Source organism: Hydrogenophaga atypica (assembly GCF_042665215.1).
Lineage (GTDB): Bacteria > Pseudomonadota > Gammaproteobacteria > Burkholderiales > Burkholderiaceae_C > Hydrogenophaga > Hydrogenophaga defluvii_A.
Map to the genome: position 1 here is coordinate 1 of NZ_JBHTCA010000021.1, position 55,198 is coordinate 55,198.

Annotated in this window: 55 protein-coding genes; 18 read left to right on the plus strand and 37 right to left on the minus strand. The window is 64.1% G+C overall.

The window, feature by feature from the left end; genetic code table 11:
* Window positions 1-67 precede the first annotated feature (67 nt).
* The 13 genes from ACFQPB_RS18725 to ACFQPB_RS18785 form a co-directional block, all read right to left on the minus strand.
* Window positions 68-769 carry a type I restriction endonuclease gene (locus ACFQPB_RS18725; protein WP_382226516.1) on the minus strand — a complete coding sequence of 234 codons (702 nt, stop codon included), beginning with the start codon at window positions 767-769 and terminating at the stop codon, window positions 68-70.
* 3 nt (window positions 770-772) lie between these two features.
* Window positions 773-2,218: a Fic family protein gene (locus ACFQPB_RS18730; protein ID WP_382226519.1), complete on the minus strand. Its 1,446-nt coding sequence runs from the start codon at window positions 2,216-2,218 to the stop codon at window positions 773-775.
* 10 nt (window positions 2,219-2,228) lie between these two features.
* Window positions 2,229-2,921: a hypothetical protein gene (locus ACFQPB_RS18735; RefSeq protein WP_382226522.1), complete on the minus strand. Its 693-nt coding sequence runs from the start codon at window positions 2,919-2,921 to the stop codon at window positions 2,229-2,231.
* Window positions 2,914-4,101 carry an AAA family ATPase gene (locus tag ACFQPB_RS18740; protein WP_382226525.1) on the minus strand — a complete coding sequence of 396 codons (1,188 nt, stop codon included), beginning with the start codon at window positions 4,099-4,101 and terminating at the stop codon, window positions 2,914-2,916. The genes ACFQPB_RS18735 and ACFQPB_RS18740 overlap by 8 nt, the downstream gene beginning before the upstream one ends.
* Before the next feature lie 25 nt (window positions 4,102-4,126).
* Complete coding sequence (locus tag ACFQPB_RS18745) at window positions 4,127-5,410, minus strand: restriction endonuclease subunit S (RefSeq protein ID WP_382226528.1); 1,284 nt, start codon at window positions 5,408-5,410, stop codon at window positions 4,127-4,129.
* Window positions 5,407-7,824, minus strand: coding sequence for a type I restriction-modification system subunit M (locus ACFQPB_RS18750; RefSeq protein ID WP_382226531.1), 2,418 nt, complete (start codon window positions 7,822-7,824; stop codon window positions 5,407-5,409). Before ACFQPB_RS18750 ends, ACFQPB_RS18745 begins: the two co-directional genes overlap by 4 nt.
* A 191-nt stretch (window positions 7,825-8,015) precedes the next feature.
* On the minus strand, window positions 8,016-8,972 hold the full coding sequence (locus ACFQPB_RS18755) for a LysR family transcriptional regulator (RefSeq protein ID WP_382226534.1): 957 nt from the start codon (window positions 8,970-8,972) through the stop codon (window positions 8,016-8,018).
* Window positions 8,973-8,985: 13 nt separating this feature from the next.
* Window positions 8,986-9,861, minus strand: coding sequence for a tryptophan 2,3-dioxygenase (kynA, locus tag ACFQPB_RS18760; RefSeq protein WP_382226537.1), 876 nt, complete (start codon window positions 9,859-9,861; stop codon window positions 8,986-8,988).
* A gap of 22 nt (window positions 9,862-9,883) precedes the next feature.
* Window positions 9,884-11,077 carry an amino acid aminotransferase gene (locus ACFQPB_RS18765; RefSeq protein WP_382226682.1) on the minus strand — a complete coding sequence of 398 codons (1,194 nt, stop codon included), beginning with the start codon at window positions 11,075-11,077 and terminating at the stop codon, window positions 9,884-9,886.
* A 49-nt stretch (window positions 11,078-11,126) separates the two neighbouring features.
* Window positions 11,127-12,401 (minus strand): kynureninase, encoded by a 1,275-nt coding sequence (gene kynU, locus ACFQPB_RS18770; protein WP_382226539.1) that lies wholly within the window; start codon window positions 12,399-12,401, stop codon window positions 11,127-11,129.
* 36 nt (window positions 12,402-12,437) lie between these two features.
* Window positions 12,438-13,073 (minus strand): arylformamidase, encoded by a 636-nt coding sequence (gene kynB, locus ACFQPB_RS18775; RefSeq protein ID WP_382226541.1) that lies wholly within the window; start codon window positions 13,071-13,073, stop codon window positions 12,438-12,440.
* 17 nt (window positions 13,074-13,090) lie between these two features.
* Window positions 13,091-14,011, minus strand: a complete 921-nt coding sequence (locus tag ACFQPB_RS18780) for a porin (protein WP_382226544.1) — start codon at window positions 14,009-14,011, stop codon at window positions 13,091-13,093.
* Between the two features lie 73 nt (window positions 14,012-14,084).
* Window positions 14,085-15,494, minus strand: coding sequence for an amino acid permease (locus ACFQPB_RS18785; protein WP_382226547.1), 1,410 nt, complete (start codon window positions 15,492-15,494; stop codon window positions 14,085-14,087).
* 130 nt (window positions 15,495-15,624) lie between these two features.
* On the opposite strand from ACFQPB_RS18785, the gene ACFQPB_RS18790 reads away from it, so the two are divergent.
* A complete protein-coding gene (locus ACFQPB_RS18790; RefSeq protein ID WP_382226550.1) occupies window positions 15,625-16,101 on the plus strand; it encodes an Lrp/AsnC family transcriptional regulator in 477 nt (158 codons plus the stop codon).
* A 10-nt stretch (window positions 16,102-16,111) separates the two neighbouring features.
* Here ACFQPB_RS18790 and ACFQPB_RS18795 read toward each other — a convergent pair whose 3' ends face one another.
* Window positions 16,112-17,587, minus strand: a complete 1,476-nt coding sequence (locus ACFQPB_RS18795; protein WP_382226552.1) for a cryptochrome/photolyase family protein — start codon at window positions 17,585-17,587, stop codon at window positions 16,112-16,114.
* A gap of 23 nt (window positions 17,588-17,610) precedes the next feature.
* Here ACFQPB_RS18795 and ACFQPB_RS18800 point away from each other — a divergent pair, with 23 nt between their 5' ends.
* The 6 genes from ACFQPB_RS18800 (at window position 17,611) to ACFQPB_RS18825 (ending at window position 22,246) form a co-directional block, all read left to right on the plus strand.
* Entirely contained in the window at window positions 17,611-18,207 is a 597-nt protein-coding gene (locus ACFQPB_RS18800; RefSeq protein ID WP_382226556.1) for a YqgE/AlgH family protein, read from the plus strand.
* Window positions 18,208-18,323: 116 nt separating this feature from the next.
* Window positions 18,324-18,713, plus strand: coding sequence for a Holliday junction resolvase RuvX (gene ruvX / locus ACFQPB_RS18805; protein ID WP_382201666.1), 390 nt, complete (start codon window positions 18,324-18,326; stop codon window positions 18,711-18,713).
* Complete coding sequence (gene pyrR / locus ACFQPB_RS18810; RefSeq protein WP_382201668.1) at window positions 18,710-19,231, plus strand: bifunctional pyr operon transcriptional regulator/uracil phosphoribosyltransferase PyrR; 522 nt, start codon at window positions 18,710-18,712, stop codon at window positions 19,229-19,231. Before ruvX ends, pyrR begins: the two co-directional genes overlap by 4 nt.
* Window positions 19,228-20,181 (plus strand): aspartate carbamoyltransferase catalytic subunit, encoded by a 954-nt coding sequence (locus ACFQPB_RS18815; RefSeq protein ID WP_382226559.1) that lies wholly within the window; start codon window positions 19,228-19,230, stop codon window positions 20,179-20,181. The genes pyrR and ACFQPB_RS18815 overlap by 4 nt, the downstream gene beginning before the upstream one ends.
* The gene (locus tag ACFQPB_RS18820; RefSeq protein ID WP_382226561.1) at window positions 20,178-21,500 is read left to right on the plus strand and encodes a dihydroorotase; all 1,323 of its coding nucleotides are present in this window, start codon (window positions 20,178-20,180) and stop codon (window positions 21,498-21,500) included. Before ACFQPB_RS18815 ends, ACFQPB_RS18820 begins: the two co-directional genes overlap by 4 nt.
* 8 nt (window positions 21,501-21,508) lie before the next feature.
* Window positions 21,509-22,246, plus strand: coding sequence for a lysophospholipid acyltransferase family protein (locus ACFQPB_RS18825; protein WP_382226564.1), 738 nt, complete (start codon window positions 21,509-21,511; stop codon window positions 22,244-22,246).
* Window positions 22,247-22,255: 9 nt separating this feature from the next.
* On the opposite strand, the gene ACFQPB_RS18830 is transcribed toward ACFQPB_RS18825, so the two are convergent.
* On the minus strand, window positions 22,256-22,906 hold the full coding sequence (locus tag ACFQPB_RS18830; protein WP_382226566.1) for a glutathione S-transferase: 651 nt from the start codon (window positions 22,904-22,906) through the stop codon (window positions 22,256-22,258).
* Window positions 22,907-23,138: 232 nt separating this feature from the next.
* Between ACFQPB_RS18830 and ACFQPB_RS18835 the strand changes: the two genes are divergently transcribed.
* The 3 genes from ACFQPB_RS18835 (at window position 23,139) to ACFQPB_RS18845 (ending at window position 25,648) form a co-directional block, all read left to right on the plus strand.
* Window positions 23,139-23,435 carry a hypothetical protein gene (locus ACFQPB_RS18835; protein ID WP_382201677.1) on the plus strand — a complete coding sequence of 99 codons (297 nt, stop codon included), beginning with the start codon at window positions 23,139-23,141 and terminating at the stop codon, window positions 23,433-23,435.
* 120 nt (window positions 23,436-23,555) lie between these two features.
* Entirely contained in the window at window positions 23,556-24,872 is a 1,317-nt protein-coding gene (locus ACFQPB_RS18840; protein ID WP_382226569.1) for an MFS transporter, read from the plus strand.
* 62 nt (window positions 24,873-24,934) lie between these two features.
* On the plus strand, window positions 24,935-25,648 hold the full coding sequence (locus ACFQPB_RS18845; RefSeq protein WP_382226572.1) for a Crp/Fnr family transcriptional regulator: 714 nt from the start codon (window positions 24,935-24,937) through the stop codon (window positions 25,646-25,648).
* 17 nt (window positions 25,649-25,665) lie between these two features.
* Here ACFQPB_RS18845 and ACFQPB_RS18850 read toward each other — a convergent pair whose 3' ends face one another.
* Window positions 25,666-27,030: an 8-oxoguanine deaminase gene (locus ACFQPB_RS18850; protein WP_382226576.1), complete on the minus strand. Its 1,365-nt coding sequence runs from the start codon at window positions 27,028-27,030 to the stop codon at window positions 25,666-25,668.
* 72 nt (window positions 27,031-27,102) lie between these two features.
* Window positions 27,103-28,524, minus strand: a complete 1,422-nt coding sequence (locus ACFQPB_RS18855) for a nucleobase:cation symporter-2 family protein (RefSeq protein WP_382226579.1) — start codon at window positions 28,522-28,524, stop codon at window positions 27,103-27,105.
* 112 nt (window positions 28,525-28,636) lie between these two features.
* Between ACFQPB_RS18855 and ACFQPB_RS18860 the strand changes: the two genes are divergently transcribed.
* Entirely contained in the window at window positions 28,637-29,533 is an 897-nt protein-coding gene (locus ACFQPB_RS18860) for a LysR family transcriptional regulator (RefSeq protein WP_382226582.1), read from the plus strand.
* Here the strand turns inward: ACFQPB_RS18860 and ACFQPB_RS18865 are convergent.
* Genes ACFQPB_RS18865 through ACFQPB_RS18880 form a run of 4 tightly spaced genes read right to left on the minus strand, consistent with a single transcriptional unit; the run spans window position 29,526 to window position 34,231 of the window.
* Window positions 29,526-30,791, minus strand: coding sequence for a M20 family metallopeptidase (locus ACFQPB_RS18865; protein WP_382226585.1), 1,266 nt, complete (start codon window positions 30,789-30,791; stop codon window positions 29,526-29,528). The two genes, ACFQPB_RS18860 and ACFQPB_RS18865, sit on opposite strands and share 8 nt — an antisense overlap.
* 14 nt (window positions 30,792-30,805) lie before the next feature.
* Window positions 30,806-32,581 (minus strand): 2-oxo-4-hydroxy-4-carboxy-5-ureidoimidazoline decarboxylase, encoded by a 1,776-nt coding sequence (gene uraD / locus ACFQPB_RS18870; protein WP_382226588.1) that lies wholly within the window; start codon window positions 32,579-32,581, stop codon window positions 30,806-30,808.
* A gap of 1 nt (window position 32,582) precedes the next feature.
* Entirely contained in the window at window positions 32,583-33,557 is a 975-nt protein-coding gene (puuE, locus tag ACFQPB_RS18875) for an allantoinase PuuE (RefSeq protein ID WP_382226591.1), read from the minus strand.
* 8 nt (window positions 33,558-33,565) lie between these two features.
* Window positions 33,566-34,231 carry a GntR family transcriptional regulator gene (locus ACFQPB_RS18880; protein WP_382226594.1) on the minus strand — a complete coding sequence of 222 codons (666 nt, stop codon included), beginning with the start codon at window positions 34,229-34,231 and terminating at the stop codon, window positions 33,566-33,568.
* Between the two features lie 85 nt (window positions 34,232-34,316).
* On the opposite strand from ACFQPB_RS18880, the gene uraH reads away from it, so the two are divergent.
* Entirely contained in the window at window positions 34,317-34,688 is a 372-nt protein-coding gene (uraH, locus tag ACFQPB_RS18885) for a hydroxyisourate hydrolase (protein WP_382201696.1), read from the plus strand.
* A 43-nt stretch (window positions 34,689-34,731) separates the two neighbouring features.
* On the opposite strand, the gene ACFQPB_RS18890 is transcribed toward uraH, so the two are convergent.
* The gene (locus ACFQPB_RS18890; RefSeq protein ID WP_382226597.1) at window positions 34,732-35,259 is read right to left on the minus strand and encodes a hypothetical protein; all 528 of its coding nucleotides are present in this window, start codon (window positions 35,257-35,259) and stop codon (window positions 34,732-34,734) included.
* Between the two features lie 113 nt (window positions 35,260-35,372).
* Here ACFQPB_RS18890 and xdhC point away from each other — a divergent pair, with 113 nt between their 5' ends.
* The 5 genes from xdhC (at window position 35,373) to ACFQPB_RS18915 (ending at window position 40,903) form a co-directional block, all read left to right on the plus strand.
* Complete coding sequence (gene xdhC / locus ACFQPB_RS18895) at window positions 35,373-36,179, plus strand: xanthine dehydrogenase accessory protein XdhC (protein ID WP_382226600.1); 807 nt, start codon at window positions 35,373-35,375, stop codon at window positions 36,177-36,179.
* A gap of 187 nt (window positions 36,180-36,366) precedes the next feature.
* A complete protein-coding gene (locus tag ACFQPB_RS18900; RefSeq protein WP_382226603.1) occupies window positions 36,367-37,098 on the plus strand; it encodes an aspartate/glutamate racemase family protein in 732 nt (243 codons plus the stop codon).
* Between the two features lie 35 nt (window positions 37,099-37,133).
* Window positions 37,134-38,504, plus strand: a complete 1,371-nt coding sequence (locus ACFQPB_RS18905) for an NCS1 family transporter (protein ID WP_382226606.1) — start codon at window positions 37,134-37,136, stop codon at window positions 38,502-38,504.
* 16 nt (window positions 38,505-38,520) lie between these two features.
* Complete coding sequence (locus ACFQPB_RS18910; protein ID WP_382226609.1) at window positions 38,521-39,279, plus strand: GntR family transcriptional regulator; 759 nt, start codon at window positions 38,521-38,523, stop codon at window positions 39,277-39,279.
* A 424-nt stretch (window positions 39,280-39,703) separates the two neighbouring features.
* The gene (locus tag ACFQPB_RS18915; protein WP_382226611.1) at window positions 39,704-40,903 is read left to right on the plus strand and encodes a urate hydroxylase PuuD; all 1,200 of its coding nucleotides are present in this window, start codon (window positions 39,704-39,706) and stop codon (window positions 40,901-40,903) included.
* Window positions 40,904-40,953: 50 nt separating this feature from the next.
* Here the strand turns inward: ACFQPB_RS18915 and rfbC are convergent, their stop codons facing one another.
* The 9 genes from rfbC to ACFQPB_RS18960 all read right to left on the minus strand — a co-directional run bounded on the left by rfbC (window position 40,954) and on the right by ACFQPB_RS18960 (window position 48,680).
* On the minus strand, window positions 40,954-41,502 hold the full coding sequence (gene rfbC / locus ACFQPB_RS18920) for a dTDP-4-dehydrorhamnose 3,5-epimerase (protein ID WP_382226614.1): 549 nt from the start codon (window positions 41,500-41,502) through the stop codon (window positions 40,954-40,956).
* On the minus strand, window positions 41,499-42,380 hold the full coding sequence (rfbA, locus tag ACFQPB_RS18925; protein ID WP_382201709.1) for a glucose-1-phosphate thymidylyltransferase RfbA: 882 nt from the start codon (window positions 42,378-42,380) through the stop codon (window positions 41,499-41,501). Before rfbA ends, rfbC begins: the two co-directional genes overlap by 4 nt.
* 9 nt (window positions 42,381-42,389) lie before the next feature.
* Window positions 42,390-43,280 (minus strand): dTDP-4-dehydrorhamnose reductase, encoded by an 891-nt coding sequence (gene rfbD, locus ACFQPB_RS18930; RefSeq protein ID WP_382226617.1) that lies wholly within the window; start codon window positions 43,278-43,280, stop codon window positions 42,390-42,392.
* Entirely contained in the window at window positions 43,277-44,344 is a 1,068-nt protein-coding gene (rfbB, locus tag ACFQPB_RS18935) for a dTDP-glucose 4,6-dehydratase (RefSeq protein WP_382226619.1), read from the minus strand. The genes rfbD and rfbB overlap by 4 nt, the downstream gene beginning before the upstream one ends.
* Window positions 44,341-45,501: an O-antigen ligase family protein gene (locus ACFQPB_RS18940; protein WP_382226622.1), complete on the minus strand. Its 1,161-nt coding sequence runs from the start codon at window positions 45,499-45,501 to the stop codon at window positions 44,341-44,343. The genes rfbB and ACFQPB_RS18940 overlap by 4 nt, the downstream gene beginning before the upstream one ends.
* Before the next feature lie 124 nt (window positions 45,502-45,625).
* Window positions 45,626-45,844: a zinc-finger domain-containing protein gene (locus ACFQPB_RS18945; RefSeq protein ID WP_382226625.1), complete on the minus strand. Its 219-nt coding sequence runs from the start codon at window positions 45,842-45,844 to the stop codon at window positions 45,626-45,628.
* A 10-nt stretch (window positions 45,845-45,854) separates the two neighbouring features.
* Window positions 45,855-46,790 carry a branched-chain amino acid transaminase gene (locus tag ACFQPB_RS18950; protein WP_382226628.1) on the minus strand — a complete coding sequence of 312 codons (936 nt, stop codon included), beginning with the start codon at window positions 46,788-46,790 and terminating at the stop codon, window positions 45,855-45,857.
* Window positions 46,791-46,839: 49 nt separating this feature from the next.
* Window positions 46,840-48,291 carry an LTA synthase family protein gene (locus ACFQPB_RS18955; protein ID WP_382226631.1) on the minus strand — a complete coding sequence of 484 codons (1,452 nt, stop codon included), beginning with the start codon at window positions 48,289-48,291 and terminating at the stop codon, window positions 46,840-46,842.
* Window positions 48,288-48,680: a glycerate kinase gene (locus ACFQPB_RS18960; RefSeq protein ID WP_382201723.1), complete on the minus strand. Its 393-nt coding sequence runs from the start codon at window positions 48,678-48,680 to the stop codon at window positions 48,288-48,290. Before ACFQPB_RS18960 ends, ACFQPB_RS18955 begins: the two co-directional genes overlap by 4 nt.
* 173 nt (window positions 48,681-48,853) lie before the next feature.
* Here ACFQPB_RS18960 and ACFQPB_RS18965 point away from each other — a divergent pair, with 173 nt between their 5' ends.
* Entirely contained in the window at window positions 48,854-49,384 is a 531-nt protein-coding gene (locus ACFQPB_RS18965; RefSeq protein ID WP_382201725.1) for a hypothetical protein, read from the plus strand.
* A gap of 29 nt (window positions 49,385-49,413) precedes the next feature.
* Here the strand turns inward: ACFQPB_RS18965 and ACFQPB_RS18970 are convergent, their stop codons facing one another.
* Genes ACFQPB_RS18970 through ACFQPB_RS18995 form a run of 6 tightly spaced genes read right to left on the minus strand, consistent with a single transcriptional unit; the run spans window position 49,414 to window position 55,147 of the window.
* Complete coding sequence (locus ACFQPB_RS18970) at window positions 49,414-50,508, minus strand: protein-glutamate methylesterase/protein-glutamine glutaminase (protein WP_382201726.1); 1,095 nt, start codon at window positions 50,506-50,508, stop codon at window positions 49,414-49,416.
* A gap of 16 nt (window positions 50,509-50,524) precedes the next feature.
* A complete protein-coding gene (gene cheD, locus ACFQPB_RS18975) occupies window positions 50,525-51,154 on the minus strand; it encodes a chemoreceptor glutamine deamidase CheD (protein ID WP_382201728.1) in 630 nt (209 codons plus the stop codon).
* A gap of 14 nt (window positions 51,155-51,168) precedes the next feature.
* The gene (locus ACFQPB_RS18980) at window positions 51,169-52,014 is read right to left on the minus strand and encodes a CheR family methyltransferase (RefSeq protein ID WP_382201729.1); all 846 of its coding nucleotides are present in this window, start codon (window positions 52,012-52,014) and stop codon (window positions 51,169-51,171) included.
* Between the two features lie 39 nt (window positions 52,015-52,053).
* On the minus strand, window positions 52,054-54,291 hold the full coding sequence (locus ACFQPB_RS18985) for a chemotaxis protein CheA (protein ID WP_382226634.1): 2,238 nt from the start codon (window positions 54,289-54,291) through the stop codon (window positions 52,054-52,056).
* Window positions 54,292-54,331: 40 nt separating this feature from the next.
* On the minus strand, window positions 54,332-54,694 hold the full coding sequence (locus ACFQPB_RS18990) for a response regulator (protein WP_382226637.1): 363 nt from the start codon (window positions 54,692-54,694) through the stop codon (window positions 54,332-54,334).
* 21 nt (window positions 54,695-54,715) lie between these two features.
* A complete protein-coding gene (locus ACFQPB_RS18995; protein ID WP_382226685.1) occupies window positions 54,716-55,147 on the minus strand; it encodes a hypothetical protein in 432 nt (143 codons plus the stop codon).
* Between the last annotated feature and the right edge of the window lie 51 nt (window positions 55,148-55,198).

A 55,198-nucleotide genomic window follows, 5' to 3' on the forward strand; every position in this document is an offset into this window, starting at 1 on the left:
CTTCTCGGGTCAAGTGGGTATAGGTCATGGTGCAACGTTTGGGACTGGCTGGTCACAAAAATGCATCCTATGCACTCTTGGCCCAACTCGGTTTACTTGTGTTGCACTTCGTACTTGAATCCGCCTGGTGTTTCCATTCCACAAAAAACTTCTCGGGTGTGCCAGTGGTGCCATAGCGCAGCCCTTGTGAATCGCTGCCGGCCAGCATCAGTTGCACGGTGCTGAAAAAGCCCTGGTTGAAGATGGCTTCCTGGTTGGTGATGAGCTGGCGAATGCCATTGGCCACGTCCACCGAACTGCGCTTGAGCTCAATCACCCCCACCGCGATGCCGTTGATGAACAACACAATGTCGGGCCGGCGTTCATGCCCGCCTTTGAGCGTCACTTCCTCGGCCAGCGCAAAGTGGTTGTGCGCCGGCATGGCCCAATCGATCAGGTGCACCGTTTCGTGTGGTGCGCCCGCCGCCACCTGCACCGGCACCCCGTAGCGCAACAGCTGGTAGGTGCGCAGGTTGGCCTGGTAGAGCGTGATGCCGGTGGCGTCCACCGCCGCCATCAGTTTTTGTTGTGCTTGCGCGATGTGCGCGTTGCTGTAGCCGCGTTGCTTCAGGTTGGCGCGCAGAAGCTCAGCCTCAACGTTGCGGTTGCCCTCACGTTTACTCCAGTCGCCCAGGTGGGTGTAGCCCAGGCCGCTGGCGCTTGCGTGGGCCGTCAAGCGGGCCACCACACGGTTCTGGGTCACCCGTTCAGGGCGCAGGGCTGGCGGCATGGCTTATTCCTTGGACGTGTGGGATGGCAGGCAGTTGTGCCCGGCGGAGGTCAAACGGTACCGCTGAAGGCGGCTCTGGGGCTTGTCGGGCACAGTCATCTCCACAAGGCCCGCCGCAACCGCCGGCACCAGATAGGCAGCGCGGAAGTGTTCACGGTCTTTCAGCCCGAGCGCTTTCTGGATATCCGCGCGCGCCATCTCGCCTTGCATGACAGCCACCAGGCTCAGCACTTCGGGGGTGACTTGCGGGGTGACTTGCGGGGTGACTTGCGGGGTGACTTGCGGGGTGACTTGCGGGGTTTCCACGCGCCACACCACCGCCCGGAACTGGTTGGCCTCGCGCTCGTCCACCAAGTCAATTCTGGGCCAGGCGCCCAGCGCGCGTGGCACGCCCGTGCCCAGCCCCCGGTAGGGCAGGATGTGTGCCGCGTGTTCGGCCAGCACCTTGTTGCGGCGGTTGGAAACGCCGGTGCGAATCTGCTGCGGCGTCAGGCTGTCGGGCAAGTGGCCGGGGCTGATGATCTCCACCCGGTCGGTGAACACGAAGAGGCGAATGGTGGCGCTCACCAGAAAATCCCGATGCACCAGCGCGTTCACCAGCAGCTCCACAAAGGCTTCTTCCGGCACCTCCAGCTGCCCCAGGGTGTTGAAGCCGCGCCCCGCCTGCACGTGGTGCAGGCTGCGCTTGATGAATGCCATGCCGCGCTGAAACTGCTCTTCCAGCGTGCCGTCGATGTTTTCGCTGTCCAGGTAGCGCGTGTCGCCCAAAAAAGTGCCCGGGAACCACACCGCCCCCACCTGGCACACCTGCAGCAGCCGTTGTGGTTGCTTGCCAAACAGCAGCAAGCCCGCCAGGTTGGGCAGGCCGTCTTGCGCCAGTTGCAGGTTCTCCATCAGCTGCACCACCGGCAAACCCGCCGCCTCCACACTCTGACCGTAGCGCCGCTCGAAATAGCGACCAAAAGCGCGCTCGTCTATGTCGGCCGCTGTGGCATTGCGCACCGGCACCTGATCGGCCTGCAGCAGCCCGGCACGCTGGAACATGCGCTGCATCTCCTCGCGCGCCGTCACATGGCGCTTGTCGGCCCCGCTTTTTACCCACACGCGGCCCTGCAGGTCCATGTAGGGCTTGTTCAGCCCATCGGGCACCTGCACCACCATCACCAGACCCTGCGCTGTCAACACGTTGTGGCTCACCGGGCTCAGCGGCGGGCGCACATGCTGGCTGGCCGCGTTGCTCAGCAACTGGTTGAGCCGTTGCACCGCAGCGGCATCCAGCCCCGCCACCGAGCCGTCATCCGCCACCCCCAGCAGCAGGCACCCACCGCCGCTGTTGGCCAGGGCCGCCAACTCCGCAGCCAAGCTGTCGGCGTTGGTGGCGTCGCGCTTGAACTGGTGGCGGCTGTCTTCGCCACGGGCCAGGATGTGCAGGAGTTCGGACTCGGTCATGGCTTGCCCCTCACAGAGCTGCCTGCACAGCCTGTTCAAACGCCAGCGCCTGGCTGCAAATCGCTTTGACGCCCGCCCAATTGGCCGTGATCTGGTCAGCATGAGCCCGGTATTCGCGAACCACTTTGCGAATTCGCTGTGCCTTCGGCAATTGGGCCAGGCGTGACTCCACCGCCACATTGCATTCCGCGCCCATCAACAGCGCATCACCAGCGGGCAAAGTGGCGGCAGCCAGCCATGTGCCCGAAGACTGCGCCGGCAAGCACAGCACGGTTTTGGCACCTGCTTGGGCAGGGTTCAGCCAGCTGCGCAGCACGGTTTGCAGCCCGGTGCAGGTGGTCGCCACGGGCGGGCAGGGCATGTGGCAGGGCAAGGCGTTCCAGCCCTTCGCGATGGCCTGCGCAGGCACGCCAAGCCCACAGTTTGCGTATTGCTTCTGCGCCACATCCACGTCCAGGTGGATCACCAGCAGGTCAAAGCCTTCCAGCGTGGGGTCGGTGTCCAACGAGGCGGCGTGGCGTGCGCCTGCGGCATCGCACCACTTCAACACGCCACCCCAACCGCTGCCCATGGCGGGCAGGGTTGGCTCTGGCTGCAACAAGGTCAAGGTGAAGCGCACAGGCAAAAACGCCTTGAGCGCTGCATGGATGACCTCAAAGTCGGTTGGCCCTTCAGCCACCAGCGCAATGCGGCGTTCAGACATTGGGCACCGCTCCCAGGTGCCCCATCATCCACAGGCGCGACAGCGGGAACTCCTGGTTCATGGCCATCAACTGGGGTGAAGGCTCGATGCGTCGCACCACCGTCATGCCATCGCTGTTGCGCTCCACGGCAAACAACCGCGTTTCAGGATCAGACAAATCCAGCCCATCCAGCACAGCCGGGTTGTGCGCCGTGAACAGCAGCTGCCGCTCCATGTCGCCAAACCGCAGCCAGCCCGACAACCGCGCCGCCATCCGCGTCAACAAGCGCGGGTTCAGCGCCTGGTCCAGGTTGTCGATGGCGAGCAATTTGGGCGCCTGAGGCAACAAGCACAGCGCGGCGCAAAAGATGACGTAAAGCGCGCCCTCGCTCGCGTCGTAGGCGGTCAGCTCATTGCGGCTTTTCGCCATGAAACGGTCTGTGAACTTGAGCATCAGCTTCGTGCGCGGCACCTTGCTGGAGATCAACGACGCCCCATGGCTCGTGGCCTGCACATCCACCACCCAGTCGATCAAGCCCAACACTTCGTCCAGCACCGCCGCACCTTCATCGCCTCTGGCGTCCAGGTGTTGGCGCAGCGATTCAAACGCCTCCGCAAGCTGCCCGCCGTTCAGCCCCACGGGTGGGCGCGATTGCACGTCGGGCGCCACGCCGCGCAGGGTGGGTGTGTTGGGGCAATAAATGGCGTAGTTCTGCAGGCGCTGCATCAACACGGCGGCGGCGTTGGTGGGCGCCAGTTCCACCAGGCGCAGCGCCGCCAGGCCAGCCTGCGGGTTGAGGTTCTTTTTGTTGCGCACCCCGTCCGACACGATGTCTTCGGCACCATCGGTCAAGACCTCGGTCTTGTAGGTCCAAGCCGGTTCCGGGGATTCCAGTGGGTTCAGCAACGACACCCGAAAACCTTCGTGCCGGGCGCCTTCAACACCAATGGCAATGTGTGCCGGCGTGCGCTCGGCCGCGAAGGAGCTTTTGTACAAACGCGGCAAACCCGCGCGCACACCGCGCCGCAGCAGGCTTTCGTCGTCCACCACGCCGTTGGCGGCTGCACCGAGCACACCCAGCGCCTCCAGCACATTGCTTTTGCCCACGCCGTTGGCACCAATGAAACAGTTGAGGCGGCCCAAGTCCACCTGCGCCTGTTGGATGGACTTGAACCCATGGATGTTCAGTGTTCGGATCATGCGTGTGCCTTTGCGGTCTTGATGCTCAAACCAAGCGGGTGCGGCCGGTGAGCAATTCTTGCATCATGCCCTGCTTGATGGCGCGGGTTTTGGCGAGGCGGGCTTCGAGAGCGGAGAGGTCGGCGTCCATGTCGGAGAGGACGGTTGCGACCGCCTCTTGCTCTCTAACAGTTGATGGCAATAGCACTTGCAGTTCACGAAGTACCGCCATTCCCACAGAAGATCGTGTCGACCCACTCATGATCTTTGTGAATTGATCTGTCACGAACCTCGACTTGAGCGCGTGCAAAAGAAAGTCGCGCTTTGCCAGTGTGCCTCGGATCACTCCTAAGGTTGGTGAAATTGCGTAGTGCTCTCCCAGCCTCTTGAGTGCAACTACCTTGCCTATTGAGGCCACTCTTCCTAGCCCAATCAGCGCGTCGTCCAAAGAATACCTTTGCATGTGTTCCGCCAGCACGACTGGGTTGACGAGGCGCAATTTCCCGCCAACGATATTTCCTGTTGAGTCGAGGTCGCCGATGCCAAGAAAGGGGATGCCGTTGGGAAACTCATCCGGTGCGCGATGACTTGGATGAGGGTCAATCACATCTGCGACTTCCCCCAACTTTTTCACTATCCAATCGCCCAGGAACCCCGGCAGGCGGGTTTGGCCGGTGAGGAGTTGCTGCATCGCGGCCTGTTTGATGTCGCGCTTCTTGGCGATCAGCCGTTCCAGCCCGGCGATCAGTGCATCGACGTCGGAGAGGGCGGTGGCGATGGCGCGTTGTTCGGGAAGGGGTGGAACAGGATACTGAAAATCCACGGCATCGCTGATGTTGAACTGCTTTTGAGCGGTGCCGTACTGCACGGACTCAATGCGGCTTCGTCCATAACTTGAATTCATCAAGTGGCACAGCCAAGTCGAATCAAACGACGGATGGCTACGGACGATCATCATTGAGGCACAGTTGCTGCCACTGTGTTCCCGCGAGACGACGGCGGTAATCCCTGGGTCTCCGACGCGAACGGTCACCAGATCATTGGCATAGATACGTGAAGCAGGAAGACGTTTATTGCTCTCGCTGGTTATACGCCGAGCGCCTTCCCAGTCAATCCGGTTTTCGGCTACGTTGGAGCCGACGAGCATTGGCACCGTTCCTCTGGTATCGAAGTAAGTTGAAGGGTTGATAACCAAGCCGACGGACTGATTGGGGGAAATATCTTTGAGGCGCTTTACCTCCCAATCAGTCGGTATCGGACCGATTTCAGTGTGCTGGTATTGCCCTAGCAACAAATACTTGGCCGACGGTTCACGAAGCTCCGTGTTCATTGCCACGCAACCCCCATGCGCCGCAGGTGCGCCTCCACCCGGTCCGATAGGTCCTCCACCTCGTCCACCAGTCCCGGCAGCGGCACGGCGTAGCGCTCCGCCAACTCCCGAATCCGCCGCGTCATGGTTTGGCTCACGCGGTCCAGCTCAGCCTGCAAATCCTGCCCCAGCCGGGCCAGCCATTTGTCGTGGATCACCAGGGCTTGGATTTCTGCCACGCTCAGCTTGGCGTATTGGTCGTGCGCCAGTTGGTCCAGCGCGACGTCCAGTTCCTTCACGGCTTTTTTCAGTGCTGTTTCTTCGATGCTCAGCTGCAGCCATGACTTCAATACCTTGAGCTCGTCGGCACCGTCCGGGTCCTTGCCGATTTCCTTGATGCGTTCCTTCACGCTGGCCGCGTTCACTTTGTCGAAGCTGGCAAACGCCGCGTCGTCACCGCTGTGTTCTTCTTCCAGTTCGGTGAGCTGGTTGCTCACTGCGTCCAGCGCGGCTTGCTGGGCATCGAGTGCGGCCTGTTCGGCCGCAAAGTAGCGTGCCACCACATACGGCTTGGGCAGCAGCTCGCAGGTCCAGCCTTTGTCTTTTTGTTTGCCCTTTTTGTCGGTTTCCACCACACGCTGCGGTTGGGCCACCCAGCCGTCTTGGGCGATGGCGTAGGCGTCGTCCTGCATGGCTTCGGCCCAGTAATCCATGAGCTGCTGGTAAACGGCGTATTCGTCCACCAGGGGCGCGGGTTTGATGCTGGCGAGCAGGTCTTCGGCCAGGGCTTCCACCAGTTCTTTGGGGTGGGCGCCTTGGCTGAAGGCCATGAGGCGTGGTGTGTGGCGGGCGCGCCAGTCGTCAAACAGGGTGGTGACGCGGGCGTGAAACGCGGTGAATTCGGGGTGGCCGAGGATGGTGGCCTTGACCTCGGTGATGGGCTGCTGCAGCTGGCTGTAGCCGGGGCGCAGTGGTGCGAACAGCGAGGCGCGCAGCTGGGGCATCTCTTGCCAGTAGGCGCTCAGCGCGTCCAGGTCGCGGTGGGGTATGCCGCCTTGCAGGTGGGCGGTCAGGTCTTGAATGTCTTCGGGCTCGCTGCTGTCGATGTAGCGTGGCAGGTTGAGGTTGAAGTCGTTCTTGTCGCTGGCCATCTCGCTCAGTGGCACCAGGCGGGCGTAGCCCGGCACGTCTTCGCCCTTGCGGAAGGTGTCCACGATGCGGTGGATGTCTTGTTCGCGCAGGCGGTTCTTGTTGCCGTCTTTGATGAAGCCCTTGCTGGCGTCGATCATCATCACGCCCTTGCGGGCGGCGGCGTTGTTTTTGTCCAGCACCAGGATGCAGGCCGGGATGCCCGTGCCATAAAACAGGTTGGCTGGCAGGCCGATGATGCCTTTCAAGATGCCGCTGGTGACGAGCTGCTTGCGGATGACGGCTTCGGCATTGCCGCGAAACAGCACGCCGTGCGGCAGGATGCACGCGGCGGCGCCCGTGCTTTTCATGCTGCGGATGATGTGCAGCAGGTAGGCGTAGTCGCCTTGTTTGGTGGGGGGCTCGCCCCAGGTGAAGCGTTGAAACGGGTCCTTGGTGGGGGTGAGGCCGGTGCTCCAGGCTTTGTCTGAAAACGGCGGGTTGGCCACCACGTAGTCGTAGGTGCGCAGTTGTTGGCCGTCCAGAAACTTCGGGCTGGCCAGTGTGTTGCCACTGAGGATGTTGGCGGTGGGGAAGTCGTGCAGGATCATGTTCATCCGCGCGAGGCCGGCGGTGGTCACGTCCTTCTCTTGCCCTTCCAGGGTGATCTTGTTGCCGGCTTCGGCCGCCACCTTGAGCAGCAGCGACCCCGATCCGCATGTGGGGTCGTATGCGGTGGTGCTGGCCTTGGTGTTGTGGGGCGCGATGCCAATCACCTTGGCGATGACGCGGCTCACTTCGCTGGGGGTGTAGAACTGGCCCTTGCTTTTGCCGCTTTCGGTGGCGAAGTGGCGCATGAGGTATTCGTACGCATCGCCCAGGATGTCGTCGTGCTCGGCGCGGTTGCTGGAGAAGTCCAGCTCGGGCTTTTGGAAGATGGCCACCAGCTTGGTGAGCCGGTCCACCATTTCCTGGCCCTGGCCCAGCTTGTTGGGGTCGTTGAAGTCGGGGAAGTCGCTGCGGGCCAGGCGTGCGTTCGCGTCGATCAGCGGCTGGATGACCTGGGTGTTGATCTTGTCGCCAATATCGGGTTTGCCCTTGAGGGCCACCATGTCCGTGAAGCTGGCACCCGTTGGGATGACGACCGGTGGCGCGAAGTCGTCGGAGTGGGCGTATTTGTCGCTGATGTACTTGATGAACAGCATGAACAGGACGTAGTCCTTGTACTGGCTGGCATCCATGCCGCCGCGCAGTTCGTCGCAGCTGGCCCAGAGGGAGGAATACAGATCGGATTTCTTGATGGCCATGAGGCGTGGGGAGGCAATGCGCCGCTGATTTTTGGGTGCAAGTATCGGCGCAAATGGCGTGTGTTTTACGCTTGTGTTTTGCGCTCGTGGGCGGCCACGCAGGTGGAGCAGCAACGGATCGTGTTCCGTGCCGAAGCTGTGACAGGCAGCAAGAGTGCGCTGGGCCACGGCCACGACTGTGATCTGCGGCTTCAATCCACGGGTTCTTCCGCCCGGCTGGCGGAGCGGGGCAGCCGCCCCTGAAGCACCCCTTCTGCCATCAGCGCGGCCACAGTCTCTTGCAGGCACTGGCGGGTGGCGTCGGCAGCAGGTGTGAGTGGGGTGCCTGCGGGCCAGGCCAGGGACTGGATGCGGGTCAACGCGGGTTCCACGATGTCCAGCGCCAGCACGCTGGGTGCTCCATCGGTGGCGGCGAAGGCGTTGACGGGCAGCAGGGCCTGGGCCAGGCCGCCGCGCACCAGGGCGCGGGTCAGCTCGGCATCGTTGATTTCGTAGCGCACGTTGAGGCTGCGCCGGCGCGCGTTGGCCACGCGTTCGATCAGTTTGCGCTGGTCGTGCTGGCGGTCGGCGGCCACCAGGGGCCGGTCGCCGATGTCGTCAAAGCGGATGCGCCGCAGACGGGGCGACCAGGCGCCCTTGGCGGCGAACAGGCAGAAATGTTCCTCGTACACCGGGTCGCTGAGCAGGCTGGGCAACTCGAAGGCGTTGGGCATGAGGGCCAGGTCCACGCTGCGGCTTTCCACCAGCTGGCGCATCTGGTGCGACAGGCCGGTGGTGACAAAGACCCGCACGTCGGGGTAGCGTGCCTCCATCGCGCGGTACAGCGGCGCGACCAGGACCGCCGCGATGGAGCCGTCCATGGCCAGGCGCACTTCGCCGCGAGGCAGGCCTTGTGCGGCGGCCACCTCGTCGGGCAGGTGGTCGAGCTGGCGCAGGATGGCGCTGGCGCGGTCGAACAGGCGCTGGCCGGCCGGCGTGAGGGTGACGCCGCGGGCGTGGCGCTTGAGCAGCGGCACGCCCATTTCGGCTTCGATGGTGGCCATGTGCTGGCTCAGCGAGGGCTGGGCGATGTGCAGCGCCAAGGCGGCCTGGCTGATGCTGCCGGCCTTGGCGATGGCCACGAAGTAGCGCAGCTGGCGCGGGCTCACGCCGGGCTTTCTGTCACAGCGCGGTGCGCAGCGTCCAGATTTCGGGGAAGAGCACGACGTCGAGCATCTTGCGCAGGTAGCTCACACCGCCGGTGCCGCCGGTGCCGCGCTTGAAGCCGATCACGCGCTCCACGGTGGTGACGTGGCGGAAGCGCCAGAGGCGGAAGGCGTCTTCGAGGTCGGTCAGCTCCTCGCCCAGCTGGTACAGGTCCCAGTGTTGCGAGGGGTTGCGGTAGACCTCCAGCCAGGCGGCCTCCACACCGGGGCTGGCCACGTAGGGCTGGGTCCAGTCGCGTTCCAGGTACTCGGCCGGCACGGTGATGCCACGGCGCGCCATCAGGCGCAGGGCCTCGTCGTAGAGCGAGGGCGCGTCGAAGCTGGCGCGCACCAGGGCCAGCAGGTCGGGCCGGTGCTCGTGGGGCTTGAGCATGGCCGGGTTCTTGTTGCCCATCGAGTACTCGATGCAGCGGTACTGGTAGCTCTGGAAGCCGCTGGAGGCGCCCAGGTAGGGCCGCATGGCGGTGTACTCGGGCGGCGTCATGGTGGCCAGCACGTCCCACGCGTGGACCAGCTGTTCCATGATCTTGCTCACGCGCGCCAGCATCTTGAAGGCGGGTGCCAGTTCGTCGGCCGCGATGTGGCGGATGGCGCCGCGCAGCTCGTGCAGCATCAGCTTCATCCACAGTTCGCTGGTCTGGTGCTGGACGATGAAGAGCAGTTCGTCGTGGGCGGGCGACAGCATCTTCTGCGCGCTCAGCACCTGGTCGAGCTGCAGGTAGTCGCCGTAGCTCATGGAGCGGCTGAAATCCAGCTGCGCCTTTTCTTCAACGACGATGGATTCGGGTGCCGAGGGGGAGGGCTCGGCACCGCCTTGGGCGTGGGGGCACATGGGCGGGGCTCCTGGGGCGTGTTTACAGCACCTGCGCGACCGCGTTGGCCACGTAGTCCACGTTTTTGGTGGACAGGCCCGACATGCACATGCGGCCCGAACGCACCAGGTAGACGGCGAACTCGTCGCGCAGGCGGTTGACCTGGGCTTCGCTCAGGCCGGTGTAGCTGAACATGCCGCGTTGGGTCAGGAAGTAGTCGAAGTTGCGTTCCGTGCCGAAGCGGGCCGTCAGCACCTTGTGCAGGCCTTCGCGCATGGCCTTGATGCGGTCGCGCATCTCGGCCAATTCCTTTTGCCACAAGGCGTACAGCTCGGGGTTGGTGAGCACCTGGGTGATGACCACCTCGCCGTGTGTGGGCGGGCTGGAGTAGTTGCGACGCACCGTGGCCTTGAGCTGGCCCAACACGGTGTCGGCAGCGGCGGCATCGGTGCAGACCACGTGCAGACCACCGCAACGTTCGCCGTAGAGCGAGAAGTTTTTGGAGAAGGAGTTGGCGACAAAGAACTGCACCCCAGCGCTGGCCAGGGCGCGGATGGCGTAGGCGTCTTCGTCCAGCCCATCGCCAAAACCCTGGTAGGCCATGTCGATGAAGGGGATCAGGCCTTGCTGGGCGATCACGGGGATCAGCTGTTGCCACTGTTCTTGGCTCAGGTCCACGCCGGTGGGGTTGTGGCAGCTGGCGTGCAAGAGCACGATGCTGCGTGCGGGCAGGGCCTTGAAGGCCGCCAGCATGTCGTCGAAGCGCAGTTGGCCGGTGGCGTTGTTGTAGTAGGGGTAGGTGTGCACCTTCAGGCCCGCGCCTTCAAACAGCGCAATGTGGTTCTCCCAGGTGGGGTCGCTGACCCACACTTCGGATGGGCCGAAGTAGAACTTGAGGAAGTCCGCACCGACCTTGAGCGCGCCCGAGCCGCCCAGGCTTTGCAGCGTGGCGATACGCCCGCTCTTGACGGCCTCGTGTTCGGCACCGAAGACCAGCTTTTGCACCGCATCACGGTAGGCGGCGGCGCCTTCGATGGGCAGATAGGGGCGCGGGCCAATTTTCTCCATGCCACCGGCTTCGGCGCGGCGCACCGATTCGAGCACCGGCAGGCGGCCTTCTTCGTCGAAGTAGATGCCGATGGACAGGCTCACCTTGTTGGGGCGCGGGTCCTTCTGGAAGGTTTCCATCAGGGACAGGATGGGATCGCCACCGTAGGCGGGCACGTGGGCAAACAGCGAGGGAGAGGTGCTCATGGTCTCTTTCAGTGAGGTGGGTGGAAAAGTGTCAGGTCACAGCGTGTGCCTGGTTGAATTCGGGGCGCTGCCATTCGCCGCTGAGCAGCACCTGCCGCAGGTGTTCGACGGCGTTCCAGACGTCTTCGAAACCGACGTACAGCGGGGTGAAACCAAAACGCAGGATGTCGGGGTGGCGAGGGCCGCTGCCTTTTCGGTAGTCGCCGATGACGCCGCGCGCGATCAGGGCCTGGACGATGGCGTAGGCGCCGTCTTGCCGCGACAGCGAGACCTGCGAGCCGCGCCGTGCGTGGTCGCGCGGCGTGACGACGGACAGACCGTGACCGCCGCAGCGGGCCTCCACCAGTTCGATGAACAAATCGGTGAGCGCCAGCGACTTGCTGCGCAGCGCGGCCATGCCGCCCAGGGGCTCGGCCGCCAGCAGGGTGTCCACACCCACCTCCAGCCCCACCATGCTCAAGATGGGTTGGGTGCCACACAGGTAACGCTGTGTGCCGGGCGCGGGGCGGTAGTCGGGCGTGAAATCGAAGGGGGTGGCGTGCCCCCACCAGCCGGCGAGGGGTTGCCAGAACCGTTCGGCGTGGCGTGGGTGCACCCACACAAAAGCGGGTGCACCGGGGCCGCCGTTGAGGTATTTGTAGCCACAGCCGATGGCGAAGTCGGCGCCATCCGCCTTGAGTGCCACGGGCACGGCGCCGGCACTGTGCGCCAGGTCCCACACGGTGAGTGCCCCCGCCGCGTGCGCGATGGCGCTGACCTGCGACATCGGGTGCATGGCGCCGGTGCGGTAGTTCACTTGCGTCAATATCAGCACGGCCACTTGCTGGTCGAGCGCGGTGACCAGTTCCTCGGGCTCGATCAGGCGCAGGGTGTAGCCGCGTTCCTTGCACAGCGCCTCGGCGATGTAGAGGTCGGTGGGGAAGTTGCTGCGCTCGCTGAGCACCACGCGGCGCTCGGGCGACGTTTCGTGGGCGATGGTCAGCGCCGCACTGAGCACCTTGAACAGGTTGACCGAGGTGCCGTCGGTGGCCACCAGCTCGCCCGCGTCGGCGCCCACCAGGCGGGCGATCTTGTTGCCGATGCGTTGGGGCATGTCGAACCAGCCGGCGGTGTTCCAGGCGCGTATCAGTTGCTGGCCCCATTCGTCCGTGGTGGCCTGGGCGATGCGCGCGGGCGCGGCGGCGGGCATGGCGCCCAGCGAATTGCCGTCGAGGTAGATCACGCCATTGGGCAGGGTGAACAGGTCGCGCAGGGGGCGCAGAGGGTCCTGGGCGTCCAGGCCCAGGCAGTCTTGTAAGGTGTGCATGGCGCGTTGTCTCCGGCGGATGTGTTCTTTTTTTGCTCAGCGCAAGGCGCGCAGCACCGCACGCACGGGGCTGGCGTCGGCCTGGGTGAGTTTGAGCGGCAGGGCAATCAGCTCGTAGTCGCCCTCGGGCACGTCGTCGAGCACCAGGTTCTCCAGCACGCGCATGTCGCGTTGGCGTATCACCTGGTGGCTGTCCAGGGTTTTGCTGTCGGCCGGGTCGATGCTGGCGGTGTCGATGCCGATCAGTCGGACACCCAGGTCGGCCAGGCGGGTCACGGTCTCGGGCGCGTAGGCGCTGAGGGCGCCGTCCCAGGCGTGTTGGGGCATGCGTTCGTAGGTGCGCACCAGCACGCGTTCGGGCAACCCGGCCACCGCGTGTTCAATGTGCCGCCATTCAATGAGCGGGCCACAGTTGATGGCGTGGATCACGCGGCACCGCCCCAGAAATGGCGCCAGCGACACGGCGCCGATGGCGGCACCTTCGGGGTCGTAATGCAGTGGTGCATCGGCGTGGGCGCCGACGTGGGGCGACAGCCGCAACGCACTCACGTTGACCGGACAGCCCGGTCCCAGGGTGGCCACCCACTCCTGGGTGTAGGGCGTGTCACCGGGAAAGACCGGCGCATGCGCGTGCACGGGCGGGGAGATGTCCCACAGGGTTGGCAAGGTCATGGCCGGTCCGGTGCCCATCAGAAGTTGTGGCGCATGCCCACGGCGATGGCGTTGAAGTCGTTGGCTTTGCCGGGGCTGTTGATGGCCGTGTAGTAGGTGTAGAGCTTGGTGCGCTTGGTCAGGTTGTGGTTGAAGCCCAGCGTGTACTGCGAGGCCTTTTGCGCAAAGCTGCCGCCGCGGTCAGAGTGGCCGACGTTGACGTGGAACTCGTTGGCGCCCATGGTGTACATGGCGGCCAGGCGCACGATGTCGCGGCTCTTGCCGTTGGCCGAGCCGTCCACCGATTCGCGCTGCAGGTAGCCACCCACCGTGAAGGCGCCCATACTGTAGAGCGCGCGCAGGCCCACTTGCGACACGTCGGCCTGCTTGGTGTAGCCGGCACCCAGTTGCAGGTCGCCCGCGTTGTAGTTCACGCTCAGGTCGTTGGCCTTGGCTTCGGTGGCGCTTTCAAAGGCGTGCGAGATTTCGGCGGTGAAGCCGGCGATCTCGGGCGTGAAGTAGCCCACCTTGCGAGCGGTCGGGAAGGTCGAGAAGGCGTACAGCGCGTCCGAGGAGGTGCCGGTGTCGTGGTTGTGCATGCTCACGTAGTCGGCGGTGGCGTAGTAGGAGCCAGGCGTCCAGTTGCCGCCACGGATGGCACCCCAGGGCGCGGCCAGTTCGACATAGGATTCGCGCGTGAAACCGGTGGCCACGCCGGTGGTGGCGTCAAAACCTTGTTCGAGCGAGAAGTTGGCGCGCATGCCGCCGCCCAGGTCTTCGCTGCCTTTCACGCCCCAGCGTGAGGAGTTGTCCTCCATCTTGTTGACTCGGGAGGCGTCGCCCACCTTCTGGCTTTCCAGCGTGAGGTTGAGGCGGCCGTGCAGCTTGACGCTGCTTTGGGCCTGGGCGGCGGATGCGAACAGGCCCAGCAGGGCCAGCGCGATGGCGGTGTGTTTCATGGTTTCCCCTTGATTTGTTGAGATTTAGTTGTGAACAGTGTCTGGATACGGGTGAGCGCCATGGCACATCGGTTCACCCCGTGCGCTGCATGGCCACCGACGGCTTGTCGGTGGCTATGCGGCCAGGGCGGTACCAGATGGCGTAGACCACGCCCAGCACCGCCAAGAATGGTACGCCAGTCAGCAGGGTCAGCCGGAACACGTCGGTCCACAGCGTGCTGACCATGGCCGCCAGCATCAGGCCGGCACCCAGCAGCGTCAGCACGGGGAAACCGGCCATGCGAAACGCCAGCGGCGCGTTGCCCTGGGCCACCCAGCGGCGGCGGAAGAAGAGGTGGGTGACGAAGATCATGAACCAGGTGAACATGGCGCCAAACATGGACACCGCCATCATCAGCAGGAAGGATTGCTCCGGCTGCCACAGGCTGAGCAAGGTGGCGATGGCCACGCCCGAGCACGACAGCACCAGCGCGCCCATGGGCACGCCGCGTGGGTTGACCCGTCCCAGGGCGGCTGGCGCGTGACCGGCGCGCGAGAGGCTGAACATCATGCGCGTGGTGATGTAGAGCTGGCTGTTCATGGCCGAGAGCGCGGCCACCAACACCACGAAGTTGATCACGCCTGCGGCGCCAGGGATGCCGATGATTTCCATCACCTTGACGAAGGGGCTCTTGTCGGTGCCGGCCGCCGTCCAAGGCACGATGGCCAGCATCAACGCCACGGTCAGCAGGTAGAACACCACCAGCCGGATCATGGTGGAACGAAACGCGCTGGTGATGGCGCGCTCGGGGTCTTTGGCTTCGCCGGCCGCGACGGCGATCATTTCAATGCTCAGGTAGCTGAAGATGGCGATGATCACCGCCACCCACGTGCCCCACAGCCCTTTGGGGAAGAAGCCGCCGTGCGCGGTGTAGTTTTCAAAGCCGATGCCCGCTGGGCGCGAGCCGAACACCACATAGGCGCCGATCAGGATGAAGGCCACGATGGCCGCGATCTTGATTGCCGAAAACGCGTACTCCACGGCGCCGAAGGCTTTCACGCTCAACGTGTTGACGCCGATCAGCAGGCTCGAGAACAGCAGCACCCACATCCACTGTGGTACCTCCGGGTACCAGTAGCCCATGTACACGCCGACCGCCGTGACTTCGGTGCCCACGGCCAGCACCACACAGGCCCAGTAGGCATAGCGCACCAAAAAACCGGCCCAGGGGCCGATGTAGTGCTCGGCATAGGCGCCAAACGAGCCGGAGGTGGGGTGGGCCACCGTCATTTCGGCCAGGCAGCCCATCAGCAGCAGCGAAATGAGTGCGCCGATGGCGTAGCTGATGATCACGCTCGGACCGGCAAAGCTGATGGCGAATCCGCTGCCGAGGAACAGGCCCGTGCCAATGGCCCCGCCGATGGCGATCATCGCCATTTGGGGGGCTGTGAGGTGGCGCTGTAACCCGGTTTCCCGTTGGATGATGTCTTGGAACGCTGACATGTTGTTCTCCCTTCTGGTTGTGTTGGGAGCTGCATGTTATTTGCGTGATTCTAGAAATATTTTATGGTTATCCCTACAAGTGTATATAAAAGAATAAGTTATCCATAAAATAAATGCAGGAGAAAAAAATATGCAAGTCGACATCGACAAAACAGACCGTTTGCTGGTGCAGGCGCTGCAGCAGGACGCGCGGCTGACCTCGGGCGAGTTGGCGCAGTTGGCAAACCTGTCACAGTCGCCCACCTGGCGTCGGGTCCGCCGGCTCGAGGAGGCGGGTTTGATCCTTGGCTACCACGCGGCGCTGGACCGGCGGGCTTTGGGCTATGACGTGCTGGCGTTTGTGCTGGTGGGCATAGACCGCCAGAACGAGTCCTCATCGTCGGCGTTCGAGCAGGCGGTGCTGGACATTCCCGAGGTGGTCATGGTGCACGGCATTTCCGGACCGGAGGACTTCATGCTGGTGGTGGTGGCCCGCGACCTGGACCACTATTCGGAGGTGCTGCAAAAGCGGTTGCACCGCTTGCCCAGCGTGCGGCAGGTGCACACGCACTTTTCGCTGCAAGACTTCAAGGGGCAGATCGGCAACCTGCCCATCCTCCCGGCCTGATCCGACGGCTTCAGGCCGGCTTCTTCACCACCGCATAGCGCGCCAGCGTGCGCTCGCGGGCTTCTGCGTGGTCCACGATGGGCGCCTGGTAGTCGCGTTCCAGCACAAAGTCAGCGGTCTGCAAGTCGATGGGCTTGGCCAGCCAGGGCGCGTGAATGGCCGCGTTGGGCAGCTTGGCGAGTTGGGGCAGGTAGCGGCGGATGAACTTGCCTTCGGGGTCGAACTTCTGGCTCTGGCTCACCGGGTTGAAGATGCGGAAATAAGGCTGGGCGTCGCAGCCGGTCGAGGCGGCCCACTGCCAGCCGCCGTTGTTGGCGGCGAGGTCGAAGTCGATCAGCTTTTCGGCAAAGTAGCGCTCGCCCCAGCGCCAGTCGATGCCAAGGTCTTTCACCAAGAAGCTGGCCACCACCATGCGCAGGCGGTTGTGCATGTAGCCGGTCTGGTTGATCTGGGCCATGGCCGCGTCCACCAGCGGGTAGCCCGTGCGACCCTCACACCAGGCTTTGAACAAGGTCTGCGCGTGTTTGCCGTGTTCCCACTTGATGGCGTCGTACTCGGGCTTGAAGGCGCTGGCCACCGCGTGGGGGTGGTGGTGCAGGATCTGCATGTAGAAGTCGCGCCAGATCAGCTCGCCCAGCCAGGTGCTGGCGCCTTGTTGACCGGCCAGGTGCATCTGGTAGGCCACGCGCGCCAGCTGGCGGATGGACAGGGTGCCAAACCGCAGGTGCACGCTGAGGTAGCTGGGGCCCTTGACCGCCGGGAAGTCGCGTGCCTGGTGGTAGCGGTCGATGCGGTCCAGGAAGTCCTCGAACAGGCCGCGTGCCCCGTGGCTGCCGGTGGCGATTTTGAGCGCCCGCAGGTTGGTGGTCTCAAAGCCGATCTCGGCCAGCGTGGGCACACCCGGCGGGTGGCTGGCCGGGCAGGGCGCCAGGGCGGCGGCGTATTTTTCCACCGGGTAGCCGTGCAGAAAAAACGGCTCGATCTTTTTCAGCCAGGCGTTCTTGTAGGGCGTGAACACCGAAAACGCGGTGCCCGATTGCGTGAGCACCTCGCTGCGCTCGAACACCGTGTGGTCTTTGAAGTCGTGCAGCATGACGCCCGCATGCGCCAGCGCGCCCCGCACCTGCGCGTCCCGCGCCAGCGCCTGAGGCTCGTCGTCGTGGTTGCAGAACACCGCCTGTACCCGCAGTTCCTCGGCCAGTTTTGGGATGGCCTTTTGGGCGCTGGCATGGCGCACGATCAGGCCGGTGGGCACCTGGCCGTGGGCCTGACCGAGGGCACGCAACTCGCCGTCCAGGTCCAACAGCGAGGCGTGGATGAACTCCACTCGGCGGTCGCAGCGGGGCAGAGCGTCCAGGATGTCGCTGTCGAACACAAAAGCGCACCACACCTGTTTGCAGCTGTTCAGGGCGTGGTAGAGGGCGGCCTGGTCGCTCACCCGCAGGTCGCGCCGGAACCAGACCAGACCCCTGTCGTATTTCTTCATGTGCGGGCTCTTAAAATCGGTGCATGTCATCGGATTCTGCCCCCATCAACCTCACCAACCACTTCCTGATCGCCATGCCCGGCCTGAGTGACGAGGTTTTTGGCCGCAGTGTGGTGTTCATGTGCGAGCACAGCGAGCGGGGCGCCCTGGGCCTGGTGATCAACAAACCCAGCGACATCCTGCTGAGTGAGTTGTTCCAGAAGGTCGAGCTTGAGTTGCACCGTGACGACCTGATGGACACCCCCGTGTTCCAGGGCGGCCCCGTGCAGACCGAACGCGGCTTTGTGCTGCACGAGGCCTTGTCCAGCGGCGCCGACCCCAAGGAATCCATCTACGCCTCCACCCTGAGCATTCCGGGCGGGCTGGAGATGACCACCTCCAAGGACGTGCTCGAAGCCATGTCGGTCGGCGCCGGTCCGCACAAGGTGTTCGTGTCGCTGGGCTACGCCTCGTGGGGACAGGGCCAGCTCGAATCCGAAATCACCGAAAACAGCTGGCTCACGGTGGAGGCCGACCCTGCCGTGATTTTTGACACGCCGGTGGAAGACCGTTACGTCAAGGCCATGAAGCTGCTGGGCCTGGAGCCGTGGATGTTGTCGCCCGACGCCGGCCATGCTTGAACTTGGCCCCCCCTGCGCCGCCTTTGGCGTCACCCCCCGAGGGGGCGATGCCAGCCGACCGGCGAAGCCGGATCGGCGGCATCCCCGGTTGAGTCACCTCGCGCGAGGCGCTGCCCATGGCTGATGCGCAAACCTTTCTGGCGTTCGACTACGGCACCAAACGCACTGGCGTGGCCACCGGCAATGTGCTGACCCGCAGTGCGTCGCCGCAAGCCACCATCGTGGCCGAAGGCGATGCGCGTTTTCCGCTGATCGCCGCCCGCATCAAGGAATGGCAGCCCGACGCCTTGGTGGTGGGTGTGCCTTTTCACCCTGATGGGGCCCCCCATGAAAACACCGAGCGCGCGCGCAAGTTCGCGCGCCAGTTGCGCGGCCGTTTTGGCCTGCCGGTGCACGAGGTGGACGAGCGCTACAGCACCACCGAAGCCCTGGCGGCAGGTGCCAAAGACGCCGATGCCGCGTCAGCCTGCATCATCCTGGAACAGCATTTGAGGAGTTTGCCTTGACCCGAATCACCAGCCCCAGTCTCGCGCTCGACGCTGAGGCGCTTTACGCGGAGCTGCTGCGTGGCGTGCGCCCGCTGGTGGCGGCCCAGCCCGACACCCGCCTGGCCGGCGTCACCCGTGGCGGCGCCTGGCTGGCCGCGCGCCTGCAGCGCGACCTGGGCCTGCCCGGCGCCAGCGGGGTGATCTCCTCGTCCATGCACCGCGACGATTTTGCCCAGCGCGGCCTGGCCGCGAGCGCGCAGACGCAACTGCCTTTTGACGTCAACCACGCCCATGTGCTGCTGCTGGACGACGTGCTCTACACCGGCCGCACCCTGCGCGCCGTGCTCAACGAGCTGTTCGACTACGGCCGGCCCGCCAGCGTGCGCCTGGCCGTGCTGGTGGATCGGGGTGGCCGCGAGCTGCCCGTGAGCGCGGACGTGGCCGCCGCGCGCCTGAGCCTGCCCGCCAGCCAGTCGCTCGAACTTGAACAAGGCGATGACGGCCGTCTGAGTTTTGTGGTGGAGCAACGCGCATGAAAAACCCGCAACTGAACAAAAACGGCGAGCTGATCCACCTGTTGTCCACCGAAGGGCTGTCCAAGGACATCCTCACCCACATTCTCGACACCGCCGGCAATTTCGTCAGCGTGAGCGACCGCGAAGTGAAGAAGGTGCCCTTGCTGCGTGGCAAAAGCGTGTTCAACCTGTTCTTCGAGAACAGCACCCGCACCCGCACCACCTTCGACATCGCCGCCACCCGCCTCTCGGCCGATGTCTACACGCTGGACATCGCGCGCAGCTCGGCCTCCAAGGGCGAGTCGCTGCTCGACACCATCGCCAACCTGTCCGCCATGGCGGCCGACATTTTTGTGGTGCGCCACAGCGAATCCGGCGCACCCTACCTGATCGCCCAACACGTGGCCCCCCACGTGCACGTGGTGAACGCGGGTGACGGCCGACATGCCCACCCCACCCAGGGCCTGCTGGACATGTACACCATCCGCCACTTCAAGGGCGATTTCAGCAAGCTCACCGTGGCCATCGTGGGCGACGTGCTGCACTCGCGCGTGGCGCGCTCCGACATCCACGCGCTCACCACCCTGGGTTGCCCCGAGGTGCGTGTGGTGGGCCCGCGCACCCTGGTGCCCAGCGATTTGTCGCAGATGGGCGTGCGCGTGTGCCACACGCTGGAAGAGGGTATCAAGGGTGCCGACGTGGTCATCACCCTGCGCCTGCAGAACGAGCGCATGAGCGGCGCGCTGCTCCCCTCCAGTCAGGAATACGCCAAGAGCTTTGGCCTTACCCCAGAGCGCCTCGCCTGGGCCAAGCCCGACGCCATCGTCATGCACCCGGGGCCTGTCAACCGCGGTGTGGAGATCGCCTCCTCGGTGGTGGACGGCAAACAGAGCGTGGTGTTGCCACAGGTCACTTTCGGCATCGCGGTGCGCATGGCGGTGATGTCCATCGTTGCAGGTAACGAAGCATGAAGATATTGATCCAGAACGGTCGCGTCATCGACCCCGCCACCGGCCGCGACGAACGCGCGGACATCGCGATTGCGGCCGGCCGCATCCTGTCGGTGGGCCAGGTGCCGGCCGATTTCCATGCCAACCGCACGCTGGACGCCAGCGGCTGCGTCGTGGCCCCGGGTCTGGTGGACCTGTGCGCGCGCTTGAAGGAGCCGGGGCTGGAGCACGAAGGCATGCTCGAATCCGAGATGGCCGCAGCCGTCGCGGGGGGCGTCACCTCGTTGGTGTGCCCGCCTGACACCGACCCGGTGCTGGACGAGCCTGGCCTGGTGGACATGCTCAAGTTCCGCGCCGAAAAGCTGCACCTGGCGCGGGTCTTCCCGCTGGGCGCACTCACGCGTGGCCTCAAAGGTGAGGTGTTGACCGAGATGGTCGAGCTGACCGAGTCCGGCTGTGTCGGGTTTGGTCAGGCCGAGGTGTCCATCGTCAACACCCAGGTGCTGCAGCGCGCCTTGCAGTACGCCGCCACCTTTGGCTACACCGTGTGGTTGCGTCCGCAAGATTTCTGGCTGGGCAAGGGCGTGGCCGCAAGTGGCCCGCTTGCCACCCGCATGGGCTTGGCGGGCGTGCCGGTGGCCGCCGAGGTGATCGCTTTGCACACCGTGTTTGAATTGCTGCGCGGTGTGCACAAGGCGGGCAGTGGTGCGCGTCTGCACCTGTGCCGCCTCAGCAGTGCCGCCGGGCTGGAGCTGGTGCGCCAGGCCAAGGCCGAGGGCCTGCCCGTCACCTGCGACGTGAGCGTGCACAACCTGCACCTGAGCGACGTGGACATCGGCTACTTCGACAGCCGCGCCCGTGTCACGCCACCGGTGCGCCAGCAGCGTGACCGCGCTGCCCTGCGTGCCGGCCTGGCCGATGGGTGCATCGACGCCCTGGTGTCCGACCACAACCCGGTGGATGCCGACGCCAAGGTGCTGCCGTTTGCCGAAGCGGAGGCCGGTGCCACCGCCATCGAGTTGTTGCTGGGCCTGGCGCTGAAGTGGGCTGACGAGGACAACATTTCGCTGACGCAGGCGCTGGGCACGCTGACGCACCGCCCGGCCGCTGTGCTGGGCAACAGTCTGGGCACCCTGCAAGCCAGCGTGGGCCGCATTGCCGTGGGCGGTGTGGCCGACCTGTGTGTGTTCCAACCCGGCGAGCACTGGGTGGTGGGCGCGGACACCTTGCGCAGCCAGGGCAAACACACCCCCTTTGGCGGCCACGAGCTGCCGGCCCGTGTGCGGGCCACGCTGGTGGGCGGGCAACTGGCCTTCGATCGCAGCGCGGCCCACGCGTGATGGCGGGCTTGCCTGCCACGCTCCGTGCCATCAGCGCCTTTGTGCGGGGCCTGGGGCACGTGTTGGGCGGTTTGTGGACCATCCACCGGGTGTTCCCGCAACTGAGCCCGGCCGATCGCACCGAACGTGTGCGCATGTGGTCGCGGCAAATGCTGGCCATCCTGCATGTGGACCTGCATGTGCTCGGCGAGCCGCCCGCTCAGGGCCCGCTGCTGGTGGTGTGCAACCACATTTCGTGGTTGGACATCCTGGTGCTCAACGCCGCCCAGCCGACCCGTTTTGTCTCCAAAGCCGATGTGCGTGGCTGGCCGGTGCTGGGCGCCTTGATCACGGGCGCGGGCACGCTCTACATCGAGCGCGAAAGCCGGCGCGACGCCATGCGCGTGGTGCACCAGATGGCCGATGCCCTGCGCGCAGGGGACATGCTCAGCGTCTTCCCCGAAGGCACGACGGGCGACGGCCGCGAACTCTTGCCCTTTCACGGCAACTTGCTGCAAGCCGCCATCGCGGTGAACGTGCCCGTGTTGCCGGTGGCGCTGTGTTTTGTCGAACGTGACAGCGGGCAGCCCAGCGACGCGCCCACCTACATCGGCGACACCACGCTGATCGCCTCCATCTGGCGCACGCTCAAAGCGGGCAACGTGCGTGCCGAGCTGCGCTACGGCCCGCCGCAACGCGCCGGTGGCATGGACCGCCGCACCTGGGCGCAGGTGCTGCGGCGCGACATTGGCGCCATGCTGAACTGAGCCGCGGCTTCAACCTTTGGCCTTGGCGCGCGCCAGCATCAGCTCGGTGCTGATTTTTCGGTCGGCGTTGACGCGTTGCACGTGTGGGCGCTCGCCCATTTTTTTCAGGTAGTCGCGCACCGGCAGTTCGGCCAGGAAGTCCCGGCCGTAGATGATTTTGGTGGCCCCGCTGACCAGCGGCAGGTGCACGATGGCGGCGCAATCGGCCAGGGTGAAGCGGTCGCCCCCCACACAGGGCGCGAACTTGGCCAGCTTGGCAAACGCGGCGATGTTTTTTTCCAGTTGCTGCCCCACCTTCTCTTTGGTGCTGTCACTGACCTTGCCGCCGAAGAACGCCTCGCCGTACAGGTTGCGCGCCACCAGCTCCAGGTGCAGTTCCAGGAAGGTGATGAGTTCGCGCACCTTGGCCGCACCAAAGGGATCGGCCGGCACCAGGGCGGGTTGCGGGTGGGCCGCTTCGATGTAGTCGAGGATGACCTGCGATTCGCACAACGTGCCATGTTCGGTCTTGAGGTAGGGCACCTTGCCCAGGGGTGTGGCAGCCAGATCGCACTGGCCCACCCACACCTGCTCCTCCTGGAAGCCCAGGTTTTTTTCGAGCAGGGCAAGTTTGACCTTGTTGTAGTAGTTGCTGGCCGAGAAGCCGCAGAGTGTCAGCATGGGGGTCTCCTGTTGGGGCTTCCATTATGAAAAATCGTGTCTGACGCCGCGGTCATTTTGGCGTCAGCCCGAGGCATAGGGACTTACCCGATTTCACCCCCTCCCGACGGGGGTGGGCTCGGAAAACTTGATTGCAATCAAGGATGCAGACCCCCCCTCGCCCCTACTCTGCAGGGGCTGTCACAACGTGGCTGCAAACTTGTAAATCAATCAATCTGAGGAGGATTTCAAAATGACCGTTGTCTACACCCGCACTGGTACCCCCAATGGTGGCAAACAAGCCGAGGCGCTGGCCTACTTCAAAGCCCGCGCTGCCGCGATCAAGCAGCACTACGGCGTGGAGCCGGAAGTCAAGGTGCGCGCTGGTGGCCCGGTGGGCGAGGTGATCATGATCTCGCGCATGAAGGACCTGAACGAGTTCGAAAGCACCAAGCGCCGGGTGATCGCCGACACCCTGACCGGCAAGATCCCCACCGCCCCCGATGGCGTGTTTGCCAAGGGCGAAGACGCGCTGTGGCTGGAACTGTGAGCCTTCACTAAAAAAGAAGCCGATGCCGCGCACCTGGGCGCAGACCCTGGGGGGCGGCCGGCCGTGGTGCCCACTGGTACCACGGCCGTTTTTGAAAAAAACTCAGGGGACACCTTCACCATGCAGACCACCGACGTCTGTGCCGTTGCCGACAACGCACGTTTCAACCGCTTTCACCTCCGCATCCTGATCTGGTGTGCGCTCATCATTGTTTTTGACGGCTACGACCTCGCCGTGGTGGGCGTGGCCTTGCCATCCATGATGGCGGACTTTGGCATCGACGCCACCCAGGCCGGCTTCATGGTCAGCTCGGCCCTGTTCGGCATGATGTTTGGCAACGTGATGTTTGGCGCCCTGGCCGACCGCTTTGGGCGCAAGCTGGTCATCGCCATCTGTATCGCTGTGTTCAGCGTGTTCACGGCCGCCGCCGGCTGGGCCGACGACCCCATCGAATTCAGTGTCTACCGCTTCATCGCCGGCCTGGGCATTGGTGGCGTCATGCCCAACGTGATTGCGCAGATGACCGAATACGCGCCGCTGCGCCTGCGCGCCTTGCTGGTCGCCATGATGTTCAGCGGCTACTCGCTGGGCGGTGTGTTGGCGGCCCTGCTGGGCAAAACGCTGCTGGTGCAATATGGGTGGCAATCGGTGTTCTGGGCGGCAGGCCTGCCGCTGTTGCTGATCCCCCTGTTCTGGGTTCAGATGCCCGAATCCATGGCCTTCCTGCTGCGCCGTGGCCAACAAGACCGCCTGCGCGACATCGTGGCGCGCCTGCGGCCCGAGCGTGCACCACGCCCTGACGAGCACTTCGTTTCGCCGGCGTCTGCGTCGGGTCAGTCGGCATCGTTTGGCGCCCTGTTTGACGGCGGACGCGGGCGCAGCACGCTGATGTTCTGGTTGTCCTGCTTCCTGTGCCTGTTCATGGTGTACGCGCTCAGCTCATGGCTCACCAAACTCATGGCCAGCGCGGGCTACAGCCTGGGCTCGGCGCTGACCTTTGTGCTGGTGCTCAACTTGGGCGCCATCGTGGGCGCCGTGGGTGGCGGCTGGTTGGCCGATCGTTTCAACATCCAGCGCGTGCTGGTGGGCATGTACCTGTTGGCGGGCGTGTCCGTCAGCCTGCTGGGCCAGCCCCTGCCCGAGGCGCTGTTGTTCCTGGTCGTGGCTTTGGCGGGCGCGTCCACCATCGGCACCCAGATCGTGACGGCCGCTTACGCCGGGCAGTTCTACCCCATGGCGATCCGCGCCACCGGCGTGGGCACCATGTTGGGGGTGGGCCGGCTGGGGGCGATTCTGGCGCCCATCCTGATCGGTGTGCTGGTCGGCATGTCCTTGCCGCTGACACAGAACTTCCTCGCCATCGGCATTCCAGGCGCCATCGCGGCGATCGCCATCGGCCTCGTCAACCATTCGCGGTCCGCGCAGGCGCGGGCGTGAGTGGTCGGTGAGGTGGGGCAGGTTAGCATCTGGGGCAAAACGAGGGGGAGGCGCAGATGCTGATGTTGGCGCGTGAAGCGGTGGTGGGGATGTTGCGCGCGGTGCCGCTGTTCAGCCGCGCCAGCGACGAGGACCTTGATGCCTTGGCCGCCCGTGTGCGCCGCGTGTCGGTGCGGCGACGGCAACTGCTGTTCCGCGAGGGCGACGCCTGCGAGGGCTTCCACGTGGTGGTGTACGGTCGCATCAAGATGTACCTGCTGTCCTCGCAGGGCACGGAACGCCCCATCCAGCTGATCGGCCAGGGCGGCTGTTTTGGCGACATCACCATGCTCACGGGTGACCGCTATTTCATGAACGTGCAAGCGCTGGAAGACGCCTTGCTCCTGTACCTTCCGCGCGAGGCCATTGTGGCGGTCATTGAGCGCGACAGCGGCTTCGCCATGGCCATGCTGCAAAGCTTGTCGATGCGGGTCAAGGGCATCGTGGAGGACATCGGGTCCTACTCCATGCACCCGCCGTTGCAGCGCGTGGTGTACTTTCTGCTGCGGCAGTTGCCGACGCAAAGCGGGAACACCGCCCGCATCGAGCTGGGTTTCGGCAAAAACGTGGTGGCGGCGCACCTCAACCTCACCCCCGAGACGCTGTCCCGCTGTTTGAAAGAGCTGGTGGACGACGACATCGTCTCGGTGGCGGGCCGCAGCCTGCTGGTGCATGACGTTGAGCGGCTGGCCCAGCGTGTGGGGCGTGCCGCCGTGGGGGTGGCCCAGCCGGGCTGAGCGACCGGGGCCGGGCGTCAGCCCTGCACCAGCCGCTGCGCCAGGTGGTTGTGGCGTTCCAGCAGGCGCGGCAGGTCCACGGTTTGCAACTGGCCGTCGCGCACCACCACGCGGCCGTGCACGATGTTGTGTTGCACACGCGGCACGTGGCAGAAAAAGAGGGCGGCCAGCGGGTCGTGGTGGGCGCCAGCGAGGCCGATCTCGTCGAGTGGAATGGTGACGATGTCGGCCGCCATGCCGGGGGCCAGGGCACCGATGTCGTCGCGTCCCAGCACGCGGGCGCCGCCCAGGGTGGCCAGCTCCAGTACCTCGCGTGCGGTGAGCGCTGACGGGCCTTTGATGGGGCCGTGCGCCACGCGCTGCAACAGCAGGGCCAAGCGGGCCTCGCCCAACATGTGGCCGCTGTCGTTGGAGGCCGAGCCATCCACCGCGATGGCCACCGGCACACCAGCGTCGCGCATGGCGCGTATGGGTGCGGCGCCCGAGGCCAGGCGCATGTTGGAGCCGGGGCAGTGGGCCACGCCGGTGCCGGTGCTCGCGAACAGGCGGATGCCGGCCTCGTCCAGCTTCACGCAGTGGGCGTGCCACACGTCGGGGCCGACCCAACCCAGTTGTTCGGCGTATTCGGCCGGCGTGCAGTTGAACTTCTCGCGGGTGTAGTCGATGTCTTTGTCGTTTTCGGCCAGGTGGGTGTGCAGCGAGACGCCGTGGTCGCGCGCCAGCACGGCGGCGTCGCGCATCAGTTCGCGGCTGACGGAAAAAGGCGAGCAGGGCGCCACTACCACGCGCTGCATGGCGTGGCGGGCCGGGTCGTGCCAGCGTTCGATCACGCGCTGGGTGTCGGCCAGGATGTGGGCTTCGGTCTCCACCACGCTGTCCGGTGGCAGGCCGCCAGCGCTTTCGCCCACGCTCATGGCGCCGCGCGCGGCGTGAAAACGCATGCCGATCTCGGCCGCCGCTTCCAGGCTGTCGTCCAGGCGCGAGCCGTTGGGGAAGAGGTAGAGGTGGTCGCTGCTGGTGGTGCAGCCCGAGAGCAGCAACTCGGCCATGGCGGTCTGGGTTGAGACTCGCACCATCTCAGGCGTGAGCCGCGCCCAGATGGGGTAGAGCACCCGCAGCCAGTCGAACAACTCGCAGTCCTGCGCCGGGCGCACCACGCGGGTCAGGCTTTGGTACATGTGGTGGTGCGTGTTGACCAGGCCGGGAATGACCACCTGGTCGCGGGCGTCGATCACGGTGTTGGCGCTGCTGGGCAGTTCATGGCTGGGGCCCACGGCTTCGATGACGTGACCACGCACGAAGACGGCGCCGTCTTCGATCTCGCGGCGCTGCGCGTCCATGGTCACCAGCAGGCGGGCGTTCTTGATCAACAGGGTGTGCATGGTGTGCTCCAAAAAAGAAAGGGCCGGTCTGCTTGGGTGCAGACCGGCCCAACTGGTGAAGGTGTCAGTGACTCAGTGGCCGCCTTCGGCCTGCATGGCCGCGTGGCGGATTTCTTCCTCGCTGCTCCCCTGAGCGCCGTTGAAGAACATGTTCAGCACCACGGCACTGATGGTGGTCAGCAGGATGCCCGATTCGAGCAGCGGGTGCAAGCCGTGAGGCATGTGTTGCATCCACGCCGGGGCCACCAGGGGCATCATGCCCAGGCTGATGGACACGGCCACGATGTAGAGGTTGTTCTTGTTGTCCTTGAAGTTCACGCCCGCCAGGATGCGGATGCCGGTGGCCGCCACCATGCCAAACATCACCAGGCCGGCGCCGCCCAGCACGTATTGGGGCAGCGATTCGATGAGCGCCGCCATTTTGGGGATCAGGCCCAACACGATGAGGATGATGCCGCCGGCCACACAGACGAAGCGGCTGCGAACACCGGTCACGCCCACCAGGCCCACGTTCTGCGAGAAGCTGGTGTAGGGGAAGGTGTTGAAGATGCCGCCGATCAGCGTGCCCAGGCCGTCCGTGCGCAGGCCGGCGGTGAGGTTTTGTTGGGTCATCTTGCGGCCGGTCAGGTCGGACAGCGCCAGGAACATGCCGGTCGATTCGATGAAGGTCACGATCATCACCAGCACCATGGTCACGATCAGCACCGGGTCAAAAATCGGGGCGCCGAAGGAGAAGGGCAACACCACGTCGAACCAGTGGGCGCTGGCCACCTTGTCGAAGTGCATCTTGCCCATCACGGCGGTCAGCACGCCGCCGGCCACGATGCCCAGCAACACCGAGATGTTGGCCAGGAAGCCACGCCCGAACTTGGCAATGGCCAGGATCACGGCCAGCACGAAGAAGGCGATGGCCAGGTTGTCCAGCGCGCCGTAGCCAGCGTTGACAATCATCTTGCCGGGGTTGGCCGGATCGGGAATTTTGGCCAGAAAGGCCGGGCCGCCCAGCGCCCAGCCAATGCCCACGCGCATGAGGCTGATGCCAATGACCGCGATGATGGTGCCGGTGACCACCGGCGGAAAAAACCGCAGCAACCGGCTGACCAGCGGCGCGATGAAGATGCCTATGACCCCCGCCGCGATGATGGCGCCGAAGATGGTGCGCGCCCCCTCGGTACCGGGCAGGCTGTTGGCCATGGCCACCATGGGCCCCACGGCGGCAAAGGTCACGCCCATCATGACCGGCATGCGGATGCCGAACCACTGCGTCATGCCCAGCGACTGGATCAGCGTGACGACGCCGCAGCAAAACAGATCGGCCGAAATCAGCAGGGCCACCTGTTCGGGCGACAGTTTGAGCGCGCGGCCCACGATCAGGGGCACGGCAATGGCCCCGGCGTACATGACCAGAACGTGTTGCAGCCCCAGCGTGAACAGGCGCCCATTGGGCAAGCGCTCGTCCACCGGGTGCACGCCGGTGGTGGTGGTGTGGTTCATTTTGTCTCCTCGTTGGTATGTGTAGATGTATGGCCTTGAGGTGGGCCCATGGGCAAGGATAGGTGTCGCGCTGTAATCGAGAAAGATGCACAATCAAATAATTCAATCGGATATGACGATCAAATCCTCCTTGCCCGAATTGCGGGTCTTCATCACCCTGGCTGAAAGTGGCCACTTCACCCGTGCGGCCGAGCGCTTGGGTATGTCGCAGTCGTCGTTGAGCGCATCGCTGGGCAAGCTGGAGACCCTGCTGGGCACCCGCCTGTTTGATCGCCATACCCGGGGTTGCCGCCTCACCGATGCCGGCAATGCCTTGTTGCCGGCCGCCCACCGGCTGGTGGCAGACTGGGACCAGTGGCTGGTCGATGCGCGCGACTTTGCCCGCTTCTCGCGCGGGCGGGTGTCGGTGGCGGCGCCCAACGCGCAATGCGCCATGCTGCTGCCGCCGGTGATACGGCGTTTTCGCGACAGCCACCCAGGTGTGCGCGTGACCGTGCACGATGTGCCCGAACACGAGGTGCATGCCCTGGTGCGCAGCGGCGCGGCCGACCTGGGCATTGCCACCGCCACCGAGCTGCGAACCGATTTGGTGGCCACACCTTTGTACGCCGATGAGTTCGTGCTGGCCATGCACCGCGACCACCCGCTGGCGCGGGCGCGCCGGCTGGACTGGCCCGAGGTGGCACGCGAGGCCTTGATCGGTTATTTGCCCGGCAACCCGGTGCGCCGCTTGCTGGAAGACGAACTGGCGGCCCGTGGCATACAGCTGGCCTACGCGTACGAGATCGCCTTGCCCTGGACCATGATGGGGCTGGCCAGCGAAGGCTTGGGTGTGGCGGTGGTGACGCGTGCCTTGCGCCCGCTGGCGCAGTGGCACGGTCTGGACGTGCGCGCGGTGGGCTCGCCGCCGCTGGCGCGCACCCTGACGCTGCTGCGTGCCCCAGGCGGCTCGCCCTCGCCGGCGGTGGCGGCTTTTCGGGACGAGCTTCTGAAAACCGCTGTCAGCTGAGCAGGTCGAGCAGGGTGCGGGCGATGACGCGCGTGGCGCCTTGCAGGTCCGCCAGTTGGACGCGCTCGTCCGCACGTTTGGCGTGCGATTCAAGCACGGTGCGTGGGCCGGCGCCGTAGATCACGCCGGGGATGCCACGCTCCACATACAGGCGCACGTCGGTGTAGAGCGGCGTGCCCACGGCCGGGATGGGCTCACCAAACACCTCGCCGCCGTGTTTCTGGATCGCATCCACCAGCGGCTGGTTGCCGGGCAGGGGCTTCATTGCGTTGGCCAGCAGCATGCGGCGCACGTCCACCTGCAGCTGCTTGCCGCCGCGCGGCGGGTTGAAGCTGGCGGCCGCGTCGGCGATGGTCTGGCGCAGGGCGGCTTCCACCTCGGCCGGGTTCTCCTCGGGGATCATGCGGCGGTCGAGCTTGAACACCACCTTGCCGGGCACCACGTTGGTGTTCGTGCCGCCGCTGATCTGGCCGATGTTGAGGTAAGGGTGGGTGATCCCCTCGACGGCCGACGTCACCTTCATGTAGTCGGCATTCAGACGGTGCAGCGCGTTCAGGATGTGGACCGCACCCTGCAGCGCGTCGGTGCCGCTGTCGGGGATGGCGGCATGGGCCATTTCGCCCTGTACCGTCACCTCCATTTGCAGGCAGCCGTTGTGGGCAGTGACCACCTGGTAGCTGAAGCCGGCCGCAATCATGAGGTCGGGTTGGGTCAGCTTGTTCTTGAGCAGCCAACCCGGGCCGACCTCGCCGCCGAATTCCTCGTCGTAGGTGAAGTGCAGCTCCACGCCACCCTTGAGCTTCAGGCCCTGGGCCTGGGCCACAGCTTCCACTGCACGCAGTGCGAAGGTGAAGCTGGCGAAGTCGCTTTTGCTCACGGCCGTGGCACGGCCGAACATCTGGCCGTCCACCACGTCGCCGCCGTAGGGGTCGTGGGTCCAGCCTTCGCCGGGCGGCACCACGTCGCCGTGGGCGTTGAGCGCGATGGTCTTGCCACCGTCGCCAAAGCGGCGGCGCACGATCAGGTTGGTGATGGTCTGCAAGCCAGCCGCCTGCACCTCTGATGCAGGCACGGCGTGTTTTTCGGCCGTATAGCCCATGCCGGCCAACAACTCGGCAGCGCGTTCGGCGTGCGGGGCGTTGTTGCCGGGCGGCGTGTCGGTGGGCACGCGCACGAGTTCGCGCAAGTAGGCCACTTCTTCATCGAAGTGGTCGGCGATCCATTGGTCGAGGGCGGCGTAGTTGGTGGTGGAGGACATGCTTGTGTCAGGTATCAAAGGGGGTTGGCGGCCAGGCTGTCGAGCAGGTGGGCAAAGGCTTGCACACACAGCTGCATGTCGTCGCTGGTGGTGGATTCGAGGGGGTTGTGGCTGATGCCGCTGTTTTCACCGCGCACGAAGAGCATGGCCTGGGGCATGACTTCGTGCAGCTTCATGGCGTCGTGGCCGGCGCCGCTGGGCATGTGGAACACCGGCAGGCCCTGGGCGCGCACGGCGGCTTCCCAGCGCTGCTGCAGGGCCGGCGCGCTGGGCGCGGCGGCGGCGCGCATGGTTTCCTCCAGCGTGTGGCGCACGCCGCGGCGCTCGCAGATGGCGGTCAGCTCGGCCAGCACGTCGCGCGCGAGGGCATCGCGTTGTTCGTTGGTGGGCGCGCGCAGGTCCAAGCTGAAGGTGCAGCGCCCGGGCACCACGTTGATGGAACCGCTGGGCACGTTCAGTTGGCCGATGGTGGCCACCGAATCGCCGTCTTGGGCGGCACGTTTTTCCATGTAGAGCGCCAGCTCGGCCACGGCGCAGGCCGCGTCGCGCCGCCGGTCCATGGGCGTGGTGCCAGCGTGACTGGCCATGCCGATGACTTCGCACAGGTAGCGCACGCTGCCGTTGATGGAGGTGACCACGCCCAGTGGCAGGTTGAGTTCGTTGAGCACCGGGCCTTGCTCGATGTGCACTTCGACGAAGCCCAGGTAGCGTGCGGGGTCGCGCTGCAGCTTGGTGATGTCATCGATGCACAGGCCGGCGTGTTGCATGGCCTCGCGCATGGTGATGCCGTCGGCGTCCTTCTGGTCCAGCCACTCGGGCTTGAAGTCGCCGATCAGTGCGCCGGAGCCCAGGAAGGTGGCCTTGTAGCGTTGGCCTTCTTCTTCGGCAAAACCCACCACCTCAAAGCCGAAAGGCAGGCGGCGGCCGGCACGGTGCAGTTCGCGCACGCAGGCCATGGGCACGAAGATGCCCAGGCGCCCGTCGTACTTGCCGCCGTTGCGCACGGTGTCGTAGTGCGATCCGGTCAAAAGGTACTTCGCATTTGGTGTGGCGCCGTGGTAGCGGCCAACCACGTTGCCCACGGCGTCGATTTCGACCTCGTCAAATCCGCAGTCCCGCATCCAGTGGCTGATGCGCTGGGCGCAAGCGCGGTGGGCGTCGGTCAGGTAGGTGACGGTGAGCTGGCCTTTTTCGGCAAATCCGGGGTCGCTGTGTACGCTGAGTTTTTCCTGCCAGTCCCACACGTCGTTGCCCAACGTGGGTTCGACGCCGAACTTGTCGTTCAGGCGGATCTCGGCGATGCGGTGGATGTTGCGCAGGGCCTCGGCCAGTTCGAAGTCGGGATGGTTGTAGACCCGTCGCTCGAAGGTCTCGATGATTTGTGCCTTGTTCAGGCCCAGACCACGCGCGCCGCGCACCGCCAGGATGAAGGGGAAGCCGAAACGCGCGTTGTAGTCGGCGTTGAGCTGCTGAATGCGCGCGAATTCGTCGGGCGTGCAGGCGGTCAGGCCTGCCTTGCCTTGTTCGTTGGTCGATTCGGCGGTGAGCGTCTTGGCCACCATGGCCTTGCCGGCCAGCTCCGGGTGGGCGCGCACCAGGGCCAACTGGGACTCGCGGCCGGCGCCATCCACCGCTTGCACCAGCGTGTGTTTGAAGTGCGCGAGCGACGCAAAGGGGCGGCTTTGCAGCGCCGTTTCCACGAACCAGGGTGAGTGTTCGTACAAGCCGCCCAGCTCGGCCAGCAACTCGCTGGGTGGCGAGGTGTTGAGTTGTTCCAGTGTCAAAGCCATGTCATGTCTCCGCTGTGTTCTTGTAGGGGTGGGTCGCCTTCCAGTGCCGCGCGATGTCCAGGCGGCGGCACACCCACACGTTGTCATGGCCCTGGATGTGATCGAGGAAACGCTGCAGCGCAGTGATGCGGCCCGGGCGGCCCAGCAGCCGGCAGTGCATGCCAATGCTCATCATCTTGGGCGCGTTGTCGCCGCTCGGGTCACCCTCGGCGTAGAGCGCGTCGAACGTGTCCTTGAGGTACTGGAAGAAGGGGTCGGCGTGCGAGTAACCCTGGGGCAGGGCGAAGCGCATGTCGTTGCAGTCCAGCGTGTAGGGCACGATGAGCTGGGGCACCACACTGCCGTCGCTTTTTTTCACCTTCATCCAGAAGGGCAGGTCGTCGCCGTAGTAGTCGCTGTCGTACTCGAAGCCGCCGAAATCGGCCACCAGGCGGCGGGTGTTGGGGCTGTCGCGGCCGGTGTACCAGCCCAGGGGCCGGCTGCCTGTCATCTGCTCGATGATCTCCATGCCGATACGCATGTGCTCGCGTTCGGTGGCCTCGTCCAGGTTCTGGTAGTGAATCCAGCGCCAGCCGTGGCAGGCGATCTCGTGGCCCAGTTCGACAAACGCAGCGGTCAGTTCGGGGTGACGCTGCAGCGCCATGGACACGCCGAAAACGGTGAGAGGCAGGCCACGTTTTTCGAACTCGCGCAGGATACGCCAGACGCCGGCGCGCGAGCCGTACTCGTAGATGCCTTCCATGCTGATGTGGCGGTCGGGGTAGGAGGCCGGGTTGAACATTTCGGAGAGGAACTGCTCCGAGCCGGCGTCGCCGTGCAACACGCAGTTCTCGCCGCCTTCTTCGTAGTTCAGGACGAACTGCACCGCGATCCGGGCGCCGCTCGGCCATTGGGCGTGGGGCGTGTGGCGGCCGTAGCCGAGGAGGTCGCGCGGGTAGGCGAGGGTGGTGTCGTAGGTGCTGTTGTGGGTGCTCATGGGGGCGCTCAGGAAAGGGCCATTGACAAGGTGTTGGCGGGCAGCTTGCGGTCGAAGCTGAGGTTTTCTTCGACGTGTTGCAGGTGTTCGTTCATCAGGCGCACGGCCAGGTCGGCGTCCTTGGCGGCCAGCGCCTTGACGATGGTTTCGTGCTCTTCGTGCGAATGGCCGGCGGCGTGTGCGCTCTGGTACATCAAGGTGATCAAGGCGCACCGCGAAATCAGCTCACCCAACATGCCGGCCAGCACGTGGTTGCCCATGAGTTCGGCCATGCGCACGTGAAAGTCGCCCAGCAATTCGGTGCGGCTGGCCACGTCGGTGCCGTCCACGGCCTTGCGTTCTTCGGCCACATGCGCCTTGAGGGCCTTGATTTTTGCGGGTGTGACGGTGCGAACAAACTCGCGCGTCATTTCCGCTTCGAGCATGCGCCGAACCGCAAACACCTGCCGCGCTTCCTGCACGGAGGGTGTGGCCACAAACGCCCCCCGTGCCGGTTCGAGCGTGACCAGGCGGTTCTGCGCCAGCTGGAACAAAGCCTGCCGCACCAAGGTGCGGGAGACACCAAAATGATCGGCCAATTTCTGCTCGGCCAGCTTGGTGCCCGGGTGCAGCCGGTGCTCCACAATGGCGCGGCTCAGCGATTCAACAATCTGGCGTGTGCTGGACGATTCCATGGATTCATCATAGCCACAAATCCAAAAACTGTATACACTTTTGGTCGACCGCACATCCCTCACCGATTGAGACAAAGGAAGAGCCATGGGCCTGAGCACCCACGTACTGGACACGATGAACGGCTGCCCCGCTGCGGGCATGTCGGTGGCGCTGTACACCACCGAGCGCGTGGCTGGCAGCGACGAACTGCGTGCCAGTCTGGTCAAGCGTTTCCAGCTGAATGACGACGGCCGCAACCCGGATGGTCCGCTGTACGACAACACCAGTCTCAAGGCCGGCACCTACCGATTGGTGTTCGACGTGGAGGGCTATTTCAAGGCCAAAGGCGTGGTCTTGCCTGAGCCCAACTTCCTGGGTCGCGTGGCACTGGACTTCGGCGTGGCCCACACCGATCAGCACTACCACGTGCCTTTGCTGGTCAGCCCCTGGTCTTACTCGACGTACCGCGGCAGTTGAAGGGCCTGTGCGCCGGTTGTGGCCACGGCGCTGGCGCCCGCGTTCATAGTTCGCTGCGCTGGCCTTCGGTCAAGGTGTCGAGCTGGAAGCGCCCACTTTTGTCCCACAGCCAGGTTTCGGTGTAGGTGACCTTGCCCAGCCGAGCAGGTGCTGGGAACGGCGCAGCGCGGCGCACGGTGCGCTCAATCTCTGCCATCACTTCGGGAGCGTGTTTGGGGGCCCTGAGCCAGCTGAAGTGCCGCACGTGTCCGCGCCCGTCCAGCTCCACCTGCATCACGCCCACGGCATACAACAAAGGCGGCAGTTTTCCAACAAAGATGCGCCCGGTATTCAGCGAATACAGGTGGGTCGCCGCATCGCGGCGGTAGCTGCGGGGGTCGGTGGCATACGAGGTTTTCACCCCATCGGCTGCCGGGGGCGGTGGCTTGGCCGTTGGTGGCGCCGTGGGTGTGCCGTCCGCTGGCGAGCTGGGGCGCATCGATGGGGGGAGGCTGCAGGCAGCGAGCAGCGCCACCAGGGTAAGGGGCAGGGCGCGCGTCAGGCGGCGGGAAAGGTCGATGTTCGTTTGCATGGCCGGTGCCTCATCGGGTTTTGCGTTGGGAGTGTATGCGCCATCGCAGAGCCTGCCTGAGCGTGTTGCACGGCATACTGTTTGCCTGACATTCCTTGCATTTGTTTACGCCCATGTCCCATTTGTCGGAACTGCTTGCGCACCTGGACACCGCTGCCGCGGTGCTGGTCGAGGTGGTCGCCGTCAAAGGGTCGGTGCCGCGCGAGCCCGGGGCCTGGATGGCGGTGTTGGTCCACGGGCAGATCGGGACGGTGGGTGGTGGGCACCTGGAATGGCGTGCCGCTGAACAGGCCCGTGAGTTGCTGCGTTCGGGGCCAGGTCCGGCGCAAGAACACACGGTGGTGCTGGGCCCGAGCCTGGGCCAATGTTGTGGCGGTCAGGTCACGCTGCGCTACCAGTGGGTGGGCCCAACCGAACGGGACGCGCTGAGCCAGCGCCTGCGCGCGCAGCACACGCCGGTGGCCTTGTTCGGCGGAGGGCACGTGGGGCGCGCCATCGTGGCGGCGCTGACGCCATTGCCTTTTGACATCCAATGGACAGACAGCCGCGACGAGGTGTTCCCGGCCGAATTGCCGCCCCAGGTGCAGGCCGAACATTCCGATCCGGTGCATGCGGCGGTGGCCGACTTGCGGCCGGGTTCGTTGGTGCTCGTCATGAGCTTCAGCCACGCCGAGGATCTGGATGTGGTGGCTGCCTGCCTGCTTCGGCAGCGCGCATGCGGCGATCTCCCGTTTGTGGGTTTGATTGGCAGCCGCACCAAGTGGGCCACTTTCAGACACCGCCTTGAGGCGCGTGGTTTCACGTCCGCCGAGTTGTCCCACATCACCTGCCCGATCGGCTTGTCCGAAATCACAGGCAAGGCCCCGGCCACGATTGCGGCCTCGGTGGCAGCGCAGTTGCTGATGCGCCAAGCACGCTGACGCCCCTGTCGGCCGTGGGAGCGCCCCCCGTTCATGGGGGTGCCCTGACTTTTTCCCCTTCGTTCAACCGAGCTCGCCTGCCTGCTGCTGGGGGTAAATCCCTATGCTGGTGGGCCGTCTTTTGTTATTGAATCCAAATATTGTGTACAAAAATTGAATTCAAACGTTAACCATGAACGGAGGATCCTTGAAAATACGTGTCATCAACCCGAACACCACGTGCGCCATGACCGAGACCATTGGCGCGGCCGCAGCCCGTGTGGCTGGCCCCGGCACGCAGATCGTGGCCACCCAGCCGGCGGGGGGACCGGTGTCCATCGAGAGCCATTTCGATGAAGCTGTTGCTGCCGTGGGCGTGGCCGAGGAAGTGCTGGCCGGTGAGCGCGAGCAAACCGACGCCTATGTGATCGCCTGTTTTGGAGACCCGGGGCTTTGGTCGGCCCGTGAGCTCACACGGGCGCCGGTGATTGGCATCGCCGAAGCCGCGTTTCACATGGCGGCCATGGTGTCCACGCGCTTTTCGGTGGTCACCACCCTGGGTCGCACCGGGATCATTGCGGAGCACCTGTTGCAGCAATACGGTTTTGCGCATTTGTGTCGCAAAGTGCGGGCCGCCGAAATTCCGGTGCTGGACCTGGAACACGATCCGGATGCTGCGCTGCGCAAGATCATTGAGGAAAGCTTGCGGGCCAAACACGAGGATGGCATCGGCGCCATCGTGCTGGGCTGCGGCGGCATGGCCGATCTGACGGACACCATTTCGGACGCCGTTGGCCTGCCGGTGGTGGAGGGCGTTAGCGCGGCCGTCAAGTTGGCCGAATCCCTCGTGCACCTGGGGCTCAAGACCAGCAAACACGGTGACCTCGATTTCCCACGCCCGAAGGCCTTTGCAGGCCAGTTCAGGCATTTCAGCGCCTGAGCGGCGCGTATTTCAACGATCGACGGAGGCAATCCATGAGTGAATCTCACGACAAGTCGGCGGGCGAAGAATCGCTGGCGCCACAACAAACACGGATCATGGACAAATGGTCCTACCTGCTGGCCTGGCTGGGAGGCTGCGTGTCCATCGGCACCTTCGCCATGGGTTCCAGCCTGGTGGGGCAACTCAACATGTTGCAGGCGGTGACGGCCATTGCGGTGGGCTGCTTCGTCATCGGCGTGGCCCTGACCATCAATGGGGCAGCCGGCCACAAGTACGGCATACCCTTCATGGTGCAGGCGCGCACCGCTTTCGGCTTTGCCGGTACCCGATTCCCCGGCTTGATCCGTGCGGTGCCCGCCGTGGTGTGGTACGGCTTTCAGAGCTGGATCGGTGCGGGTGCGTTGAACGCCGTGTCGGCTGCGCTGCTGGGTTTCGACAACCTGGTGGTCTGGTTCATCATTTTCCAGGTGCTCCAGATTGCGTTGTCGGTGTATGGCTTCAAGGGCATCAAGTGGCTGGAAAACGTCGGCAGCGTTTTCATCATCGCTTCGCTGCTCTACATGTTCTGGGCCGTCATCACCAAGTACGGGGGTGCCATTGACGCCAAGATCACCAGCATCGAAGGCACCTGGGGCCTGCCTTTCTGGGGTGCCACCATGCTGTTTCTGGGCATCTACAGCACCATGATGCTCAACGTCAGCGACTATTCCCGTGAATTGCACCGCGACGTGCGTCCCGGCCTGTTGACCACGATCTACGCGATGTCCATCCTGCCAGCCACGATCTTCATGGGTCTGATCGGTTTGATGGTGGCGGGCGCCACCGGCACCAGCGACCCCATTGCGGTGTTCTCCAGTGCGGTGGACAACAAGCCGCTGTTGGTGATCACGCTGCTGTTCATTGCGTTTGCGCAAGTCACCACCAACGTGCTCAACAACGTGGTGCCGCCCGCCTACGTGCTGATGGACGTGTTCAAGCTGTCGTTCAAAAAATCGGCCGTGCTGGTGGGCTTGCTGGCTTTCTGTACCTTTCCGTGGGAGCTGGTCAAGGACGAGTCGTCCAGTGGGCTGCAGATTTTTGTGCAGACCTATTCCGCTTTCCTGGGGCCTATTTTTGCCGTGTTGGTGGTGGACTACTACATCTTGCGCGGGCGCCAGTTGGACTTGCAGAAGCTCTACGATGAAAACGGCCCCTACCGTGGCGTGAACTGGGCTGGCATCATCGCCACCCTGTTTGGCGCGGTGGTGGCGCTCTACTTCTCCAAGGTGAGCTGGTATGCCAGCCTCTTGCCCGCTGGCCTGTGCTACTACCTGCTGATGAACCACTGGGCACCTTGCCGCCGCTTCATGGACGGCAACCAGGGTGTGGATCAGCGGACGGCGGCCGTTGCACGGAGGGCCTGAGCCTAGAATCGGGTGCATGGTCACTCGCCGCTCCTCTGCCCACACAGCGCCCTCAACCGGTCCAGCACCGGGGGCGGCTTCTGCTTCGGAGGGGGCTGGCTCGGCCCCCACTGTCGAGAGCATTGCCCAAGACCTGGCGGCCGCCATCGTCGAGCGGCGCATTGCCCCCGGCACCTGGTTGCGTGAAGAGGCCCTGGGGCGGGTGTATGCGGTCAGCCGCACCAAGGTGCGTGCCGCCTTGGTGATGCTGGCCAAAGACAAGCTGGTGCATACCGTGCCCGACAAGGGCACGTTTGTCTGCCAGCCCACGGTGGAGGAGGCGCGCGAAATCTTTTCGGCGCGCCGTCTCATTGAAAGCGAAATCGTGCGCTTGTTTGTGGCCCGTGCAACGCGGGCCGACTTTGATCGCCTGCGGCAGCATGTCCGCATGGAAAGGTCCAGTCTCAAGGGCTTGGCGCTGGGGGCGGTGCGAGAACAACTGCTCGGCGACTTCCACGTGGCATTGGCCGAACTGACGGGGCACCACATCCTCACAGAAATCGTCACAGAGTTGGTGGGGCGCAGTTCGCTGATCGCCATGCTTTACCAGAGCCACAACGACGCCCACTGTGCAACCGATGAACACGAGCAGTTTCTGCGGTTGTGCGAAGAAAAAAACACCGATGCCGCGGTGGCATACATGATGGATCACCTCAGCCGGCTTGAAGCCAGCCTGGATCTGCAGCAGGTGGGTGCGGGGCGCCAGCTCGATCTGGTGAAGGCGCTGATGATGTGAGTGCGTCCTGGGGCAGTCGCCCTGAGGTCGTGTCTCGAGACATCGGTCCGCCACCTAGGAGTCTGCGCGGCAGAAGGCGTCGAAGCGAAACGCGTGGGAAAAGAGTCCAATTTGTGCCCGCTTTTGAGGACTGTGGCCGTAGCCACAGCCGGAAAAACGGGTGCGAAGTGGGACTTTTCTCCACGCGTTGCAGCCGACGCGCTTCTGCCGCGCAGACTCCTAGCTTGGCATCGTCCTTGCATGATGGCGAGCCAAGGGTAATCCCTTGGGTGCCTGGTTCCCAAAAACTGTATACACTTTGCCCCAGCAATCGCAGCGGTGCTGGCAAGCTGAAGGGTTTCAGGTTTGTCTGGTTCGCGGTTCGGAAGTGGTTCAGAGCGCCCGCAGTGGTGAACCGCAACGTCGTTATTCACACGAGGCTTCCATGGAAACCTACCTGCTCGATTGGGCCAACCTGCTGCTGCGTTGGCTGCACGTCATCGTCGCCATCGCCTGGATTGGCTCCTCCTTCTACTTCGTTTTCCTCGACAGCAGCCTCACGCCACCGGTCGATGACGACCTGAAAAAGCAGGGCGTGAGCGGCGAGTTGTGGGCGGTGCACGGTGGCGGTTTCTACCACCCGGTCAAGTTCAACGTCAGCCCGCCCAAGCTGCCCGATCACCTGCACTGGTTCTACTGGGAAAGTTACTCCACCTGGCTCAGTGGCTTCGCGCTGTTCCTGGTGTCCTACTTGTGGAGCCCCAGCGTCTACCTGATCGACCCCAAGGTGATGGCCTGGACGCCGGCGGCCGCCATTGGTGCTGCCCTGGCTTTCCTGGTGGTGTTCTGGCTGCTCTACGACGGCATTTGTCGCACCCTGGGCCAAGGTGAGAACGGCGATGCCAAAGTGGGCGCTGCCGTGTTGGTGCTGGTGTGTATTGCCGCCTACGCGGCCACACAGATGTTTGCAGGTCGGGCGGCCTTCTTGCTGGTGGGCGCCATGATCGCCACCGCCATGAGCGCCAACGTGTTTTTCTGGATCATTCCCGGCCAACGCACCGTGGTGGCCGATCTGAAGGCCGGTCGGCCGGTGGACCCCATCCACGGCAAGCGTGGCAAACAGCGCAGCGTGCACAACACCTACTTCACGCTGCCGGTGCTGTTTGCCATGCTGAGCAACCACTACAGCTTCACCTACAGCCATCCGCAGAACTGGCTCATCCTCATTGGGCTGATGTTTGCCGGCGCGGCCATCCGACAGTTTTTTGTCATGCGCCACGGTTACAAGTTGGGTCGCAACCCCCACCCATGGAAATACGCCGCCGTGGGTGTGGTTGTCCTGATCGGGCTGATCGTGTGGCTCAAGCCGGCGCCGTCGGCCACCGCCGCTGCGGCACCCGCTGTGGTGAGCTACGCCCAGCTCAAACCGGTGATCGAACAACGCTGTGCCATGTGCCACGGCGAGGCACTGCAGTCCAAGGGCGTGCGGCTGGACAGCCCGGCGCTGTTGCAACAGCACGCTCAAACGGTTTACCAGCAGGTGGTGGTCAGCAAGCTCATGCCCATGAACAACGCGACCGGCCTCACGGATGATGAGCGGGCCCTGTTTGCCCAGTGGTTCAAGGGCGGCGCCAAGGTGGATTGAGGCTTGAGCGAGCGGCTCAACCCAGCAACGCTGGGTGGCCGCAGCGCTGGTCAGGCAAACACGTCGGCGTTTTGCAGGGCCAGGCCAGCGGCGTCCTTGGCCGACAACAGGGGGGCCATGCCAAGCTTCGGCCATTCGATGCCGATGGATGGGTCGTTCCAGGCCACACAGCGCTCGAAGGCCGGCGCGTAGTAGTCGGTGGTTTTGTACAGGAAGTCGGCGCTGTCGCTGGTGACCACAAAACCGTGGCCAAAACCCGGTGGCACCCACAGCTGGCGCTGGTTGTCCTCGCTCAGCTCCACCCCCACCCACTGGCCGAAGTGGGGCGAGCTTTTGCGCAGGTCCACCGCCACGTCAAACACGCTGCCGCGTGCCACCCGCACCAGTTTGCCCTGGGGTTGCTGAATTTGGTAATGCAGGCCGCGCAACACACCCTTGGCCGAACGGCTGTGGTTGTCCTGCACGAAGTCAAAGCGCGTGCCCGTGGCTTCATTGAAGCGCTGCTGGTTGAAGCTCTCGAAGAAGAAGCCGCGCGCATCACCAAACACCTTGGGTTCGATGATGAGCACGCCGGGCAGGTCGGTTTCAATCACGTTCATGGCTTGTCTTTCAACAGGCCTTGCAGGTACTGGCCGTAGCCGCTTTTGGCCAGTGGCGCGGCGAGCTTTTCGAGCTGCGCGTCGTCGATGAAGCCGCTGCGCCAGGCAATTTCTTCCGGGCAAGCAATCTTGAGGCCTTGGCGACGCTCCAGCGTCGCGATGAATTGGCCCGCGTCCAGCAGGCTGTCGTGGGTGCCGGTGTCCAGCCAGGCGTAACCCCGTTTCATGATCTGCACGCTCAGCTGGTTCTGTTCCAGGTAGGTCTGGTTCACTGTGGTGATTTCCAGTTCGCCACGGGCGCTCGGCTTGGTGGCCTTGGCGATGTCGATGACCTGCTGGTCGTAGAAGTACAGGCCGGTGACGGCGTAGTTGCTTTTGGGGACCTTGGGTTTTTCTTCGATGCTGCTGGCCTTGCCGGCGCCATCAAACGCCACCACACCGTAACGCTCGGGGTCGGTCACGTGGTAGGCGAAGACGGTGGCGCCGCTGGTCTGGGCATCGGCCGCGTGCAACAGGGGCTGGAAGTCGTGGCCGTAGAAGATGTTGTCGCCCAGCACCAGGGCACTGGGGCTGTTGCCAATGAAGGGCTCGCCAATGATGAAGGCCTGAGCCAGGCCATCGGGGCTGGGTTGCACGGCGTATTGCAGGTTGATGCCCCACTGGCTGCCGTCGCCCAGCAGTTGCTCAAAGCGCGGCGTGTCTTGTGGCGTGCTGATCAGCAGGATGTCGCGCATGCCCGCGAGCATGAGCGTGCTCAGCGGGTAATAGACCATGGGCTTGTCGTAGATGGGCAGCAGCTGTTTGCTGATGGCCAGGGTGGCCGGGTGCAAGCGGGTGCCGGAGCCACCAGCGAGGATGATGCCTTTGCGTTGGGTCATGGGGTGTTGTCAGAGAATTTCATCGAGCATGCGGGCCACACCTTGTTGCCAGGGGGGCAGGCGCAGGCGGAAGGTGGTTTGCAACTTGGTGCAGTCCAGCCGCGAGTTGTGGGGACGGCGGGCGGGGGTCGGGAAACCTGAGGTCGGCACCTTCTCCACTTGCTCCGGCCCCGCCTTGAGTGTGCGGCCCCGAGATTGTGCGTGCGCCAGCACACACCGGGCATAGCCATTCCAGGTGGTTTCGCCCGCAGCGGCGCAGTGGTAGAGGCCCGCACGTTCGGGATGCAGCAGCGTGCTGCGGGCCGCGTGTGCGGTCACGTCGGCCAAAAGCTCGGCACTGGTGGGAGCCCCCCACTGGTCGTCGATGACGGTCAGCCGCTCGCGTTCAGCGGCCAGGCGGAGCATGGTCTTGGCGAAGTTGCCACCGCGTGCCCCGTACACCCAACTGGTGCGCAGGATGAGGTGGCTGCAACCGCTGGCGGCAATCGCGTGTTCCCCGGCCAGTTTGCTGCTGCCGTAGACCGAAAGTGGCCCGGTGGTGTCGGACTCCAGCCAAGGCCTTGAACCGCCACCGTCAAACACGTAGTCGGTGCTGTAGTGCACCAGCAGCGCGCCCAGCCGGGCCGCTTCTTCGGCCAATACCCCCGGGGCCAGGGCATTGATGCGCTGCGCCAACTCGGGCTCGCTCTCGGCCTTGTCCACCGCGGTGTGGGCGGCGGCGTTGACGATGAGATCAGGGCGGAGGGTACGCACGGTATCGCGCAGGCCGTCGAGCTGGGACAGGTCGCCGCAGTGATCGGTGCTGTGGCGGTCGAGGGCCACAAGTTCACCCACCACGCTCAGGCTGCGCTGCAGCTCCCAGCCAACCTGTCCGTTTTTGCCCAGCAGAAGTACCTTCACGCTGCGCTTTCGTACTGGGTGGACACCCAGTCCCGGTAGGCGCCGCTTTGCACGCGCGCCACCCAGTCGGCGTTGGCCAGGTACCAGGCCACGGTCTTGCGTATGCCACTTTCGAACGTCTCGGCCGGTTTCCAGCCCAGTTCGGCTTCGAGCTTGCGCGCGTCGATGGCGTAGCGCCGGTCGTGGCCGGGGCGGTCTTTCACGTAGGTGATCTGGGTCGCGTAACGCTGGCCGTCCGCGCGTGGTCGCATTTCATCCAGCAGGGCGCACACGGTGTTCACGATCTCGATGTTCGGTTTCTCGTTCCAGCCGCCCACGTTGTAGGTCTCGCCCAGGCGACCCGCCTGCAACACGCGACGGATGGCGCTGCAGTGGTCTTTCACGTAAAGCCAGTCGCGCACCTGCATGCCGTCGCCATACACCGGCAGCGGTTTGCCGGCCAGGGCGTTGACGATCATCAGCGGTATAAGCTTTTCGGGGAAGTGGTAGGGCCCGTAGTTGTTGCTGCAGTTGGTGGTGAGCACCGGCAGGCCGAAGGTGTGGTGCCAGGCGCGCACCAGGTGGTCGCTGGCGGCCTTGCTGGCGGAATACGGGCTGTTGGGTTCGTAGCGGTGGGTTTCTGCAAAGGCCGGATCGGTGGGCGAGAGGCTGCCATACACCTCGTCGGTGCTCACGTGCAGGAAACGGAAGGCGGCTTTTTCCGTCTCGGGCAGGGTGTTCCAGTATCCGCGCACGGCTTCGAGCAGGCGAAAGCTGCCGAGGACATTGGTCTGGATGAAGTCCTCGGGGCCGTGGATGGAGCGGTCCACGTGGCTTTCGGCAGCAAAGTGCAACACGGCGCGCGGGTGGTGCTCGGCCAGCAGGCGGTCGAGCAGGACACGGTCGCCGATGTCGCCTTGCACAAAGGTGTGGCGCCCGTCGCCCTGCAGCGAGGCCAGGTTATCCAGGTTGCCGGCGTAGGTGAGCTTGTCGAGGTTGACGATGGGCTCGTTGGATTGTGCGAGCCAGTCGAGAACGAAGTTGGCGCCGATGAAGCCGGCGCCGCCGGTGACGAGGATGCTCATGGTGTGTTGGGCTTCGGGGTCATGACGACGTGTTGATCGGAGTGTGTCTGTGGCAACCTGGTGTGTAGGCTTGTCGTGGCGGCCATCAACCAAATGAGCGACATGCCCAAGGTCGCATCTCGGAAAGGCGCGTTGATCGTCGCGGTAACGACCACCGCGATGGCAAGAAGAAAGGCGATACCGCCCAGAGGGGAGTGGTTGACCCAGCTTTTCCAAAGAAACCAACCCAAGGTTGTCGCCAAGATCAGCATGCCCGGGAGCCCGGTTTCCATGCCATACAGCAGGAAGTCGTTGTGGGGATTGTTGGTCAGGCTCATCAACGGCGCTTGCACAGAGTGGGCATGCCATATTGGCTCCCAGCTGCCCAGTCCGGTGCCCAGGAGTGGGTGTGCCCAGATACTGTCCCAGGCCAGTCGAAACATGGCCCAGCGCACGCCCACGCTGCTGCCCTCGTAGTCGAGACCGGCCAACGACGCTTGCAGCTCGCTGATGGCTCGCAGCCAGCGGGCTTGCATCACAGGTGACAGCGACCAAGCCAGTGCAAATATCGTCAAGACCAACACTGGTGGCACCCACAACGCTGCACGGTGGTGTCGCAAGCGGTATAGAAACAGCGCACCTGGCAGCAACACCAGCAGCATATAGGCGTTGCGTGAGTAGCCGTATCTGGCGGCGGCAGTCATCGCGGCCCCCGCCAGCGAGAGGAGCAAGACACGGTGCAAGATGCCGTGCCGATTCTGCAAGGCCAGCCAGAGACCAACACCTGCGGTACAGGCGAGCATGATCATCTTCTGGCTGCTGGCATTGCCGTCTACGATCAGCAGCTTGGCCCACAGAGGGTTGTCAGGCAGTGGCCACACCTGGTGCACGAGGATGACCGTCACACTCAGTCCAGCGCCAATGAGCAGACCATACACAGCTTGCCACGCCTCGTTCGGCCTCAGCATCAACCCGAGTGTCAGCACCCACGCCACTCGAACGATGTGAAACAGCCGGCTCGCACTGGCTGCCTCCCAGCCGGTCGCAAGCAGCACCACCATCGGCCACACCAGCGATGCCAGCAACAGCCAGCCGAGACCGGGGTGGTCGGCAAATGGCCAGCGTTCCCAGAATGACGTGCTGTCCGACAACAGCAAACACGTCAGCAGAAACAGCAAAAGGTAGGAAGCACCTACCGGCAAAAAAACCGCTATGCCCAGTGCCGTGGCCAGAGTACCTACCGCCCTATCTGTTCTTGTCATCTGGCTTGGTCTTGGGGCCCCTCCATGCGGCCCCACCTATTCAGTGCCCTTGGGCCACGTGTTCACCGGCCTTGAGACGGTACACCGTGCCGCAGTAGGGGCAACGGGCTTCACCGGTCTTGGCCACGTCCAAGTAGACCTTGGGGTGGCTGTTCCAGAGTTTCATGTCGGCCAGCGGGCTGGGGCAGAACACGCCGCCGTGGGCGTTGAGGTCCTTGGCGGCCAGCTCGATGGCGGCGTTGGCTGTGGGTGTGCTCATGATGGGTGTTTCAGACCAGGGTCAGCCAGTGGGCGTATGTCGGGTTGCGGCCACCCACGATGTCGAAGAACGCGTTCTGGATCTTCTCGGTGATGGGGCCACGCGAGCCGGCACCGAGTTCGATGCGGTCGAGTTCGCGGATGGGCGTCACTTCGGCGGCGGTACCCGTGAAGAAGGCTTCATCGGCGATGTACACCTCGTCGCGGGTGATGCGTTTTTGCACGATGTCCAGGCCCAGGTCTTTGGCGATGTGGAACACCGTGTTGCGGGTGATGCCGTTCAGGGCGCCGGCCGACAGGTCGGGGGTGTAGATGACGCCGTTTTTGACAATAAATATGTTTTCTCCAGCGCCTTCGCTCACGAAACCCGAGCTGTCCAACAGCAGGGCTTCGTCGTAACCCTCATCGGTCACTTCCATGTTGGCCAATATGGAGTTGGTGTAGTTGCTCACCGCCTTGGCCTGTGTCATGGTGATGTTGACGTGGTGGCGGGTGTAGCTGCTGGTCTTGACGCGGATGCCGCGCTTCAACCCTTCTTCGCCCAGGTAAGCGCCCCACGCCCACGCGGCCACCATGAGGTGGATGGTGTTGCCCTTGGGGCTGACGCCCAGCTTCTTGTCGCCGATCCAGGTCAGCGGGCGCAGATAGCAGCTTTCCAGCTGGTTGTCCCGCACCACCGCACGTTGCGCCTCGTTCACCTGTTCTTTGGTGAACGGAATGGCCATGCGCAGGATCTTGGCGCTGTTGAACAGGCGGTCGGTGTGCTCCTGCAGGCGGAAGATGGCCGTGCCTTGAGGGGTTTTGTAGGCGCGCACGCCCTCGAAGGCGCCACAGCCATAGTGCAGCGTGTGGGTCAGGACGTGGATTTTGGCGTCGCGCCAGTCGACCATCTGGCCATCCATCCAGATCTTGCCGTCGCGGTCGGACATCGAGGGAATCACGGACATGTCTTGCCTTTGTTGTTGCGCCGCAACCATTGGCGGCAAAAAACGCATTTTACGGTGGTGCAGGGGGCACCTGCCAAAGCCGTTGGTAGCCGGGTGAGGGTGATCGCAGTCTGGCCGCCAGGCGATCCAGCCCTTCGCTTTCGACCAGGCTGGGGCGTTGCGGTGGCGTGCGCCCTAGCGCCAGCGCTTGGTCGCGGGTGCGCAGGGTCGCCTGAAGGCTGAGGGCGTAGACGTCGAAGTGGGCAATGGCCGCGAGCTTGCGGGTGCCTTGGTCCGGCACGGCCATGGCAAAAAACACATCGTTGGCGGCATGATCGGCGTCTTGCGGCGGTGGCGATTTCCAGCCGGGCGCCATCAGCGGGTGGTCACCCATGACAATCACGACCGTGTTCTGCATGTGACCTTGGCGATGCAGCTCGGCCAAGAAATCTTCGACCGCTGTGAGGCTGCAATCAAAGATGCCGAGCAGCGGTTGCCGGGTGTCGGGGGCAGGGCAGTGCCGCGACATCAGACCGTCGGGGCCGTGGGTGTCCAGGGTGAGCAGGCTCAGGAAAAACGGCTGTGGACCACGCGAGAGGTCGCCGAGGACCTGTTTGGCATAGGCCAGCATGGTGTGGTCCTCCACCCCCCACCAGTCCGTGGGCCATTGGTAAGTGTCTGTGCTTTTGCGTATGTCTTCCCGGCCGTACACGCTCTCAAAACCATGGGTCTGTAAGAACTGTCTTTTCCCCGCAAAGTCGGGGTCGGCGCCGCCCACAAAAGCGGTCTTGTAGCCTGCAGCACGCAGCACGTCGCCCAGGCAGACAGCGCCGCGCAAAGGTGCCTGCATCTCGTCAAAGTTGTTGCGGCCTGTCCAACCGGTTGGCATCAGCGGCAAGCCACATTGGCTGGCCACTATGCCACCCAGTGTCCACTGCGTGCCAGGAAGTGTGAAAAAGCGGCTTGCCGAGGTGTGCTTTTCACGCCATCGTGCAAGCGGGCGCTGCGGCTGCACAAACTTGTTCTGCAGCGACTCCACATAGATGAGCACCAGGTTGTGAGGTGGGTGCCCAGTCTGTTGGGCCAGATATTCGATCTTGGGCGGCACGTGGTATGTCTCCATCCAGTCGGGCCCATCGCTCTGTCGTGTCCAGTGATCTTGAAGATTCAGCGCCTGTGCCGTTCGCATCAGCCCCATGCCACCCAAGACGACCGCGCTTGCACCCACCAGCAGCTCGACAAGACGGCGTCGCCCAGCGCCCCGGTGGCCGAGAAGGCCTGCCAACAACGTCACCGCCAACCCCCAGACCGTTGGCTTGAGAACCAGTTCACGCACCGTGCCCCGCACCAGCGCTGTTGGCACCGTTGCCCAGGTCTGTGTACCGCTCAAAGTCAGGTGAAACCAGGCCTGCTCCAAGCTGATGTCACCGAACTCCTCCACGATCCAGAACGGGAAGCGGTACAGCGCCATGGTCAATGCCGAGAGCACAAACGTGCCCAGCAGGCTGGTGCGTCGGCTCACGGGTTGTGAGGTCCGTCCGTGCGCTCCGTATCGGCCTGCACACGAACAATGTGGTGTTCCAGCAGCCGGCCATCCAGAAAGTGCGCTGTGACCGACGAGCCACTGGCGTCGCTCCAGCGGAACACCTCAGGCTGGGTGTCAGGCTCGGACAACATCTCGCCCAGGCTGCCGGTCAAGCCAATCACTTCCAGCAGTTTCATGCCGGGTTTGAGTTTCACATGGAGTTTGAGGGCATGGGCCACGCTGCCTTTGGGCTGGCTGGCTGCGCGCTTGAGCACCCGCAAGGTTTGGCTGAACTGGATCGTGAGCCAGAACATCAGCATGCTGAACGCCAACAGCAGCCCCAGGCCGCCGTATTGGCGCCAGGCGCCCCACAGAACCAGTGCCATGGCCGTCCACCAGAAGGCGGTTCGGGTGTTTGCCCTCCAGGGGCGTTGCGTGAAGAGACGCTGCATCGATGGAAAGAAAGTCAAAAAAAGCCTAAAGACGGGACTCAAGTGTCCGATAACATGAGGGAACGGCGGTAATCCGTCGACCGTATCCGTCCAGCAAGGAGAACATCATGCTGACCATATCATCGATTGGCGTGGCCCCCAGGCCCCTGCAGACACCCGTGGCGACACCACCGCCGCCGGTGACGGCTGGCCGTTCCAGCCCCTCGGTGACGCGCGACAGCAGCGGTGGTACCGTGGTCAGCATCCCGTCTGGCGAAGGCACCGGTGCACAAGCCACTTACCTGCCATCGAGCTTGCCACCGGTCACGGCACCGGGTGAAGCTGTCCAGCCGGATTTGCCCAAAAACCTGCAGGCGGTGTCGGAAGAGGCGCCCTTGACCCCGTCGCGTTTCAAGGGTGAGTTGCCGGCCGAGCCCAAGTCGTCTGTGGAACAAGCGCTGGACCAACAGATCGAGCAGTTCATTCCCAACCTCTGGAAGGCCAGCCGGGCCGCTGTGGATGCCCTCAGTGCCAACGCAGAAGCCGCCGCACCCGAGGGACCGCGCACCGAAATGCCGATCAACGAAACACCCTACATGTTGCCGGAAGGCGGCAAACCGCCCAACAGCCCCGGCACCTTCATCGACATCGAAGTCTGAAGCGCTCCGTTGTGCCCCGTTTTTGCGGTTCAAATTCGGTGGCGCACCGCACCACCTGACGAGCGGATGCGCTCCGTCAGTGCGTCCGCGATCTGGAGCAAGGGCAACACCTCGTGGGCGGCGCCGGCCTGGATGGCCATTTTGGGCATGCCGAACACCACACAACTCGCCTCGTCCTGCACGTAGTTGTAGCTGCCCGCGTCGCGCATTTCTTTCATGGCGGTCGCGCCATCGGCACCCATGCCGGTGAGCATCACGCCGTAGGCGTTCGGCCCCAACACCTTGGCCGCCGATTTGAACAACACCTCCACCGAGGGCTTGTGGCGGTTGACCGGCGGGGTGTCCTCCACCACCGCCACGTAGTTGGCGCCACTGCGGTCAATGCGGAACTGCAGTCCGCCCGGGGCGATGTAGGCGTGGCCGGGCAGGATGCGTTCGCCGTCTCGCGCTTCCGATACCGAAATGCGACACAAGCTGTCGAGCCGGGCAGCGAAACTGGTGGTGAAACCCGGCGGCATGTGCTGGGTGATGACGATGGCCGGGGAGTCGGCCGGCATGCGCACCAGGATTTCTTTGATGGCTTCGGTGCCACCGGTGGACGAGCCAATGCAGATGACTTTTTCTGTGGAGAGCCGGCCAAAAGGTTTGGCGGCCGTGGGTGCGGTGGTGGCGCCGGCACTGCCGCTGCCTGCCGAAGGCGGCGGGGCAGTCAGGCGCCGCACCTGCGCTTTGGCAGCAATGCGCAGCTTGTCCACAATTTCGTCGCCCAGTTCGCGCAAGCCGGAGGACACACCAATGCGCGGCTTGGCCACAAAATCCACCGCACCCATTTCGAGCGCCCGCATGGTGATTTCGGCACCCCGTTCGGTCAGGGTGGACACCATCAACACCGGCATGGGTCGCAGCTTCATGAGGCGCGAGAGGAACTCCAGCCCATCCATCTTGGGCATTTCCACGTCCAGGGTGATGACGTCGGGGTTGAGTTCGCGGATCATCTCGCGCGCTGCCAGTGGGTCGTTGGCAGTGCCAATGCAGGCCATGTCGGGCTGGCGGTTGATGATCTCGGCCAGCAGGCTGCGCACCAGCGCCGAGTCATCGACCACCACCACTTTGATCTTGCTCATCTTTCAGTCAGCGGGTTCAGAACAGGTCCACCGAGCCGCCAGCCGTGGATTGCACCACGTTGGCCACGTTGCCGGCACGTTCCTGGGTTTCGAGTTTGTCTGGGTGCGAGTGTGCCAGCCGTTTGACCATGGCCTTGCCCGTGACCGGAAAAAACACCACCTTGCGCGGATAAATGTCCAGCACGTCTTTGGAGACGATGGGGATGCGCTCGGTCTGGAGGTAATCCATCACGAATTTGGTGTTGCGTTCGCCCACGTTCATGGTGGTGAAACTGTGGATGACCTGCCCACCGCCAAACACTTTGGCCTGCATGTTTTCGCGCCGGGCGCCCATCTTGATCATTTCGTTGATCAGCAACTCCATGGCGTAGGAGCCGTAGCGCCCGGAGGCATCGAGCGGCGTGCCTTCGGGCAGCATGAAGTGGTTCATTCCGCCAATGCGGCGTTGCGAATCCCAGATGCAGGCGGCGATGCAGGAACCCAGCACCGTCATGATGACGATGCCCTCCTCTGACACAAAGTACTCTCCCGGCAGAATCTTGACCGCGTTGGTTTTGAAGTGGTGGTCGGAGAAAAAGAACGAGGCTTCGCCCGGCTTGCGGGGCGCCGCTTTCAGTGTCTGCAGGTGGGCAGCGGTGTGGTGCATGTGGGCGCCCGGTTTTAGACTTTTTCGTACACGGTTTTGCCCCGCAGGGCGAACAGGGTGCGGGCATCGCTGAAGTTTTCGGCATGTCCCACGAACAGCGTGCCCTGGTCTTTCATCACGCGATGGATGCGCGCCAGCACCTGGCGCTGCGTGGTCGCATCGAAATAAATCATCACGTTGCGGCAGAACACCACATCAAACTGCTCCTTCAGCGCCCAGTTGTCCTGGATGAGGTTGAGCGTGAAAAATTCGATGTGACGCTGCAGCTCGGGTTTGACGCGCGCATAGCCCGCGTTCGCGCCCTTGCCTTTGAGAAAGTACTTCTGCATCTGCGCCGTGCTCAGGCCCTTGATGCTGTCCAGTTTGTAGACGCCGCGTGCGGCCGTGCTCAACACCTTGGTGTCGATGTCGCTGGCGAAAATGCGAAAGCGTCCTTCGGTGCCCAGCGCATCGGCCAGGGTGATGGCAATCGAATAAGGTTCTTCTCCGGTGGACGCCGCGCTGCACCACACCTTCCACTCGTGGGTGGGCGGTTTGGAGCGGATCAGTTTGTCCAACTCAATGAAGTGGTGGTTTTCACGGAAGAAAGACGTCAGGTTGGTCGTCAGCGCGTTGACGAACTCCTGCCATTCGGGACCCGTGTGCTGCTGCTCCAGCGCGTCCAGGTAAGCTTTGAAGCTGCTGTGCCCGGTCTCGCGCAGCCGGCGCGAGACACGGCTGTACACCATGGCGTGTTTGCCATCGTGCAGGTTGATCCCGGCGTGTTTGTAGATCAGCGCCTTGATGCGGGTGAAATCCTGGTTGGTCCAGGTGAACTCCCTCCCCTGGGCGACCGGTCCGCTGTCGTCATCATCGGACATGGCGTACTTTCTGTTTTTATAAACGGGCTATATGCCTTACTACCGATTGCGTCGCACCAGGCCGGAGGTGTCCAGGATCAGGGCCACGCGGCCATCGCCCAGGATGGTGGCGCCCGAGATGTTGGGCACCTTTTTGTAGTTGGACTCTAGGTTCTTGATCACCACCTGTTGCTGGCCCAGCAACTCGTCCACCATCAGCGCCACCCGCGAACCGTCCGACTCGACCACCACCATCAGCGAGTTGGCTCCGTTGTTGTCGCCATCGCGCGGCACCTGGAAGATGCGGTCGATCTCGATGACCGGCATGTACTCCTCGCGCACCTTCACCAGCTGGCCGCCCTGGGCCACGGTGTTGATGTCGCCGGCCTTGACCTGGAAGGACTCGACCACCGACGCCAGCGGCAGGATGTAGACCTCATCGCCGACCCGCACCGACATGCCGTCCATGATGGCCAGCGTCAGCGGCAGGCGCACTTTGACGCTCATGCCATAACCTTCGGAGGTGTCGATGTCCACCGAGCCACCGAGCGACGCGATGTTCTTCTTCACCACGTCCATGCCCACGCCCCGGCCCGACACGTCCGTCACCTGTTCGGCGGTGGAGAAGCCGGGCGCGAAGATGAGCTGCCACACCTCGCTGTCGGGCATGCTGTCGGGCGCGTCGATGCCCCGCTGGCGCGCCTTGTCGATGAGCTTCTGGCGGTTCAGCCCCTTGCCGTCGTCACGCACCTCAATCAGGATGGAACCACCCTGGTGTGAGGCCGACAAGGTGATGGTGCCCGTCTCGGGTTTGCCGGCCTTGAGGCGGTCGGCGGGCATTTCGATGCCGTGGTCGCAACTGTTGCGGATCAGGTGGGTCAGCGGGTCGGTGATTTTTTCCACCAGGCCCTTGTCCAACTCGGTGGCTTCGCCGACCGTCACAAATTCCACTTTTTTGCCCAGTTTTGCGGCCAGGTCGCGCAGCATGCGCGGGAAGCGACTGAACACCACCGACATGGGAATCATGCGGATGGACATCACCGATTCCTGCAAATCGCGGGTGTTGCGCTCCAGATCGGCCAGGCCGGCCATGAGCTGTTGGTTGATCGACGGGTCGAGGATGCGGCTGTTTTGCGCCAGCATGGCCTGGGTGATCACCAACTCACCCACCTGGTTGATCAGCTGGTCGATCTTGCTGACCGACACCCGCAGGGTGGTGGTTTCCAGCGTGGCGCCGGCCGCAGGCTTGGCCGCCGCTTTGGCCGGACCTTTGCCGGCTTCACCCGTGGCCACCTGAATGGCCGCCTCGTGTGCCGCAGTGTGGCTTTCGTGTGTGTGTGGGTTGCCCGGGGCGCCTGCAAACAGGCCGTAGCCCTGAATCAGGTCGTCGTTGCGGGTGACCTCGCCGGTGTCGGAGCGGCTGTGGTTGGCAATCGGGCTGCCCGGCGCCCCTGCGTACAGGCCATAGCCCTGTTCGATGTCACCACTTGGTGGTCGATCAGACGACACCGGGATCAAACTCTGGCTCACGAACGGAGCTGGTTCGGGTGCCGGTGCGGGTGCCGGGGCGGCATCCAGCGGTTCCAGCTTGATCTTGTCCTTGGCCACGTGGAAGGCGAACAGGTCCAGCAAGTCGTCGTTGCTGCTGCTGGACTGGATCTCGAACACCTTGTGCTGGTTGTCGAAGGATTCGGACAACACGGTGCCCAGGCCGGCGATGTCGCGGAACAGCTCCTTGATCGGGTCGGCCTCATCGGCCTTGTCCAGCGGGCCGATGGTGGCCTTGAGCTTGCGGTCGCCCGAGGCGACGGGCGCGGCTGACGCCACCGGGGCAGGTGGCGGCGGTGGGGGAGGCGGGGGCGCCTTGGCAGGAGCGGGTGCAGGGCCGCCACCCGTGGCCAGCACGCGAATGCGCGCCACGAGATCGCCGGTTTCCACGGGAGCCGCATCCAGACCCTGGTGCCGAGCCAGCAGGCCCTTGAGCACATCGGAGGCCTCCAGCAACACATCGACCATGGGTGACGTCAGCGTCAGCTCGTGGCGGCGCAGCTTGTCCAGCAGCGACTCCATCTGGTGCGTCATTTCCGCCACATCTTCAAACCCGAAGGTGGCCGCGCCACCCTTGATCGAGTGGGCGCAGCGGAAGATGGCGTTGAGTTCTTCGTCGTCGGGGTTGTCGACGTCGAGTTCGAGCAGTTGCTGCTCCATGGTCTCCAGGTTCTCGCCAGCCTCTTCGAAGAAGATCTGGTAGAACTGCGTCAAATCAAAGCTGTCGTCTTTTTTTGAATCGTCTGTCATGGCGTTCGCACCGTGGGCTGTGGTTGATGGCGGTGCGCCATCAGCGAATGACCTTGTTGATCACTTCGATCAGGCGGTGCGGGTCAAACGGTTTGACCAACCAGCCGGTGGCGCCGGCCTGGCGCCCGGCCTGCTTCATCTGGTCGCTCGACTCGGTGGTCAAAATCAAAATCGGCGTGTTCTTGAACTTGGGGTGATCGCGCAATTTGCGCGTCAGGCCCAGGCCGTCCATGCGGGGCATGTTCTGGTCGGTGAGCACCAGGTCGAAGTGTTGGCCTTGGGCCTTCTCAAAGGCGTCCTGGCCGTCCACCGCCTCCACCACCTTGAAACCCGCACCCACCAGGGTGAAGGACACCATCTTGCGCATCGATGCGGAATCGTCGACGGCCAATATTGAGTGCATGAATAACCTCGTTCTCGAAAATTAAAACAGCTCGATCGAGCCCGCATCCATTTCGCTCTGTGTCACCGGATTGGGCCGTTCCGGCAGGCAGGTTTCCACCACGCCCAGTTCGTCCTCTTCCAACTCCATGGACTCTTCGGCCAGCTTGTAAGCACAGCCCTTGAGCACCTTGCCAGTGTGAACCAACAACTGCGAGGCCATGTCGTGGAATTGCAACTCTGTCACCGCCAAATGCAAGGCTTCACCGATCTGGCGTGTTTGCGCATTGTCGCCATGCAGCGCCTGCAGGGCAGAGATGGCGGTGTTGAAGCGTTCCAGCAGGTTGCCAGTGGCATGGTCGAGCAGGCCTTCGAGCCGCTTGAGGTCGTTCATTGCCACCAGCAGGGAGTCCTGCATGTCGGCCACGGCAGTCAGGGTGAGCGCCACGGTGGGTTCGGTGGCGCGGTCGGGCATGGGCTCGTAATGGGGTACGTCGTCTGCCCGTGCCCAGCGGCGGCGGTCCTG

Coding starts and splice junctions, on each gene's coding strand:
- ACFQPB_RS18880 (WP_382226594.1), bottom strand. CDS start 34,231: ATGGAATCGTCCAGCACACGCCAGATTGTTGAATCGCTGAGCCGCGCC.
- cheD (WP_382201728.1), bottom strand. CDS start 51,154: ATGCACCACACCGCTGCCCACCTGCAGACACTGAAAGCGGCGCCCCGC.
- kynA (WP_382226537.1), bottom strand. CDS start 9,861: ATGTGCCCCCACGCCCAAGGCGGTGCCGAGCCCTCCCCCTCGGCACCC.
- ruvX (WP_382201666.1), top strand. CDS start 18,324: ATGGCTGATGCGCAAACCTTTCTGGCGTTCGACTACGGCACCAAACGC.
- ACFQPB_RS18845 (WP_382226572.1), top strand. CDS start 24,935: ATGTTGGCGCGTGAAGCGGTGGTGGGGATGTTGCGCGCGGTGCCGCTG.
- ACFQPB_RS18945 (WP_382226625.1), bottom strand. CDS start 45,844: ATGAGCACACCCACAGCCAACGCCGCCATCGAGCTGGCCGCCAAGGAC.
- ACFQPB_RS18795 (WP_382226552.1), bottom strand. CDS start 17,587: ATGAAGAAATACGACAGGGGTCTGGTCTGGTTCCGGCGCGACCTGCGG.
- ACFQPB_RS18815 (WP_382226559.1), top strand. CDS start 19,228: ATGAAAAACCCGCAACTGAACAAAAACGGCGAGCTGATCCACCTGTTG.
- ACFQPB_RS18970 (WP_382201726.1), bottom strand. CDS start 50,508: ATGAGCAAGATCAAAGTGGTGGTGGTCGATGACTCGGCGCTGGTGCGC.
- uraH (WP_382201696.1), top strand. CDS start 34,317: ATGGGCCTGAGCACCCACGTACTGGACACGATGAACGGCTGCCCCGCT.
- ACFQPB_RS18840 (WP_382226569.1), top strand. CDS start 23,556: ATGCAGACCACCGACGTCTGTGCCGTTGCCGACAACGCACGTTTCAAC.
- ACFQPB_RS18860 (WP_382226582.1), top strand. CDS start 28,637: ATGACGATCAAATCCTCCTTGCCCGAATTGCGGGTCTTCATCACCCTG.
- ACFQPB_RS18850 (WP_382226576.1), bottom strand. CDS start 27,030: ATGCACACCCTGTTGATCAAGAACGCCCGCCTGCTGGTGACCATGGAC.
- kynB (WP_382226541.1), bottom strand. CDS start 13,073: ATGACCTTGCCAACCCTGTGGGACATCTCCCCGCCCGTGCACGCGCAT.
- ACFQPB_RS18740 (WP_382226525.1), bottom strand. CDS start 4,101: ATGATCCGAACACTGAACATCCATGGGTTCAAGTCCATCCAACAGGCG.
- rfbB (WP_382226619.1), bottom strand. CDS start 44,344: ATGAGCATCCTCGTCACCGGCGGCGCCGGCTTCATCGGCGCCAACTTC.
- ACFQPB_RS18905 (WP_382226606.1), top strand. CDS start 37,134: ATGAGTGAATCTCACGACAAGTCGGCGGGCGAAGAATCGCTGGCGCCA.
- ACFQPB_RS18785 (WP_382226547.1), bottom strand. CDS start 15,494: ATGTCAGCGTTCCAAGACATCATCCAACGGGAAACCGGGTTACAGCGC.
- ACFQPB_RS18790 (WP_382226550.1), top strand. CDS start 15,625: ATGCAAGTCGACATCGACAAAACAGACCGTTTGCTGGTGCAGGCGCTG.
- ACFQPB_RS18800 (WP_382226556.1), top strand. CDS start 17,611: ATGTCATCGGATTCTGCCCCCATCAACCTCACCAACCACTTCCTGATC.
- ACFQPB_RS18865 (WP_382226585.1), bottom strand. CDS start 30,791: ATGTCCTCCACCACCAACTACGCCGCCCTCGACCAATGGATCGCCGAC.
- ACFQPB_RS18950 (WP_382226628.1), bottom strand. CDS start 46,790: ATGTCCGTGATTCCCTCGATGTCCGACCGCGACGGCAAGATCTGGATG.
- ACFQPB_RS18910 (WP_382226609.1), top strand. CDS start 38,521: ATGGTCACTCGCCGCTCCTCTGCCCACACAGCGCCCTCAACCGGTCCA.
- ACFQPB_RS18990 (WP_382226637.1), bottom strand. CDS start 54,694: ATGCACTCAATATTGGCCGTCGACGATTCCGCATCGATGCGCAAGATG.
- ACFQPB_RS18735 (WP_382226522.1), bottom strand. CDS start 2,921: ATGTCTGAACGCCGCATTGCGCTGGTGGCTGAAGGGCCAACCGACTTT.
- ACFQPB_RS18725 (WP_382226516.1), bottom strand. CDS start 769: ATGCCGCCAGCCCTGCGCCCTGAACGGGTGACCCAGAACCGTGTGGTG.
- ACFQPB_RS18960 (WP_382201723.1), bottom strand. CDS start 48,680: ATGGCACTGGTTCTGTGGGGCGCCTGGCGCCAATACGGCGGCCTGGGG.
- ACFQPB_RS18915 (WP_382226611.1), top strand. CDS start 39,704: ATGGAAACCTACCTGCTCGATTGGGCCAACCTGCTGCTGCGTTGGCTG.
- ACFQPB_RS18730 (WP_382226519.1), bottom strand. CDS start 2,218: ATGACCGAGTCCGAACTCCTGCACATCCTGGCCCGTGGCGAAGACAGC.
- ACFQPB_RS18750 (WP_382226531.1), bottom strand. CDS start 7,824: ATGGCCATCAAGAAATCCGATCTGTATTCCTCCCTCTGGGCCAGCTGC.
- ACFQPB_RS18965 (WP_382201725.1), top strand. CDS start 48,854: ATGCTGACCATATCATCGATTGGCGTGGCCCCCAGGCCCCTGCAGACA.
- ACFQPB_RS18830 (WP_382226566.1), bottom strand. CDS start 22,906: ATGCTGACACTCTGCGGCTTCTCGGCCAGCAACTACTACAACAAGGTC.
- ACFQPB_RS18745 (WP_382226528.1), bottom strand. CDS start 5,410: ATGAACACGGAGCTTCGTGAACCGTCGGCCAAGTATTTGTTGCTAGGG.
- puuE (WP_382226591.1), bottom strand. CDS start 33,557: ATGAGCACCCACAACAGCACCTACGACACCACCCTCGCCTACCCGCGC.
- rfbC (WP_382226614.1), bottom strand. CDS start 41,502: ATGAACGTGATTGAAACCGACCTGCCCGGCGTGCTCATCATCGAACCC.
- ACFQPB_RS18780 (WP_382226544.1), bottom strand. CDS start 14,011: ATGAAACACACCGCCATCGCGCTGGCCCTGCTGGGCCTGTTCGCATCC.
- ACFQPB_RS18890 (WP_382226597.1), bottom strand. CDS start 35,259: ATGCAAACGAACATCGACCTTTCCCGCCGCCTGACGCGCGCCCTGCCC.
- ACFQPB_RS18820 (WP_382226561.1), top strand. CDS start 20,178: ATGAAGATATTGATCCAGAACGGTCGCGTCATCGACCCCGCCACCGGC.
- ACFQPB_RS18985 (WP_382226634.1), bottom strand. CDS start 54,291: ATGACAGACGATTCAAAAAAAGACGACAGCTTTGATTTGACGCAGTTC.
- kynU (WP_382226539.1), bottom strand. CDS start 12,401: ATGCACACCTTACAAGACTGCCTGGGCCTGGACGCCCAGGACCCTCTG.
- ACFQPB_RS18980 (WP_382201729.1), bottom strand. CDS start 52,014: ATGTCCGATGATGACGACAGCGGACCGGTCGCCCAGGGGAGGGAGTTC.
- ACFQPB_RS18835 (WP_382201677.1), top strand. CDS start 23,139: ATGACCGTTGTCTACACCCGCACTGGTACCCCCAATGGTGGCAAACAA.
- uraD (WP_382226588.1), bottom strand. CDS start 32,581: ATGGCTTTGACACTGGAACAACTCAACACCTCGCCACCCAGCGAGTTG.
- rfbA (WP_382201709.1), bottom strand. CDS start 42,380: ATGACCCAACGCAAAGGCATCATCCTCGCTGGTGGCTCCGGCACCCGC.
- ACFQPB_RS18855 (WP_382226579.1), bottom strand. CDS start 28,524: ATGAACCACACCACCACCACCGGCGTGCACCCGGTGGACGAGCGCTTG.
- xdhC (WP_382226600.1), top strand. CDS start 35,373: ATGTCCCATTTGTCGGAACTGCTTGCGCACCTGGACACCGCTGCCGCG.
- ACFQPB_RS18995 (WP_382226685.1), bottom strand. CDS start 55,147: ATGCCCGACCGCGCCACCGAACCCACCGTGGCGCTCACCCTGACTGCC.